The following is a 54,190-nucleotide window of genomic DNA, read 5'->3' on the forward strand; positions in this document are numbered from 1 at the left end:
GGTGGTGAATCGGCGCCATGCGGAACACACGACGCCCGGTCAATTTGAAGGACGCCACCTGGATGACCACCGACAGGGTTTCCATCACGAACACACCGCCCATGATGAACAGCACGATTTCCTGGCGCACGATCACCGCGATGGTGCCGAGGGCCGCGCCCAGCGCCAGGGCGCCGACGTCGCCCATGAACACTTGCGCCGGGTAGGTGTTGAACCACAGGAAGCCCAGGCCGGCACCGATCAGCGCGCCGCAGAACACAATCAGTTCACCCGCGCCCGGTACATAAGGAATCAGCAGGTATTCAGCGAATTTCACGTTACCCGACAGGTAGCAGAAGATGCCGAGCGCGCCGCCCACCATCACCGTCGGCATGATCGCCAGGCCGTCGAGACCGTCGGTGAGGTTCACTGCGTTGCTGGAGCCGACAATCACGAAGTAGGTCAGCACCACGAAGCCGATACCCAGGGGAATGCTGGCGTCCTTGAGCATCGGGATGATCAGGGTCGTCTCCACCGCGCTTGGCGCAGTGGTGTAGAGGAAGATCGCCGCAGCGAGGCCAAACACCGACTGCCAGAAATACTTCCAGCGGCTTGGCAGCCCCTTGGAGTTTTTCTCGATCACCTTGCGGTAGTCGTCCACCCAACCGATGGCGCCGAACAACAGGGTCACCAAGAGCACCACCCACACATAGCGGTTGTGCAGGTCAGCCCACAGCAAGGTGCTGATGCCGATGGACGACAGGATCAGCGCACCGCCCATGGTCGGGGTGCCGGACTTGGACAGGTGCGACTGCGGGCCGTCATTACGAACCGATTGACCAATTTGCAGGTTCTGCAGGGTGCGGATCATCCACGGCCCCAGGAACAGCGACAAACACAACGCGGTCAGCACACCCAGGATCCCGCGCAGGGTCAGGTACTGGAAGACCGCGAAGCCTTTGTGGAACTGTTGCAGATACTCAGCCAGCAGCAGCAGCATTAATGTTTCTCCGTACTTGAGCCACACAAGGCCGCGACGACGTTTTCCATCACCGCGCTGCGCGATCCCTTGATCAAAATGGTTGTGTGTTTGTCGTGTTCAGCCGCCGCCAGCGCCTGGATCAGCTCGGCCTGGGTCGCGAAATGCAGCGCGCCGGGGCCGAACGCGTTGACAGCGTGAGCCATGTTCGGGCCGACGGCGTACAGCGCGTCGACTTTGCCGGTTGCGTAGGCACCGACTTCACGGTGGGACTGTTCGGCCCAGTCGCCCAGCTCGGCGATGTCGCCCAGCACCAGTACCTTGCGGCCATCGAAGCCTTTGAGCAGATCGATGGCGGCGCAGACCGAGGACTGGTTGGCGTTGTAAGTGTCATCGATCACGCGCATGCCATTGGTTGCCAGCTGCGCCACGGTACGGCCCTTGACCGGCTGCACCGCGCCAAGCCCGGTGGCGATACCGAACAGCGACACGCCCAGGGCGTAGGCGGCAGCGGCCGCGGCCAGGGCATTGGCGACGTTATGGTTGCCCAGCAGGTTCAACTGCACGTGCTCATTGCCTTGCGGGGTGTGCAAGTTAAAAGACGGGCAGCCACGGGCATCAACGGTGATGTTGGATGCGTGGAAATCAGCCGCAGCATTGAGCACGGCAAACGTCAGGACCTTGCGACCGGCGGCGCGTACACGCCAGGTCTCGAAGGCCTTGTCATCGAGATTCAAGACAGCGGTGCCGGATGCATCGAGGCCTTCGAGGATTTCACCCTTGGCTTCGACGATCTTTTCCGGGCCGCCGAACTCACCGACGTGGGCGGTTCCGGCATTGTTGATGATCGCCACGTGGGGCTTGGTCAGCGCCACGGTGTAGGCGATTTCGCCGATGCGCGATGCGCCCAGCTCGATCACCGCCGCCGTATGTTCAGGGGCCAGTTCGAGCAGGGTCAACGGTGCGCCGAAATCATTGTTCAGGTTGCCACGGGTGGCAAGCACCGGGCCGCGCGTGCGCAGTACCCCGGCAAGCAACTCCTTGACCGTGGTCTTGCCGCTGGATCCCGTGATGGCCGCAACGGGGTTGGTGAACCCGGCACGGTTCAACGCACCCAATTGACCAAGGGCCAGACGGGTGTCGGCGACCAGCAGTTGCGGCAGTGTGGAATCCGCGACTTCGCGCTGCACCAAGGCACCCACGGCGCCTTTGGCGGCAACTTCATTCAGGTAGTCGTGACCATCGAAACGCGGGCCCGCCAGGGCGACAAACAGTTGCCCCGGCTTGATGTTGCGGCTGTCGATACTCACGCCGTCGAAGCGGCAATCGCTCGACAGCATACGGGCCGACAAGGCCTGGACCAGTTCGCTGAATGTCATCGGTTTAAGCATGGGCAACCTCCCAGGCGGTCAAGGCGTGATCGGCCTCGACCAGATCGGAGAAGGCATGGCGCTCGCCGTTGATTTCCTGATAGTCCTCGTGACCTTTACCGGCCAGCACCACCACGTCGTCAGCACTGGCGCCGGCGATCAATTGGGCAATGGCTGCGCCGCGACCGGCGACGAACGTCGCCTTGGACACGTCTTTGAAGCCGACGCGGATATCGTCGAAAATCTGGCTCGGGTCTTCACTGCGTGGGTTGTCGTCGGTGACGAGCACGCCATCGGCCAGGCGCTCGACAATCTCGGCCATCAACGGGCGCTTGCCGCGATCACGATCACCGCCGCAACCAAACAGGCACAACAACTTGCCCTTGGCGTGGGGACGCAGGGCCACCAGGACTTTTTCCAGGGCATCCGGCGTGTGGGCGTAATCGACCACCACCAACGGCTGTTTGCCGCCACCCAGGCGCTGCATGCGACCGACCGGGCCTTCCAGCTTCGGCAGCACACGCAGGATTTCGTCGAGGGCGTAATCCAGGCCGAGCAATGCGCCGACGGCCGCCAGGGTGTTGCTCAGGTTGAAACGACCGAGCAAGGTGCTGCGCAAATGATGTTCGCCCTGGGGCGTCACCAGCGTCGCACGCACGCCTTCGTCATTGAATTGCGCGTCGCGGCAGTACAGGTACGCGCTGGAATCTTCCAGGCTGTAGCTGATCAGGCGCGACTCACGGTCTTCGGCGGCCAGTTGGCGACCGAACTCGTCGTCCAGGTTCACCACGCGGCACTTCAAGTCGTTCCAGGCGAACAGCTTGGCCTTCTCGGCCGCGTAGGCTTCCATGGTGCCGTGGTAGTCGAGGTGATCGCGGGACAGGTTGGTCATCACCGCCACATCGAACGCCAGGGCAGCAACCCGACCCTGGTGCAAACCGTGGGACGACACTTCCATGGCAACCGCCTTGGCGCCGGCCTTTTTCAGGTCGGCCAGGGTCGCTTGCACGGCAATCGGGTTCGGCGTGGTGTGCAGGCCGCTTTGCAGCGCGCCGTAGAAACCAGTGCCCAGCGTGCCGACGATGCCGCAGTGTTGCCCCAGCAGGTCAAGGGCCTGGGCAATCAATTGGGTCACGCTGGTCTTGCCGTTGGTGCCGGTAACGCCAACCAGGTTGAGATGTCGACTTGGCTCGCCATAGAAACGCCCGGCGATGTCCGAGAGCTGTTTGGCCAGCCCCTTGACCGGAATCAGCGGAACATCGGTGATCGGCAACACGGTTGCGCCTTCCACTTCGTAGGCCACGGCAGCCGCGCCACGTTGCAGGGCGTCCGCAATATGTGCACGGCCATCGAACTTGCCACCCGGCACCGCCAGGAACAGGTCACCGGCGCGCACATTGCGACTGTCCAGGCTCAATTCACGGATCAGAAGATCGCGGCCGGCGTGGGCAAAAATCTTGTTCAGGCTAAGAGACATCAGCCGCGCCCTCCATTGGCTTTTACAGCAGCGGCCGGTGGACCGGCGTTCGCTTGTTGGGTCGGCGGCAGGTTGTCCGGCGTGATGTTCATCAGGCGCAGGGTGCCGGACATCACTTTGCTGAACACCGGCGCCGAGACCAGGCCACCGAAGTAACCGGCTTTGCTCGGCTCATCGATCACCACCACGATGGCGTAGCGTGGATCGCTCATCGGGCCGAAACCGGCGAACAACGAACGGTACGAATTTTCCGCGTAGCCCTTGGTACCCACCGACGTTTTACGCGCAGTACCCGACTTGCCGGCTACGTGATACGCCGGCACCTGGGCACGGAATACGCCGCGTGGCGCTTCGATCACTTGTTGCAGCATGCCTTGCATGGTCTTGGCGACGTTTTCCGGTATCACCTGGGTGGCTTTCGGCGCTTCGTCGACATGGATCAGGCTCAGCGGAACCATGCGCCCATTATTTGCCAATACAGAGAAAGCATGGGCCAGTTGGATCGCCGTCACCGACAAGCCGTAGCCGTAGGAAAGCGTGGCGGTCTCGGCCTTTTTCCAGTCGCGGTAGTTCGGCAGGTTGCCAACGCGCTCACCGGGGAAATCCAGGCCGGTGGGCTGGCCCAGACCGATCTTCTGCGCCAGGTGATAAATGGTCTCGCCGCCGATATCGAAGGCGACCTTGCTCATGCCTACGTTACTGGAGTTGATCAGGATACCTGTCAGATCCAGCACCGGGCCTTCGGTACGGGACACGTCACGAATGGTGTACTTGCCCAGCTGCAACGTACCCGGATACACCTCGACCTTGTCGCTGGGTTTCCAGCGTCCGGTTTCGAGGGCGGCACTCATGGAGATGGCTTTCATGGTCGAACCCGGCTCGAACACGTCGATCATGGCGCGGTTGCGCATCATCGCCGGCTGCAGGTTGCGACGGTTGTTGGGGTTGTAGGTCGGCTGGTTGACCATGGCGAGGATCTCGCCGGTCTTGACGTCCATGATCACCAGGCTGCCGGCCTTGGCGCCGTTCTCGATGATCGCGTTACGCAACTCGCGGTTGGCCAGGTATTGCAGGCGCAGGTCAATCGACAACGCCAAGGGCTTACCGGCCTTGGCGTTTTTGGTGACTTGGACATCCTTGATCAGTCTGCCGCGCCGATCCTTGATGACTTGTCGTTTACCGGGAACCCCGGCGAGCCATTCATCGTAGGCGAGTTCCACACCCTCACGGCCGTGGTCGTCGATGTCGGTAAAGCCGACCATATGCGCGGTGGTTTCACCGGCCGGGTAGAAACGACGGAACTCCTCGATGCCGTAGACACCGGGGACTTTAAGGTCGAGCACCTGCTGGCCTTGTTCGGGGGTAAGGCCGCGAACCAGGTAGATGAATTCTTTATTGGCCTGGGCTTCCAGGCGTTCAGCCAAGGCTTTCGGGTCTTGCCCCAGCGCGGCGGCAAGCGCCGGCCAGCGATCCTTGGCGACCTGCAACTCCTTGGCGTTGGCCCACAGGGTGGTGACCGGCGTACTGACGGCCAGCGGTTCGCCGTTACGGTCGGTGATCAGGCCGCGGTGTGCCGGAATCGGGATGTGACGCAGGCTACGGGCATCGCCCTGGCCGATCAGGAAGTCACGGTCGACCACTTGCAGGTCGATGATCCGCCAGGCGATCGCACCCACCATCAATGCCAGCAAGCCGAGCATCAGGCGGAAGCGCCATGGGTAGAGTGCGCCTTCGAGTTTCATCATGGCGCCACCATGCGGACTTCGGCCGCGCCCGGGATGTGCATTTTCAGTTGTTCAGTCGCCAGCACTTCAATGCGGCTATGGGCTGTCCAGGTGCTTTGCTCCAGGATCAACCGGCCCCATTCCGCCTGGGCTTTGTCGCGCACACTCAATTCCCCGTACAGGGTATTGAGCAACTGGCGGTTGTAGTGGGCGCTGTAGGACACCGCAATCGCGGAAATCAGCACGCCGACAAACAGCAGCAACATAAAGAAGCTGCCGCCCGGGAGGGGCTTGGCGAAAAGCTTGCTCACCGCAACTTCTCCGCGACACGCATGACAGCGCTACGGGAACGTGGGTTGGCCTTGAGCTCAGCTTCGGACGCGAACTGCGCCTTGCCATGGATTTTGATTTTCGGCACAAAGGCTTCGAAACGTACCGGCAGGTTGCGCGGCAGGTTGTCGGACTCACCCTTGACCAGGCGACGCATGAACAACTTGACGATGCGGTCTTCCAGAGAGTGGAAGCTGATCACCACCAGGCGACCGCCCACTTCCAGTGCCTCGAGAGCAGCCTCGAGGCCGGCCTCCAGGTCGCCCAACTCGTTGTTGACGTGAATACGCAGGCCCTGGAACGCACGGGTCGCCGGGTTCTTGCCCTTTTCCCACGCTGGGTTGGCGACTTTCAGTACTTCGGCCAGGTCGGCAGTGCGCTCGAACGGCTGGATTTCACGACGCTCGACCACGGCGCGGGCCATGCGGCCAGCGAAGCGCTCCTCACCGTATTCCTTGAACACACGGGCGATTTCTTCCACTGGCGCGGTGGCGATGAACTGCGCAGCGCTGACGCCACGGGTCGGGTCCATGCGCATGTCGAGCGGACCGTCGTTCATGAAGCTGAAGCCGCGCTCCGGGTCGTCGAGCTGCGGCGAGGACACGCCCAGGTCGAGCAAAACCCCGGCTACCTTGCCCGCCATGCCGCGCTCGGCCACTTCGGCACCCAGCTCGGCAAAGCTGCGCTGCACAACGACAAAGCGGCCGTCTTCGGCCGCTAGCGCTTGCCCGGTGGCAATCGCTTGGGGGTCCTTGTCGAACCCGAGGAGTTTGCCGTCGGGCCCGAGCTGGCTGAGGATCAACCGGCTATGCCCACCCCTGCCGAACGTGCCGTCCAGATAGCAGCCATCCGCGCGTACGGCGAGAGCCTCAACGGCTTCGTCAAGCAGTACGGTGATGTGGTTAAAACCGCTATCAATAGTCACAGGATCAAATCACGCAGTTCATCAGGCATGGCGCCCGGTTGTTGAATAGCAGCCAGGTCAGCTGCAGAAACAGCATCCCAGGCATCTTCGTCCCACAATTGGAACTTGTTCAGTTGGCCGACCAGCATTGCGCGCTTGTCGAGCCTGGCGTACTCACGCAAGCGCGGCGGCACCAGGAAACGACCGCTGCCATCGAGCTCGAGGTCGACGGCGTTACCAATCAGCAAACGCTGCAGGCGGCGGTTCTCTTCACGCAATGAAGGCAGGGCGCGCAATTTGGTTTCAATCAACTCCCACTCATCGAGCGGGTAAACACACAAACAAGGATCAACGGCATCGATAGTGATGATCAACTGCCCGGAACTTCGCGAAATGAGCTCGTCACGATACCGGCTCGGCATGGCGAGACGGCCTTTTGCATCGAGACTGATAGCGTTAGCTCCGCGAAACACAGATGCGTTTCTCCAAATTTTAGCGTTTTACGTTCAAAAAACCCACTTTGTGCCACTTTCCGCCACTTGCGCACACTATAGGAATGCGCCCACCACACCGTCAAGGCGCGGATTCAAGGAAAAGCCTTACAGAACGGAGATTTAGGAGCGTAAAGGGAGGAGAAAACAGAGTTCGGGGATGTTTTTGGCCCAACAAGCGCAAATAGCTCAAAGAGCTATAGGCTAAAGTTAAAGTAATTTATTAAGAGTAAGATTTTTTTGGTATTACGAAGACGCATCTGCCAATGATTCGGCAGGGAGGGATTCTTGCGTTACTACCGGGTTTCTGCTCGAGATTCGGACAGAAGGAAAAAGGTGGAGAGTCGATCTATAAGCCGGGTTCTGTCTTGAACAGTCATTCGTCTACGATGGCCATCACTGGACATCTTTAGCAACCTACCCGGTCCCAGCGCGGGCCACGCCTTGGGACCCTATTTGGTCTTGCTCCAAGTGGGGTTTACCTAGCCACGAACTGTTGCCAGTCGTGCGGTGCGCTCTTACCGCACCTTTTCACCCTTACCGGCACCGAAGTGCTTAGGCGGTTATTTTCTGTGGCACTTTCCGTAGGCTCACGCCTCCCAGGCATTACCTGGCACTTCGCCCTATGGAGCCCGGACTTTCCTCCCCCCCCTAATTTTCATAGAGGGCAGCGACTGTCCAATCGACTCTCCGCCGCGCAGGTTAACGGCACGACGGACTTAGGACAAGTAATAAAAGTTCAGAATTGCCATCACGTTCAGACGGAATACCGCTTTAACCCTGGAACTATTCGCCTTTTTGTTTATCCAGCGCCGCTTGATACAAGAGGTTCTTGCGCACCCCGGTGATTTCCGCCGCCAGGGCGGCCGCACGCTTGAGGGGCATCTCCTTGAGCAGCAGATCGAGGATGCGCATGGCCTCGCTGCCCACCGCATCTTCGTCCTCAGGCGCGGTCCAGCCTGCGACCAGCACCACACACTCGCCGCGCTGCTGATTGCTGTCACCTTCGACAAACGCACGCAACTCTTCCAGCGGCAGACCCTTGAGGGTTTCGAAGGTCTTGGTCAGCTCACGGGCCAGCAGTGCCAGGCGCGCACCGCCAAATACCAGCTCCATGTCCTGCAGGCATTCGAGGATGCGATGGGGGGCTTCATAGAAGATCAAGGTGCGCGGCTCTTCCTTTAACGCTTGCAGCCGCGCACGTCGCCCAACGGCCTTGGCCGGCAGGAAACCCTCGAAAATAAAACGGTCGGACGGCAGACCCGCCGCCGACAATGCCGCAATCAGCGCGCACGCTCCCGGAACAGGCACTACATTGATACCAGCGGCCCGCGCCTGGCGCACCAGATGGTAGCCAGGGTCGGAGATCAGGGGTGTACCCGCGTCGGAGATCAGCGCCACATCGTCGCCGGCCAGCAGCCGCACGATAAAGCGGCTGCCTTCTTCGCGCTCGTTGTGTTCGTGGCACGCGGCTAATGGCGTGCTGATACCAAAATGCTGCATCAAACGCTGGGAGTGCCGTGTGTCCTCCGCCGCGATCAATTTAACCTCGCGCAACATTTTCAGTGCCCGCGCACTGATGTCGTCCAGGTTGCCAATGGGCGTCGCCACGACAAAAAGCGAGCCTGCAGTGGAATTCAAAGGACCTGGAGCAGTCAAAACGCACACCTCGATGGTTGGCAAAAGCGACATTGTAGCGCGTAGGCGCCTTGAAAATATGCCATCACCGCCGATGCCTTTTCAGCCGTTTAACGCCAGTTGCAACATTTGCACGACCTAATTCGACGGTTTCACGCCAGTAACATCGCGCCTGGGCCAGTGCTTGGGTACAATTCCACGCTAATTTGATCGGTATCAGGAACACTTACATGATCGCTTGCCTGCGGCTGCTCTCCGCCCTCTGCCTCGCTGCCTTATTGGCCGCGTGCGCCAGCTCGCCCTCGTCCAGCCTTGGCGACCTTCCACGGACCCCGGACGCCAGTATCGAGCAACTGCTCGAACAGGCCACTACCGCCAAGACGCCAGAAAAGGCCGCGTTGCTGCGCCTGAGTGCGGCAGACATGGCCTACAAGCAGAACAACCCTGGGCGTTCGTCGCAGATTCTTGCGCAAGTGCCCCTGGATGTCCTCAAGCCCGCCGCGCAAGTATTTGCCAGCACCCTGGCTGCCGAACTGGCCATGACGCGCAACCAGCCCAAGGCGGCGCTGACTGCCTTGAGCCACCCGAGCCTGCAAAACCTGAAGGACCTGCCGCCTGAACAGCAGATCCGCACCGCCAGCGTACACGCCCGCGCTTATGAAGCCGACGGCCAGACCCTGGCTGCCGCCCGGGAACGTGTCGCCATGGCCCCACTGCTCACGGGTGATGCCGCCAACAACAACCACGAAGCCATCTGGGCCTTGATTGCCGCCGTGCCGGCCGAACAGCTGCAAGCCAGCGGCAATCCGGTGCTGGATGGTTGGATCACCCTGGCCCAGTCGGTCAAGGGCGCCGGTACGCTGGAGCAGCAACAGGCGGCCATCGACACCTGGCGCGCACAGAATCCGGGCCACCCGGCTGCCGTGCAATTGCCAACGCCGCTGACCAAGCTCAAGGAACTGGCTAGCCAGCCTCTGAACAAGATCGCCTTGCTGCTGCCACAGGACGGCCCGCTGGCCTCCGTCGGCAAAGCGCTGCGTGAAGGTTTCATGGCGGCGCACTACCAGGCCGAACAAGCGGGGCAGAAGCCGCCGGTCATCGAATTCTATGACAGCTCACGCCTGACCTCCCTCGACGACTTCTACGCCAAGGCCCAGGCCGCCGGTGTGCAATTGGTGGTCGGCCCGCTGGAGAAGCCCCTGGTCAAACAGCTCAGTGCCCGCCCGCAATTGCCGATCACCACCCTGGCGTTGAACTACAGCGAGACTGATCGCAGCCCGGCGCAACTGTTCCAGTTCGGCCTGGCCGCTGAAGACGAAGCCCGCGAAGTGTCGCGCCGCGCCCGTGCCGACGGCCTGCATCGCGCGGCTGCCATGGTTCCGCGTGGCGAATGGGGTGAGCGTGTCTACAAAGCCTTCCGCCAGGACTGGGAAGCCAATGGCGGCCAGGTCATGGGAGTTGAGTATGTCGATCAGCCCGTCGCCCTCGCTCAGCAAATTGCCGATCTGTTCCAGCTGCGCAAAAGCGAAGGCCGCGCCAAGAGCCTGCAAAGCACCGTCGGCACTGATGTCGCCGCGCAGCCGTCGCGTCGCCAGGACATCGAGTTCATCTTCCTGGCCGTGACACCGCAACTGGCCCAGCAGATCAAGCCGACCCTGAACTTCCAATATGCCGGCGACGTGCCGGTATACGCCACGTCCCACGTGTTCAGCGCCAGCGGCGACAAGAACCAGTACCTGGACATGACCAACGTGATGTTTTGCGAAACGCCCTGGTTGCTCAACACTACCGACCCACTGCGCAACCAGGTAGCCGCACAATGGCCACAAGCCAATGGCAGCCTCGGCCGCCTGTACGCGATGGGCGTCGACGCCTACCGCCTGGCGCCGCGCCTGGGGCAACTCAAGGCGCTGCCAGACACCCGTGTCGACGGCCTGTCGGGCAACCTGGGTATCAGCGCCAACCAGCGCGTTGATCGCCAGATGCCTTGGGCCAAGTTTGTCGGTGGCGAGATCCAGCGCCTGCCGGACACTCCGCGCTGATGCCCGAGCGGTCCACTGCACAAAGCGGCAAGGACGCCGAACTGCAAGCCCTGGAGTATTTGCAACAACAAGGTCTGCGCCTGCTGGCGCAGAACTGGTTATGTAAACGCGGTGAGCTTGATCTGGTCATGCTTGACGGCGATACAGTAGTATTCGTCGAAGTCCGCTACAGAAAACACGCACAATGGGGTGGCGCGCTCGCCAGTATCGACGGGCGCAAGCGTCAGAAGCTGATACTCGCGGCGCAGTTTTTCCTGCAAAAAGAGCATCGCTGGGCCGACGCCCCCTGCCGTTTCGATGTGGTTGCCATAGAAAGCACACCGTCTGGTCAGGCTGATCTGAACTGGCTCAAGAATGCCTTCGACAGCTGATTCGCCGGACATCTTCACCACACACTTTTGCTCTTTGCTTTGCGGGCTGCACATTCCTGTGCCAAACAGCCGCGCTACTTAAGGTCACACAGATGGACATGCAATCCCGAATTCGCCAGCTTTTCCAGGCCAGTATCGACACCAAGCAACAGGCGATGGACGTACTTGCACCGCACATCGAGCAAGCCAGTCAGGTCATGGTCAACGCCTTGCTCAACGAGGGCAAAATGCTTTCGTGCGGCAACGGCGGCTCGGCCGGCGATGCCCAGCATTTTTCGTCCGAGCTGCTCAACCGCTTCGAGCGTGAGCGCCCAAGCCTGCCAGCCATTGCCTTGACCACCGACTCGTCGACGATCACCTCGATTGCCAACGACTACAGCTACAACGAAATCTTCTCCAAGCAGATTCGCGCCCTGGGTCAACCGGGTGACGTGCTGCTGGCGATTTCCACCAGCGGCAACTCGGCGAATATTATTCAAGCGATCCAGGCCGCACATGATCGCGAAATGATTGTCGTAGCATTGACCGGGCGCGATGGCGGCGGCATGGCCTCACTGCTGTTGCCTGAAGACGTGGAAATTCGTGTCCCGGCCAATGTCACCGCACGTATCCAGGAAGTCCACCTGCTGGCGATCCATTGCCTGTGCGATCTGATCGACAGCCAACTGTTTGGGAGTGAAGAATGACCGTTAACCGCCTCAGCCTTTTGGCCATCACCCTGTGCCTCGCTATCAGCGGCTGCAGCACGGCCATCACCGCGACTCGTGACACCCCTATTCAGGATGACAAGGGCACCCGCACTTTCGGCAGCAAGATCGATGACTCGCTGATCGAAACCAAGGTCGAGGTCAACGTCGCCAAGGCCGCGCCAGATTTGGGCAATGGCGCTTCGCGCATCGTCGTGACCAGCTTCAACGGCGTCGTACTGCTCGCTGGCCAGACGCCACGCGCCGACCTCAAGGCCCAGGCCGAGCAAGCCGCCGCTGCCGTGCAGCGCGTGAAGAAAGTGCATAACGAATTGCAGGTGATGGACCCGATCACCCTGCTGGCCATCAGCAACGACGCCCTGCTGACCACCAAGATCAAGGCGCAGATGCTCACCGATAACGCGATCCCTGGTTCGCGCATCAAGGTCGTGACCGACAACGGTATCGTCTACCTGATGGGCCTGCTGACCCAGGCCGAAGCCACTCGCGCAGCCAACCTGGTGCAAGGTGTGTCCGGCGTGCAGAAAATCGTGAAGGTGTTCGAATACATCGATTGATGTAATCACGCAGCCACAAAAAAGGGCGCCTTTCACAGGCGCCCTTTTTATTAGCGAATGTTTACTGGTACTGCGAGTACGGGTTGCCCTGGAACTGGTTGTTCTGCTGTGGCGCCTGTTGCTGAGCACCTGGCTGGCCGTACTGCTGGCCCGGGATCGGGCCGAGGTTGACTTCCACACGACGGTTCTGGGCGCGGCCGTTGACGTCGGCGTTGCTGGCAATCGGGTTATCCGGGCCGGCACCGCGTGCGCTCAGGTTGGCACCGTTGACGCCCTGGGACGTCAGGTAGTTGGCTACGCTCTGCGCACGACGCTGGGACAGGTCCATGTTCAACTGACGGCTGCCCGTACTGTCGGTATAACCGACGATCTGGATCGTGTTCTGGTTGAACTGCTTGAGCGAGTTGGCCAGGTTGTTCAACGGCTGGTAGAAGCTGCTGGAGATCGCGTCCGAGTTGGTGGCGAAGGTGATGTTGCCCGGCATGATCAGCTTGATCTGGTCGCCCTGGCGCTGAACTTCAACCCCGGTATTGGCCATGCTCTCGCGCAGTTTCTTTTCCTGCTGATCGGCGTAGTAGCCGTAACCTGCTGCGCCGGCACCTGCAACCACGGCACCGATCAGCGCGCCCTTGCCACGGTTGTTATGGTCGATGGCCGCACCCGCCAGTGCACCGGCCAGGGCACCCAGGCCGCCGTACTTGGCGGTCTTGCTCATACCGCCGGATTCATTACTCGCCTGTCCCTGGCTGCTGCCGTCATAAGGATTAGGTGATGCGCAGCCGGACAACAGGGCTACGGCGGTAGCAACAACAAGCAGACGACGCGAAGTGAACATGAAGGAAGCTCCTACTTTTGCATTCTATGGTGCAAAGGACATTGGCAATGGACCTGTGCCGAGTTTGGAACACGACAAACGGCAAAAATTCCGTCGCTACAGCAACCGTAGCAGACGCACGCTGAACACAACCTGAGTTTTTGCTGCAACGCTTGCCTCTGACAGAACAGCCCTACCCGGCAATTAATCTGTCACGCCCGTACAAAAGGGTTCTCACGCATTTCATCACCCAGTCGAGTATCCGGGCCGTGCCCGGTCACCACGGTCGCCCCCTCATCCAGCGTGTATAGCCGCTGCTTGATCGAACGCACGATGGTCGCCTGGTCGCCGCCCCACAAATCCGTACGCCCGATACCACGTCGGAACAGGGTGTCGCCAGCAATCAGCAGCTTGGCATCGGCAAACCAGAAGCTCATCGAGCCCGGCGTATGCCCCGGGGTGTGCAATGCCACGCCACACCCGCAGGCCAACTCTTCATCATGTTCCAGCCAGCGGTCTGGCGAAGGCACCGGGGTGTAGGGCACGCGAAACATCTGGCATTGCATTTCCAGATTGTCCCAAAGGAATTGATCCTCTTTGTGCAAGTACAAGGTGGCACCGGTCTTCTCCTTCAACTGGCCGGACGCCAGGAAGTGATCCAGATGGGCATGGGTATGGATGATACTGACCACCTTGAGGCCCAGGGCATCGAGCCGCGCCAGGATCAGCTCATGGTTGCCGCCCGGGTCGACCACGATGGCCTTTTTGCTGATGGGGTCGCCGATGATGGTGCAGTTGCACTGCAAGGGGCCTACGGGGAAGGTTTCGCGAATCAGCGTGGGAGCCGTGAGCGTCATGGGTGAGCCTCTGAATCGTGATCAATGCAATTAAACTATAGTTCCGAGCCCTGTATCGCCAGAATAATTGCACTTTACAAAGAAATAGAAGTGCTATTATTTTTGCACTTCGCACCAAAAAGTGCAGGAATAATAGCATGGCAAAAAAAGTCGCCCCATTGCTACCCACTACCGAGCACCTGCTTTCGGATTTCGGCGAGCGGATCAAACTTGCGCGCCTGCGCCGAAAAATCACTGCCAAGCAAGCAGCTGAGCGCGCCGGCATGTCCCAGATGACACTTCGAGCCTTGGAGCGCGGCTCTTCAGGAAGCACGATGGGTGCTTACCTGGCGATATTGCAGGTGCTGGGCCTCGAAAAAGACCTGAACGCCGTCGCAGCGGACGATGAACTGGGTCGACATCTGCAGGATTCAACACTGCTAACGGGCAAGGCATCAGCGTCGCGCAGGAATAAGCCGATGGAGTCAGAGAAAGTTACAAGAAACAAAGCCACCGCCCGCAAGAAGCCACTACCGTCAAAGCCTACGCCCCCTCCCGACAAGGGCACGATCAGCAGCGACGCATTGGCCGCACTGATCCCACCACGGCAAAGGACAGACACGTAATGACCATGATTGGGGTTTATGCCGACTGGGAAGGTATCGACGGCCCCCGGCGCCTTGGTTGGCTGCACGCAAAAAAAACCCGGGTGACCGAAAAGTTCGAGTACGAAAGCGACCCTCTGGCATTGCAAGACCGGGCGCTGAACGCCGTTCGGATCGACCCGGGCATCGGCCCCTATGCAGGCGCTCAGTTCCCTGTTGAGGGGCGAAACATGTTTGGTGTCTTCAGCGACTCCTGCCCGGATCGCTGGGGGCGATTGCTGATGAAACGACGCCTGGAACGCGACATCCGCGACGGACTATACGACGCGAATACTCGGCTCGGCGAGTCGGACTATCTGCTTGGCGTACACGATCTCTTTCGCGCCGGCGCCCTACGCTACCGGCTGAACGATACCGGCAGTTTTCTCGATGATCAGGACACCATTGCCGCGCCGCCTTTTGTCGAGCTGCATACGCTGGAAAGAGCCAGTCGCGAGCTGGAAAACGACCCGGATAATCGGGCCCCAGAAGGCCGGCAATGGCTACGCATGTTGATTGCACCCGGCGGCTCCCTGGGCGGTGCACGCCCGAAAGCCAGCGTCGCCGACCACGACAACCATCTATGGATCGCCAAATTTCCCTCGACCCGCGACACCTACGATGTGGGCGGCTGGGAGCTGGTCGTCAACGCCCTGGCCAAGGCCTGCGGCCTGAAGGTCGCCTCTGCGATCGGCAAGCGCTATGCCAGCGAGTTTCATTGCTTCATGGTCAAACGTTTCGACCGGACGGCTGCAGGCGGCCGTCTGCACTTTGCATCCGCCATGACGCTCACTGGCCGAGTCGATGGTGACGACGCCAGCTCGGGCGCTAGCTACCTGGAGCTGGCTGAAGTGCTGATGCGCAGCGGCTCGAATACCGACCAGGATCTGCAAGAGCTGTGGACGCGCATCGTGTTCAATATCCTGGTTTCAAACACCGACGACCACTTGCGTAATCATGGCTTTATCCTGGAGCCAGGCAACGGATGGCGCCTTTCGGATGCGTATGACTTGAATCCCACGCCACTGGGAGATGGCCTGAAACTCAATATTACCGAATACGACAATGCGCTGGATCTGGAACTGGCGAGAGAAGTCGCCGGTTTCTTCCGTGTGAACCTCGGGAAGGCGGATGAAATCATCGCTGACTGCATCAACTCAGTCAGCCATTGGAGGACCGTGGCTCAGGCGGTTGGTCTTTCACTGCGAGAACAAGACTACATGGCTGCGGCTTTCGCAAAAGCCCAGGCCTAGCCGAGCAACCTCAGCTCCTGCGCCCGTGCCACCGCCTGAGTGCGCCGCTCAACGCCCAGCTTGCTGTTGATGTGGCTGGCGTGGGTCTTGACCGTGTGCAGGGAGATAAACAACCGATTACTGATCTCCTGGTTGGAACAGCCCTGAGCGATCAGTTGCAGCACCGCCAGCTCCCGTGTGCTCAAGGCTTCATGGGTCGACACTGTCTCCACCACCGAGGCGACGGGCAACAGCGCCAGCAGGCTCTCGTTCAAGAGGCCATGGGAATCTCTGGCGAGTTGCTCGCGCATCCAGTCCGGATGGTTTTCCAGCAGACGCTGGAAGGGTTGCAACGCGCCACCGGCCCCCGCCTCCAGCGCCTGTGCCAGCAGCGGACGCGCCTTGGCCTCCTGGCCGCTCTCCAACAGTAAATGCGCCTGCTGGGTCAGCGCCATGAGGGCGATCATCTGGCGCCCACTGTTATGCGCCTGCTGCGCCAGTTCATCAAGGCGTTGCAGCGCCGCAGCGGGCTGGTGGCGCGTGGCGTCCAACGCAGCCTGTTGCAACCCGATATGCTGGGGCAGGTGCGGATGGAATTCTGGCGCGGCGGCGGCGTGTTCGCCGTTGTAGGTCTGCCCCAGGCGGGTCAGCCAGGCGTCAGCCAGGTCGGTGCGGCCCTGGGCCAACCACAGCTCGCACTTGATCAGGGTAATCATCGCCAGGTAGTAGATCGGTGGCACGTCCCAGATATGCATCAGGCGCTCCGCCTCGGCAAGCTCGGCGAACGCCGTGGCGAATTGACCCCGACGCCCTTCGAAACTGGCGATCACGCAATGACCGATCAACACGCTGATATCGCGGCAAGCCCGGGCTTCGGCGAGACCGGCGCGCAAGCGAGCGAGACCGGCTTCAGGCTGGAGGCGCACCAACAGCAAAAAACCTTCGTAGAGCGACAACCGCGCACGCACCGCGTACAAGCGCTGCGGCGCCAGGCCATGCAGGCGCTGCAAACCCTGGCGCACTTCATCCAGGGAACGCAGGATTTCGCCGCGCGCCTGCAACACCCGCGCACGGTCGTAATGGGCCAGGGCCTCGAACAACGGGTTGCCGACCCGCTGCGCCAGTTCCAGGGATTCGCGATTCAAACCACGGGCGCGCCATAGGTCGGCATCGACGATGGCCAGGTTGGAGAGCGTCGACAGGCACATCAGGCGCTGGCCGTAACGCCGTTGCGGCAGGCTTTCCAACGCTTCGCTGCAATAGCGTTGGGTCAACTCACGATCCCCCCTGCCTCGGGCGATGATCCCGCTGAGCGCCAGCCACTGGGCCAGCATCGACTTTTGCGCGGTGGCCGATGGTGCCGGCAGGAAGCGACTGAGGTAACTGGACAATTCTTCCGCCGCGTCCAACTGGCAAGCCAGGCCCAACGCCCAGCTGTACAGCACGATCAAACGTGGCGTGCTGATCAGCAGACTGTCGGGCAGGTCCATTTTCCAGCGCAGCAACATGCCCACGTTTTGCTCGGCCAGCAGTTGTTCTTCGGACAGGTTCTGTACCAGGTTGGCCGCCACATCCAGGTGGCCGGCGCGCAACGCCTGTTCCACCGCCTCATCGATCAAGCCCTGGGCGTTGAACCAGCGGCACGCACGCAGGTGCAGGGTGGCGGCCGGCAGTACATGGCTGCTGGCGCGCCGCGTGCGCAGCAGGTCGGAAAACAGATGGTGATAACGGTACCAGTGGCCCTGCTCGTCCAGCGGCACCAGAAAGACTTGGTGGGCTTGCAGGTAACGCAGGATTTCGGCGCTGTCGTGGGCTTCACGCACAGCATCACAGAGTTCGCTGCAAAAACGATCCTGCGGGGCTGTATCGTACAAAAACGCCTGTACTTCGGCCGGCAGACAGTCGATCACTTCTTCAAGCAGATAGTCGCGGATCAGCCCTTCCCCGCCATTCAGGCTTTGCGGCAAGGTGCCGTCGCTACCGGCCTCGGAGGCGGCCAGCAACCAGAAGCGCAGGCCGGCGACCCAGCCTTCGCTGCGGCGGATCAGGTTGTCGAGGGCTTCGCCGCGCAGGGAGTTGCTGTGGCGATCCAGCACCGCCAGGGATTCGTCGTGCGTCAGGCGCAGGTCCTGTTCATTCAGTTCCAGCAGGTGGCGCGATAGACGCAGCCGCGCCAGATGCCAGTCAGGGCGCTGGCGACTGGTCACCATCACCACCAGACCATCGGGCAGATGATTGAGGAAAAACTGCAGGCAGCGGTCAAGCACCGGCCCCTGGGCCAGGTGATAGTCATCCAGTACCAGCAACAGCGGCGCACGGGTGGACAGGTGCACGGCCAGCTCGTCGAGCAGGCCGTCCAGCCATTCTTCAAAGGCAAAGGGTTGATGACGCTGGCGCATTTTCAGCAAGCCCAGGGACTGGGCGCCGAGTTGCGGGAAGAATTGCTGCAAACCATCGAGCAGGCGCTCGAGGAAACGACCGGGGTCGTTGTCCCGCGGACTCAGGCCCAACCACAGGCTTTGCCAATGGGCCGGCAGGCTCTGGCAGAACTCCACCGCCAACGAACTCTTGCCGAACCCGGCCGGCGCGCTGACCAGCAACAGGCGCCCGTCCAGCCCGGCGCTCAGGCGTTCGCACAAGCGCGGTCGCAGCACGTAGCCGTCAGGCAGGGGTGGCCTGTAGAAGCGACCTTCCAGGGTCGGGATTACCGCACTGGCAGGCCCTTGGATTCGGGACAGATCAGTCATCGCCGGGCTCTTGTAGAAGGCTGTGGTCGGCATTGCAGATGTCCGCAGACTAGCGGTAAAAGCGGCGGGTTTGTAGATCTTTGCTACAAATGACTGAAAAAGAACTGCGACAAAAAATGTGGGAGGAAGCTTGCCCCCCGATGGCGGCGGATCAGTCAATGCACTGTTTGACTGTCACACCGCTATCGGGGGCAAGTCGAATCGTCGCACCGCCCCTCCCACATTGAGTTACGCGTGCAGCTTAGCGAACACCATCCTGGCGCAGGGCCGCCGGGGTGAAGTCGCTGGTGGTCGCAGTGAAGCCGAAGTCATACGCCTGCTTCTCTTCGTTCTTCATGCCCAGTGCCAGGTAGCGGCCGGACTGCAGATCGTAAAGGGTTTCCAAGGCGTACCACGGCACTTGCTTGTCGTAGTAGTTCTCGGCATGGGCTTCGGCGACACGCCACAGTTGGCCACGGCCGTCGTAGTGGTCAATGACCGCTGCTTGCCAGGTGTCTTCGTCGATGAAGAAGTCACGCTTGGCGTAAATGTGGCGCTGGCCTTCCTTCAAGGTCGCGACCACGTGCCAGACACGGCGCAGCTCGTAGCGAGCCAGGTCCTGGTTGATGTGGCCGGCCTTGATGATGTCGGCGTACTTGAGCTTGGGATCGTCGATCTTGTAGCTGTTGGAGGCGATGTAGATCTCTTTCTTGCCTTCCAGCTTCCAGTCGTAGCGATCCGGCGCACCGTTGTACATGTCGAGGTTGTCGGAGGTACGCAAGCCGTCGGCCGCAGTACCCGGGCCGTCATAGGACACTTGCGGCGCCCGGCGCACACGGCGCTGGCCGGCGTTGTAGACCCACGCCGAACGCGGTTCCTTTACCTGGTCCAGGGTTTCGTGCACCAGCAGCACACCACCGGCCAGACGCGCCGGCGCGGTCACTTGCTGCTTGAAGTAGAACAGCACGTTGCCTGGGTTTTTCGGGTCGAAGTCTTTCATCTTGTCACGGAACACAAATTGGTCGCGGAAGTACACCAGGCTGTAGGAACCGTTGGTTTGCGGCGTGGCCTGGGTCACCAGGCGGGTCACGCTGCCACCGCGATAGCGGGTGATGTGGTTCCAGATCACCTCGACGCCGCTTTTGGGAATCGGGAACGGCACGGCGGTTTCAAAGTTTTCCAGGCCGTTGCCGCCGGACACCAGGTTGGTGGTGGTGGCGTTCTTCTTGATGGCCGCAAACACATCCGCCGGCACCGTGGCGCCGCGATGGGTCGGGTAGACCGGCATCTTGAAGGTTTCCGGGTAGCGCTTGAACATCGCGTACTGCCCCGGCGCCAGCTTGTCCTTGTATTGCTCGACGTTCGCTGCAGTGATGGTGAATTGCGGTTGCTCACTGGCGTACGGGTTAGCCAGGAACCCACGGGCGTCGACGGCGCCGGCGTTGGTGGGCAGTGGCGACCACTTTGGAATGGTGCCGGCAGCGTTGCCGGCCATTTCGGCGCCCATCGGGGTCAGGGTCGTGCCCAGCTTGGCAGCTTCATCCGCCGAGACTGCCGCCATGACGTTGCTCGCCAGGATCGACAGCCCAAGCACACCCACGTGCAACAGACTTTTGGTTATTTTCATGTTCTGGTCTTCCTGAAATGCAGTGTGCTTAGAAGTTGGCGCCGAAGCTCAAAGCGACAAAGTCGCGGTCATCCACCGTACTGAACTTGCCACCAAAGAAGTTGGTGTAGGCCAGGCTGGCGGTGTAGGTGTTCTGATACTCGGCATCCAGGCCCAGGCTGACCGCCTTGCGACCTTCTTCGAAGTTACCGCCAGGGCCTGGCGAGTAACCTTTGACGTCGTGGGACCACGCCACGTTTGGCTTGAGGTTGACGCCGGCGAACACGTCCGGGTATTCCCAGATGGCGCGGGCGCGGTAGCCCCAGGAGGTGGCGGTGGTGTAACCGTCGTTGTTGCAGTTGGTGTTCAAACCTGCCGCATTGGGAAGACCGGCGCCGGTGGCCGTCGAGTTGTTGAGGGCGTTGCAAAACCCACCTGGCAGACTACCTGGGCCAAACACCGGATCACGACCGTAACGGGCCTCGGACTTGCTTTCCAAGCCGCCCACATGGGTCACACCAATCTCACCGACGGTTGTCAAGCGGCTGGCGCCCATCACCTGATCGAAGAAGTGCGTGAAGGTGGTCTGGAACTGAGTCACTTCCTTGCGGTTATAGCCATGCAAATCCTGGCCAGGCGTCCCTTTCAGCACGGACGCATTGCCAAAGCCAGGAATGGGCGTGACACCGGCATACAGGATATCGGTCGTGCTCAGTTGCACAGGCGCATTCGGCCGGTAGCTCAACTCACCGCTCCAGGCCGTGCCCGTAGGTAGCGTGGTGGAGAAGCTCAGGCCGTAGAGGCGGATATCTTCCGGGTACTCGACGAAGTAGTTCGAGCTACCGGCTACGATCAGCGGACGCAGCGCAGCCAGCGGCCCCAGCGGACGGGTATAAGCGGACGACGGTGCACCTTGAGCACTGAAGATCGGTGCACGGCTGTGATAGTTCATGAAGTAAGCGCCGAACTCGGTATCCAGCGGCTCGAAGTTGTAATGCATGGCCACGCCAAATTGGCCACTGTCCCGCGCATCGCGGTCGGGACCACGACGTACCAGTACACCTTCGTTATTGACGTCTACACCCAGGGCATTCAAGGTCGGTAAAGCGGCACCCGGAATGGTCGAGCGCTTGTTGAGCACTCGCAGGTTATCGCTGCAACCGTCAGATATCACGTCAGGCTGCGAGAAGAATGTACCGCAGTTATCGGTAACGGTCTGGTCCCACTCCAACTGATAGAACGCTTCCGCCGACAGGTTATCGGTCAGGGTTTGCGACACGTAGAACATGTTGACCGGAATCAAGCCTTCCTTGATCTCAGCCCCCGGACGACGGAACGCAGACACGTCGATCGGGTTGATGGAGTTGATGCCGCCGCCGATGAAGGTACTTTCACCCCAGCTCACCACCTGCTTGCCGAAGCGCACGTTGCCCGGCAAATCGGCAATGTTGTAGTTGTGGTAGATGAAGGCATCGAGGATCTGCCCGCCAGAGGACTTGGCGCCTTCTTTACGGTTGTTGTCACTGATGTCCTTGAAGGGGCGACTTTCGTCCTTTAGCTCAAAGTCATACCAGTACTTGCCTCGTACAAAAACACCGGTGTCTCCGTACTTCAGTTCCAAATCATGGATGCCCTTGAAGATCTTCGAGAAGGTCTCACCGCGCTTGAAGTTAAGGTGGCCGTCATCGGAAGTCTGGGACAGGCCACGACCACCGTTGTTCGCACCAATGAGATCTTTGTTGGGCTTGGCCGTCGACCAGCTCGCCCCCACGGAAAGCGACGAGTCAAAGCTCCCTTCGATTTCACCAATGTTGAAACTGACGCCGAATGCGGGCCCGGCGAGCGTAGAAGCGAGACTGACGGCCAGGGGCAGTCTTGCCCGGCGCCAGAACTGGTTTACTGAGGTCATCGACGCTACTCCATGTGCATTTTATTGTTATGGCAGTGAGTTCTTTCTGTGATGCGTGTAACGGCCGGAATACAACGATTCCAATGCCGCTCGGCAGCCGAGCCCCCATGGCCCGAAGCGGAACATCCGTGAAAAACTCTGGAAGGGACTATAGCCAGCAGGGGGTAGTGCTTGATCCCTCTAAAGTGTGATTTGCATCACCGACCCGTCTGCCACGACCCTTTCGCCACGTCGGCGAAGGCCGACGCGGCAAGGATGGCTGAAAATCGGCAAATCACAAGTCAAGGCGCGAGATAGAGCATTGCCGTGCCACAAGGGCGCGGCGAATCAGCTCACAGGGTGGACAGGAACGTGCTGTTGTTGGCCTGCCATTCGATGATGTCGATACGGATACGTTTTTTGTCGAGTTTTCCTACGCTCGTCTTGGGAATTTCAGTAACAACGGCAATCTGGCTCGGAATCGCCCACTTGCTCAAGTGGCCCAGTTCCACGAACGGCTTGAGGTGTTCCTTGAGCTCGCGAGCGCCTATCACATGGCCATCACGCACCACCAGCAAGGCAAATGGGCGTTCACCCCACTGCGGGTCGGCAATGCCCACCACCGCTACTTCGCGTACCGCCGGGTGACGGCTGACCAGGTCTTCGAGGGCCAGGGACGAGATCCATTCGCCGCCGGTCTTGATCACGTCCTTGATGCGGTCGCGAATATCAATCACCCCAAAGGCATCCAGGGTCGCCACGTCGCCGGTGTGCATCCAACCACCGGCCCACAGCTCGGCGCCCTTTTGCGGCTCGTTGAAATAACCCTCGCTGAGCCACGGTGCGCGCAATACCAGCTCGCCCTGGGACTCGCCATCGGCGGGCAGGAAGTTGCCGTCGCCGTCGATGATCGCCGCTTCTACCAACGGCCCGGGCACGCCGGCCTTGATGCGGTACGTGGTGCGCTCATCCTCGTTGCCCGCCATCAATTCTTCGTTGAGGTGGGCGCAGGACACCAGCGGCCCGGTCTCGGACATCCCATAGGCCGCAGTCAACTGAATGCCACGGGCCTTGGACGCTTCGTACAGCGAACGGTTGAGCGCACTGCCGCCGATGACGATTTTCCAGCCACCGAAATCCACATCCTGGGCGGCCTTGGCGTTGAGCACCATCTGCAGGATGGTCGGCACGCAGTGAGAGAAGGTGACCTTTTCCTTGCGCCACAGCTCCACCAGGTATTCCGGGTCGTAGCGACCGGGGTAGACCTGTTTCAGGCCGAGCATGGTCGCCACATACGGCAGGCCCCAGGCGTGCACGTGGAACATCGGCGTGATTGGCATGTACACATCGTTGGTGCCCAGCAGGCGCACACTGTCGACGCTGCCCATGATGGTCGCCACGCCCATGGTGTGCAGCACCAGTTGGCGATGGGTGAAATACACACCCTTGGGGTTGCCGGTGGTGCCGGTGGTGTAGAAGGTGGTGGCGACAGAATTTTCGTCGAAGTCCTGGAAGTCGTACTTCGGGCTGGCGGCGGCCAGCAGGGTTTCGTACTCGCCCACCAGGTTGGGCAGCTCGGCAGTCTTGGCCTCGCCATCGGTGAGCAGCAGGGTCTTGTCGACGGTGGTGAGCTGCCCGGCAATCGCCTGGTAAAGCCCCACGAACTCGCTGTTGACCAGCACGAAGCGGTCCTCGGCGTGGTTCATGGTGTAGAGGATCTGTTCCGGCGAGAGGCGCACGTTGATGGTGTGGATCACCGCGCCGATCATCGGGATGGCGAACATGCATTCCAGGTAACGGTGACTGTCCCAGTCCATCACCGCCACGGTATCACCGGCCTTGACCCCGGCGTCAGTCAGCACGTTGGCCAGGCGCGCAACGCGCTCGATCAGGGTCGGGTAGGTGTAACGCAGTCTGTCGCGGTAGATGATCTCCCGGGTCTTTTCATAGCGGGTGCCGGACATCAACAGGCGTTTGATCAACAGCGGGTATTGGTACGCACCTTCGGCGGGCGGGATAACACGGGTCTGCAACATACGAATCCCTTTTCTGACTGCACGGTCTTGGCTTGAAGACCTGCACTTTAGAGACCTTATGTTTCAGCCAAATCAGCCAAAGGAATGATTTGCAGACCCCAGCGAATGCTAGCTTTGCGCCAGCATCCGGCTTATTTCATGCTGGTGAAGGCCAGCTTGACCCCAATCGCAATCAACACCGCGCCCATGGTCCGATCGAACCAATGCCCCATCCGCGCAAACCCCGCACGCACGCGCTGCTGGCTGAACAACATCGCCACCAGGCAGAACCACAGCGCCGTCGCCACCGCCAGGTACACACCGTAACAGGCCTGAATCGCCAGCGGGGTGTGCGGGTTGATCACCACGGTGAACAACGACAGGAAGAACAAGGTGGCCTTGGGGTTCAGGCCATTGGTCACAAAACCAGCAGTGAACGCCCCACGCGGGGTGCGTTCGCCCGCCTCGCGGTGCAACTCACCTTCAACAGGTGGCTTGGCCGGCTGCGCGCGCAGGGCCTTGAAGCCGATGTACAGCAGGTAGGCCGCCGCCGCCCACTTGAGTGCGTTGAACAGCACGATGGACTGGGACACGATCAAGCCGATGCCGAGCAACGAGTAGCCCACGTGCAGGAAAATCGCCGAGCCCACGCCCAGTGCGGTCCAGGTACCGGCGCGGCGGCCGTGGGTCACGCTTTCACGCACCACCACCGCGAAATCCGGACCGGGGCTGGCCACCGCCAACAAGTGAATCAGAGCTACGGTCAAGAACTCGGCGGCGTACATACTCACTCCATTAAGTAACGGATTATTTCATCTGATAGGCTCGGCAGATTACGCCTTCGAACCCTGTCGCAAAAGGTACAGTTGATGACGAACAATCGCCGCGCCGTCTTCCTTGATCACCCGTCCCTGGACCTGGGGGACCTTGACCTCAGCGAATTGCGCAACAGCTTCAGCGAGTTGCAGTTGTTTACCGACACCACACCACAGAACGTGGTTGAACGCGTGCAAGGCGCCCACGTGGTAATCAGTAACAAAATCGCCCTCAATACCGAGACCCTGGCGGCCTGCCCCGAGCTCAAGCTGATCCTGGTTTCAGCCACCGGCACCAACAACGTCGACCTCGACGCCGCCCGCGCCCACGGCATCACCGTGAGCAACTGCCAGGGCTACGGCACGCCGTCGGTGGCCCAGCACACGATCATGCTGTTGCTCAACCTGGCGACGCGCTTGAAGGATTATCAACGGGATGTGAGCGCCGGCAAATGGCAACAGGCCAGGCAGTTCTGCCTGCTGGACCACCCGATTGTCGAACTCGAAGGCAAGACCCTCGGCCTGCTCGGCCACGGTGAACTGGGCGGCGCCGTGGCGCGCCTGGCCGAAGCCTTCGGCATGCGTGTGGTGCTGGGTGCGATTCCGGGGCGGCCTGCCCGCGCCGACCGCGTGCCACTGGATGAACTGCTGGCGCAGGTCGACGCGCTCACCCTGCACTGCCCGCTCAACGAACACACCCGCGACTTTATCGGCGCCCGCGAACTGGCGCTGCTCAAGCCCGGCGCGTTTGTGGTCAACACCGCGCGCGGTGGCTTGATCAATGAGCAGGCCCTGGCGGACGCCTTGCGCAGCGGCCATCTGGGCGGCGCGGCCACCGATGTACTGAGCGTGGAGCCGCCGGTGGAGGGCAATCCGCTGTTGGCCGGTGACATCCCTCGGCTGATCGTGACCCCGCACAACGCCTGGGGCAGTCGCGAAGCGCGGCAGCGCATCGTCGGCCAACTGGCGGAAAACGCCCGGAGCTTCTTCAGTGGGGCCCCGCTGCGCGTCGTCAGTTGATAAACTGCGCCCCTTTTCAAGGAGCAGACCATGGATCCGCGCAGTGAAGTACTGCTTCGCCAGGCCGAACTTTTTCAAGGCAACCTGCTGTTGGTGGGCTTGCCCGCCGACGATCTGCTCGGTCGCCTGCCCAACGCCCACGGCTGGAGCTGGCATGCCGGCGACCAGGCAGCACTCGACGCACGTTTCCCTGAGCGCAGCCAGTTTGGCGTGAACGTGCCTGACAGGGCGTTTGATACGGCGGTGATCTTCCTGCCCAAGTCCAAGGACCTGACCGACTATCTGCTCAACGCCGTGGCCGCCCGTTTGCCCGGCGCCGAGCTGTTCCTGGTCGGCGAGAAAAAGGCCGGGATCGAAAGTGCCGCCAAACAGCTAATCCCCTTCGGCAAACCGCGCAAACTCGACAGCGCGCGGCATTGCCAACTGTGGCAGATCACCGTGGTCAACGCCCCCCAAGCGGTCGAGCTGGAGAGCCTGGCGCAGGTCTTCGAAGTGCCATTGACCGAAGGCCCGCTGAAGGTAGTGAGCTTGCCGGGGGTGTTCAGCCACGGCCGTCTGGATCGCGGCACCGAGCTGCTGCTGGAGCACCTGGACAAACTGCCGAGCGGACATCTGCTGGACTTTGGTTGCGGCGCTGGGGTGCTGGGGGCTGCGGTCAAACGGCGCTATCCGCACAACACGGTGACGATGCTCGACGTGGACGCCTTCGCCGCCGCCAGCAGTCGCTTGACCCTGGCCGCCAATGGTCTGGAAGCCGAGGTATTGACCGGCGATGGCATCGACGCGGCACCGATGGGTTTGAACGCGATTCTGAGCAACCCGCCGTTCCATGTCGGGGTGCACACCGATTATTTCGCCACTGAGAATCTGCTGCGAAAAGCGGCGAAACACTTGGCAAAAGGTGGGGAACTGCGCCTGGTTGCCAACAGCTTCCTGAAGTACCAGCCGCTGATCGAGGAGCATCTGGGTGTGTGTGCAGTGAAGGCCGAAGGCAACGGTTTTCGCATCTACCGTGCCAAGCGCGGCTGACGGGCGTTTGAAAAAGAAGGCTTGCCGAATGGATTTTGCCTAGGCAGAATCCGCAGCGTCCTAGGGGAGTAGTCTCCCACGAGCGCCACGCTCGTCCGGCATACGTCAACATACTTGGTCAGCAGACCATGGCGTATGCGACCCAGGAGTCCGCACAGACGGACCGGGGTTTGACAAGACCTATGACACGCACACCTTACCCGGGGCGGGAAGGCTGTACGTGTCATAGCCGTGTCGACCCGCCCCTGGAAACCTACCTGATGCTGGATTCATTGCTCGTACCCACCGCAATCGTTGCCTTGGCCGAAATCGGCGACAAGACGCAACTGCTCGCGCTCATCCTTGCCGCACGCTTTCGCAAACCCTGGCCGATCATCGCCGGCATCGTTGCCGCGACCCTGGCCAACCATGCGGCGGCCGGTGCCGTGGGGGCGTGGTTCGGAAGTTTCTTCTCGGATGCGGTGTTGCACTGGATCCTGGCGGCAAGCTTCTGCGCCACGGCGCTGTGGACCTTGGTGCCGGACAAACTCGACGATGACGAAGCCAGCACCACACGCAAATTCGGGCCGTTCCTGACCACGCTGATCGCGTTCTTCCTGGCGGAAATCGGTGACAAGACGCAGATCGCCACGGTGATGCTGGCGGCGCAGTATCCGGAGCTGTGGCTGGTGATCATCGGCACCACCCTGGGCATGCTGATTGCCAACGTGCCGGTGGTTTTGGCGGGGAATTTCGCGGCGGAGAAACTGCCGTTGACGTTGATTCGTCGCTTGGCCGCTACAGCGTTTTTCATCCTGGCCATTGTGGCCGTGTACAAAGCCATGCAAAGCAGCGGGTGGATCTAAGGGTTCCTGTGGGAGGGGGCTTGCCCCCTTCCACATTTAGATCTTCAAAAGGTCAGGATTTCTTGGCCTGCTGGTACAACGGCATCACCTTCGGAATCGCCGCCTGCAACGAGGCGATTCGGCTGTCGGAAGCCGGGTGAGTACTCATGAACTCCGGTGGTGCGCCTTCCGAAGCCTTGGCCATCTTGTTCCACAGCGTAATCGCCGCGTTCGGGTTGTAGCCGGCACGGGCCGCCAGCTCCAGGCCGATCAGGTCCGCTTCGTTTTCATTGCTGCGGCTGTTGGGCAAGGTCATGCCGTAGTTGGCCACGGTATCGGCCAGGGCCAGGCTGTCCTGGCCGAGGCCGAACAACGCACCGGCCCCCTGCTTGGCCATCTCGATCCCGTAGGCCTTGGACATGGCTTCGCGGCCATGCTCACGCAAGGCGTGGGCGATTTCATGGCCCATCACGGCGGCCAGCTCGTCATCGGTGAGCTTGAGGTTGTCGATCAACGCGCTGTACACGAAGATTTTGCCGCCAGGCCCGCAGTTGGCGTTCATCTCATCGCTCTTGATCAGGTTCACTTCCCACTTCCACTGCGCCGCATCCGCACGAAACGTCGGCGCCTGGGCGATCAAGCGGTTGGCGATGGCCTGCACGCGCTTGGCGTTGGCGCTGGTCTTGTCCAGTTGGCCCTTGCTGCTGGCCTCCCCCAGGGTCTGCTGGTAGGACTGGGCATACATCTGGTCGACTTCCTGGCTCGACAGCATGCTGAACATGTACTGCTTGCGCTCTACCCCGACAGCACCGCCGCTGGTGGTATTGACCGACTGACACCCGGCCAGCAGCATCGCCGCGACCAAACCACTTATCACCAATGACTTCTTCATCAATACTCTCCCTGATAGCAAGCCCTTAAACATGGCGCGTATCGTAGGCGCACATTTGTATCGACGCCAGATACACCAGACATGTAACCGCTGATTTTCCGATACATCTCACATGTCAGCGGCGGCGCCGAGCATTCTGTTTGCGACACAGCCCCCTATTTTGCCGGCGCCCCCCTCATGCCCACCTCGCCCTCGGCCGATACACAAGACAGGCCCTCTCCCCTGCGCCCGGAGCTTTCATGAAATTCAAGTCGATTCAATTTTCTGTCGCGGCCCTGGCCGGGGCCATTGTCCTGAGCGTAGTGGCGGTGCTGGTGCTCTACGCCTTGTTTGCCGGCGCGCGCACCCAGGAGATGGTGCAGAAGCGCACCCAGGTGCAGTTCGAACAGATTATCGAACAGCGCCTCACCGCCCTGGCGCAAACCCAGGCCACGCTGATCCAGCGTGAATTGGAAGCGCCGTTGGTAACCGCCAAAAGCCTGGCCACTACCAACGCACTGCTCGGCATGAAAGACGCGAAGGGTGAACCCGCTCTGCAGATTGGCCGCGAGCAACTGATCAACCTGCTGCACGAAACCGTGGTACGCAATCCAAAAATCCTCGGCGCCTACATCGGCTGGGAGCCCAACGCTATCGATCACAACGACGCGGCCTACGTGAACAGCCCGATTGTCGGCATGGGCGCCGATGGACGTTTCCTGCCGTGGTGGTACCGCAACGCAGATGGCAGCCTGGGCATGGATAAACTGGCCGACGTGGCCGACCAGAAAATCCTCTCCACAGGCGTGCGCGCCAGCGAGTACTACCTGTGCTCCAAGGAAAGCAAAAAGGCCTGTGTTATCGACCCCGCGCCCTACAAGGTGGGCAACGCGATGGTGATGCTGGCCTCGTTTATCGAGCCAATCATGATCGATGGCACGTTCCAGGGGATCGTCGGCGCCGACCTGTCGGTGAACTTCATCCAGGACATGCTGACCGGGGCCGACCAGAAACTCTACAACGGTGCCGGTGAACTGGCGCTGATCTCCAGCAACGGCCGCCTGGTGGCCTACACCCAGGACGCCAGCAAACTCGGCGAAAAGGCCAGCGACCTGCTCGACAGCAATGAACTGGCCAACCTCGGCCAGCTGAAAATCGGCGAAGTGCGCTACGACATCGACAAGGAGCACGGGCATATCGAGTTGTTCCTGCCGTTCAACATCGGCCAGACCGATGCGCGCTGGACCTTGATGATGCAGCTGCCTTTGAGTGCCGTAATGGCCGACTCGCAGAAACTGCAAAGCGACCTGGAAACCCAACGCAGGACCGATATTTTCGGCATGACCATCGCCGGCCTGCTGATCGCCGGTATCGGCCTGCTGGTGATCTGGCTGGTAGGCCACGGCATCGCCCGGCCACTCAAGCAAATGGTCGCGATGCTCAATGACATCGCCCAGGGCGAAGGTGACCTGACGCGGCGCCTGACCAGTGATCGCGCCGACGAACTGGGCGCGATTGCCAACGGTTTCAACACCTTCCTGATCAAGCTGCAAGGCATGATCACCCAGGTGGTGAGTTCGGTGCAGAAGGTCAGCGACTCGTCGGAGCACACCGCTGATATCGCGATCCGTACCAACCAGGGTGTGCATAAACAGATGGTGGAGATCGACCAGGTCGCCACCGCCGTGCATGAGATGACCGCCACTGCGCAAGACGTTGCACGCAACGCCACCCAAGCCGCACAGGCCGCCAGCCATGCCGACCAGGCCGCGAGCCAGGGCATGCGTATTGTGCGTGACACCTCCACCTCCATAGGCGCGCTCGCCGAGGAAATCGGCAAGGCCGTCGGTGTGGTGCAAACCCTGGCCAAGGACAGCGAAAACATCAACGCCATCCTCACGGCGATTCGCGGGATTGCCGAGCAGACCAACCTGCTGGCACTCAACGCCGCCATCGAGGCGGCGCGGGCCGGCGAGCAAGGTCGTGGTTTTGCCGTGGTCGCCGACGAAGTGCGCAACCTGGCGCAGAAGACGCAAAAGGCCACTGAAGAAATCCAGACCATGATCCAGCAGTTGCAACAAGGCACGCGGGATGTGGTGCGGGTGATGGAGGACAGCCAGAACCGCACCGATGAAAGCGTGCAACACGCGGCCAAGGCGGCCGAAGCACTGGAGACCATCACCCAGGCGGTGTCGGTGATCAACGACATGAACACCCAGATCGCCAGTGCCGCCGAGGAGCAGAGCGCGGTGGCCGAGGACATCAATCGCAACGTGATCAATATCGGCCAGGTGGCCAATGAAGTGGCGGGCGGCGCGGATGAATCCAGTGCGGCCAGTGCAGACTTGACCAAGTTGGCCGAGCAGCAGCGCCGGCTGATCAATCAGTTCAAGGTTTAAGCCGGGGTCAGGCACTCCGGCCCGTTAAGCTTGGGATCATTGACCATGTTGGCCAGGACCCGCTCGCGCAACGCGCTCGGCTCGCTGGCCAGCAGGCCTTGCAACACATGCAACGGCGTCTCGGGGTCGAGCCAGGCTGCCTGTCCGGCCTCATCCAGAATCAGTGGCCGACGCTGGGCCTGCGCGGCCTGGGTCACTACCGCGGTGCTCAGCCACACCTGTTCCTGCACCGGGTAGGCCTCCCAGATCGCGGCAAAAAACAACGTGGAGCCCTCCCCCGGTGTCAGCCAGTACGGGCGCTTGCGCTGGGTGCCACGCCATTCGTAGAACCCATTGGCCGGTAGCAGGCAGCGACGCTGGCGGAACGCTTCGCGAAACATCGGCTGTTCGGCCAGGGTTTCGGCGCGGGCGTGGGCGGGGGTACGGGAAAGATCGGTCAACCAGGGCGGGGTGAGCCCCCAGCGGGCGCGAGCCAGGGTGCGCTGGCCGTCGGCGGCGCGCTGGATCAGCACAGAATCATTCGGGGAAATGTTCCACTGGGCCTGCTGGTCGGCCGGAAAGCCCGGCAGGGCAGCAAAAGCGGGGGTCCAGCGAAACAGGGCATAACGTCCACACATGGGGTAACACGACTCTTGGGTAAACCGACCGACAGCCTAACAGACCAGCACGTCGGGGAAGCTGTCGGGTTCGTCGCCCGGCAACGGTTGTGCGCCGATATAGGCGGTAATCAACTCGCGGGCGTACAGGGCGCGGTCATTGTCCACCTCCAGGCCCAGCAGGCCGAAGATGGGCAATTCGCCGGTGCCACCGAGCAAATGACGCCCCACCAGGTGCGCCTCGATACCTTCGCTGGCGAGCATCTGTTGCAGCAGCTCGCCCTCCATCAGGTTTTCCGGTTCGTAGATTCGTTGCATCAGCGTCCCCGCTATTCGTTTTCACTACGGGTTTCAAGCATCCATTCTTCGCCATGTACCTGCAGATCGAAAATGATCGGTCGGCAGCACACCTGGCAGTCCTCTATATAAACCTGATCCCCCCCGGACAAATCCACCGTTGTCTCGACCACTTCACCGCAATAAGGACAATCGTACGTCGCGTTTTCCAGCATCGCAGCCTCCAAGGTGACTTGTGCGTATAATCGCCGGTCTATTTACAGGGCTATTTTTGGCCGAGCCCATTACTCGGGCCGCACCCTGGTATTTCCTTTACTTACCCTAGCCGTTTCTAACAAGAGAGCATGATGGGCGAATTCGATACCATCCGACCTTACAACGACAGCGAAGTCCCGGCAGTGCTGGCACGTCTGTTCAGTGACAAGGCCTTTCTGGACATCCTGACCCACTTCCGCTTCCCGCGCTTCGCCGGCGCCCTGGGCTGGCTGCTCAAGCCGATGATCGCCCGCAAACTGCGCCGTGAATTCGCCGGCGTCACCACCGTGGCCACGCTGCAGGACAAAGTCGAGTACTACGTCGACCACACCATTGACCGGGCGACCGACGGCGTGACCTACACCGGGGTCGAGCAGCTCAAGTCCGGCACCGCCTACCTGTTCCTGGCCAACCACCGCGATATCGTGATGGACCCGGCCTTCGTCAACTATGCGGTATACCACGCCGGCCTGCCGACACCTCGCATCGCCATTGGCGACAACCTGCTGCAAAAGCCGTTTGTCAGCGACCTGATGCGCCTGAACAAGAGTTTCATCGTGCACCGCTCGATCACCGGGCGCAAAGAGAAGATGGCGGCGTATCAGCTGCTGTCGGCCTACATCAACCATTCGATCCGCAACGACGGTGCGTCGATCTGGATCGCCCAGGCCGAAGGGCGCGCCAAGGATGGAGATGACCGTACCGAGTCGGCGATCCTCAAGATGTTCCACGTCAGCCGCAAGGACGAGCCGTTTGCCGAGGTGATCCAGTCGCTGAACCTGACGCCGGTGTCCATCAGCTACGAATACGACCCGTGTGATTCAGCCAAGGCCCGCGAACTGTACATCCGCGCGACCACTGGCACCTACGTCAAGGCGCAGGGCGAAGATGATGTGAGCATTGCCCTGGGCATCACCGGCTACAAGGGTCGCGTGCACATTAACTTCGCGCCGCCGATTACCGAGCGTTTCGAAGACACCAAGTTGCTGGCCGCAGAAATGGACCGGCAGATTCTGGGGGGCTACCGGTTGTTCCCGGTGCATTACCTGGCCTACGCCCAGTGGAGCGACGCCGACCCTCAATTGCAGGTGCCGACGGCGGCCGAAGTGTTCCCGGCTGATGAACTGGCCAAGGCGAAGGCGGAGTGGGAGCGACGTCTGAATGACTGCCCGGCTGAGCACCGGCCGTTCCTGGTGGTGCAATATGCGACGCCGGTGCGCAATCAGTATCGGGTCAAGGCCGGCATTCCTCTGTAACACACCGCTCCAAATGTGGGAGGGGCAAGCCCCCTCCCACATGTGCTTTGTGGCGTGTTTAAAGATGGGTGCTGAGCCAGGAGATGGCCAGCGCCACGCCCAGGCAGGCAAACCCGACGCGGTAAGCCAGGCGATGCGCCCGTTCGGTGCGCACATCCAGAAACAACATCGGCTGATCAATTGCGCGATCTTCGCTCTGCGCGGTGAGGTCGGCCATGGCGCGCTGTTCGCGCAGGCGGGTAATGAACAGCAGCGCCGCGCCGGGACAGGCCACGGCCAAAGCAACAACATTGGTCAAAAGTGCGGGCAGCGCCATCGCAAACCTCGGCAAAACAGTGTTTTGGTATCGGTTCAGATACAAACCTGAACGATAGTGGCCTCCGGCGCCTGAAATGCTCCCTCCCCCATTGACGGCTAATGTATCCAGTAATTTACAGCGTCACCTGAACGTCACCTTAACAAGCCACTCTGTTGCCCTTCGACGTTTCAGGAGCTTGTCATGCTGCACGCGCAAAACCAGGATCGGCTGTATCTGATCGCCCCGAGCGATGAGCAGGAAGCGCTGATCGGCGGCCTGGCCTTCAACGTCCAGGACCGCCACTGGCTGGTGTATTGCGCCCTTGGCGGACACCAGCATGCCGACCTGCCGGAGGCCGATCTGTTGACCGGGGTGAGCCTGCTGGATTTCTGTATCGACACGGCTGCATGAAACTGAAGACGAAAAAAAACCGGGCTCAGTGATGAGCCCGGCTTTTTAAGGACCGGTTATTGCGCGCTGAGCAACGAACCGATGCTTGGGTCCTTGAACAGGCGGGTCAAGGCATCGCTCAGCACGTCGCTGACCAATTTGGTGTTGGTTTCCTGGTTCGGCGACATACCGAAACGCTGGTTCAGGGACGCACCGTAGCGGCCGCTGTAGCGACGGGTGCCGGCGGTGACGTCGGACTTGAAGGTGGCGCCGATGGACGCTTCGGTCACGTACAGGCCGTCTTTAGGCGACTGGTACTTCAATTCGGCCAGGGTGATCGTCAACTGCGGAGCACCCGGCGCGTTGGGGCTCGGGGTGAAACCCAGCAGGCGCACGGCAGCTTCGGCCTGGGCCTGCAGCTTGGGCAGTACGTCTTGAGCGTTCACCGAGACCAGGGCGGTTTCCGGATACAGGCCGCCGCGCGAACCGAGCGTAGGCGACGGACGACCATCCACCACACGCACCGACACCGGCTGGCCATGACCCACGGGGGCCAACTGCGTGGTGATTTTTGGTTCCGGGGTCAGTTGTTGCGGGCTGTTGGCGCAGCCAACCAGGGTCAAACTGGTCACAGTGATCAAACCGAACAACAGGCGTTGCAACATGCTCTTCTCTCCAGAAATCGGGTACCGACAGGCGGGCAGTATAGCGGTGCGCCAGTGCCGGGAACTAGCGCCAGTTACAACCTGAGACCTGCACAGACTGTAGCGGTTCGATGTCACTGATATGTCACGTCTGATACACAGGGCCGTCATGCCCGACAGGCAAGCTTGGCCCCAATTTCAAGAGGTCTGTCGCCATGCAATTTCTCTGGTCACTGTTCACGCGTAAACCTGCCCTTCGCCAGTTCGCCCTGCTCGATGTGCAAGGCCGTTGCCAGGCCTTCAAAGAGTGCTGCCAGCCTCCTGTAGGCGACGGCTGGGTGGAAATCGATGAAATCCGCCTGAGCTGGATGCACCACCCGCTGCCGGCCAGCGCCCGTGTCAGCCCACGTGCAGCGCAGCCGTCGCGTCACCAACCGTTGGCCGCCTGACCGAACGCCTAATAAAAGTCATAAAACACGCCCATTTCCCTGGCGTTCTTCGCTACAATCTCCCCCCGATTATAAGGACGTCTCCTGATCGGGCCTCGCAGCATCGTTAATGCCTCGGCATTAGCTCCAAGAATCGCCCACAGAGAGCCGCCCACACAGATCGAGTGAAGCTGGCGCGCTTGCTGTTTTCTTTGCAAACCACCCGCCTTTGCCGAATCTGCCAGAGCTGCCATTGCGCTCGGCCACTTGAGTTGTTTGCCCATTTTGCCGCGTGTCGGCTAGGGGCCAGGTGCCAGGCTGGGGCAGCCCTTTTTTGAGGTTCACGTCTTCAAAAGAGCGTGAAAAAACGGGTTTTCACAACTTCACAAGAGTGTGGCGAGCAAATGAATAGTTTGGCGTTTGTACAAGCACCATCAGCGTCTGGAACAGCCCAACCACACAGGATCGAGTACTCCTCAACAACGGGAGCTTGAGCCTGTCCGCTACGGATTGGTTGCACGAATCGCACGCTTTGACCATAAGTCGAATTGCCACAGGCGCCCATGAATGCGTTCATAGGCAGATTAGCCCGGCAGGAAGCGTGCGCTGAACATGCAAAGAATTGCGAATCGGACATGGCGATTCTGGCCATGGGTAACCTGGGGCAACACGTGAACCGCCCCATCACTCCTGGCAGCCATGCCGTCAATTTGGTGCTGCAGATTTTGGAGACGCGTTAAATGGCGCATAACGAAGCAGTCGACGTAGTACTGGTAGGGGCCGGCATCATGAGCGCCACCCTGGCCGTACTGCTCAAAGAGCTCGACCCCGGCCTGAAGCTGGAAGTCGTTGAGCTGATGGATTCGGGTGCCGCGGAAAGTTCCAACCCGTGGAACAACGCCGGTACCGGCCACGCCGGGCTGTGTGAGCTGAACTACACGCCGCAGGCCGCCGATGGCTCCATCGACATCAAGAAAGCCGTGCACATCAACACCCAATTCGAGGTGTCGAAGCAGTTCTGGGCGTACCTGACCAAAAAGGGCACCTTTGGCTCGTCCAGGTCCTTTATCAGCCCGGTGCCGCACCTGAGCTTCGTGCAGGGCGAAAAAGGCGTGTCCTTCCTCAAGAAGCGCTTTGAAACCCTCAGCCAGCACCACGCGTTTTCGGACATGCACTACACCGAAGACCGTAGCGAGATGGCCGAGTGGATGCCGCTGATGATGCCGGGGCGTCCGCTCGACGAGAAAATCGCAGCCACCCGTGTAATGAACGGCACGGACGTGAATTTCGGCGCGCTGACCAACCAGTTGCTCAGCCACCTGACCAGCTCGGCAGACGCCCAGGTCAAGTACAGCAAGCGCGTCACCGGCCTCAAGCGCAACGGCGCGGGCTGGACCGTAAGCATCAAGGACGTCAACAGCGGCAGCAGCCGCGAAGTCGACGCCAGGTTCGTGTTCCTCGGCGCCGGCGGCGCGGCCCTGCCGCTGCTGCAAGCCTCGGGCATCGAAGAAAGCAAAGGCTTTGGCGGCTTCCCGGTCAGCGGCCAGTGGCTGCGTTGCGACAACCCGGAAGTGGTCAAGCACCACCAGGCCAAGGTCTACAGCCAGGCTGCCGTGGGTTCGCCGCCGATGTCCGTGCCGCACCTGGACACCCGCGTGGTCGATGGCAAGAAGTCCCTGCTGTTCGGGCCTTACGCAGGTTTCACCACCAAGTTCCTCAAGCACGGCTCGTTCCTCGACCTGCCGCTGTCGGTTCGCGCCGGCAACATCGGCCCGATGCTGGCCGTGGCCCGCGACAACATGGACTTGACCAAGTACCTGGTCAGCGAAGTGATGCAGTCCATGGAACAGCGCCTGGAATCCCTGCGCCGCTTCTACCCCGAGGCGAAAGCCGAAGACTGGCGCCTGGAAGTGGCCGGCCAACGGGTGCAGATCATCAAGAAAGACCCGAAAAAAGGCGGCGTGCTGCAATTCGGCACCGAGCTGGTCGCGGCGAAAGACGGCACGCTCGCAGCACTGCTCGGCGCGTCCCCGGGTGCTTCGGTGACCGTTTCGATCATGCTGGAGTTGATCGAGAAGTGCTTCCCGGAAAAAGCCGCAGGTGAGTGGGCTGCCAAACTGCACGAGATCTTCCCGGCCCGTGAAAAGGTCCTGGAAACGGATGCCGAGCTGTATCGCAAGATCAACACGCAGAACAACATCAGCCTGGAACTGGTTGAGCCTGCCGCCGAGACCGAGAGCTACGCTTGAGGCCTTGAGGCAATAAAAAACGCCCCGTTCTCGGCATGAGAACGGGGCGTTTTTTTGTGTATCGGATAATCAGCCGCGAGCGTTTTCGATCAGTTCGATGTACTCGTCCGCGTTGCGCTGGTCCTTGATCAGGTCGACGAAGGTCTGGCCATGCGCATCCTTGCCGTCGAGGTCCAGGCCGGCTTCCTTGAAGAAACCCAGGAACCGCTCGAAATCGTCGATACGCAGGCCACGGTAGGCCTTGATCAGCTTGTGCAGGGACGGAGAAGTTGCGTCGACCGGCTCGAAGTCCAGGAACAACTTGATCTGATCGTCGCCGATCTCGTCACCAATCACCTGTTTCTTATCTTTACGCATTACCGACTCCAGCCTGCAGACATTTACACGGGGTTTGAAGTCTACCTGCGGGGCGCGGGCTTGTGTAGGCGGGGCCTACCTGGCTTTAACCGCACCCGTGTGCAAATCCGCCCAGATATGCCCGTTGGCATAACTGAGGAACTGCACATACACCGTGTCATTGCGCAGCAGGTCGACAATCACCCGGTATTGGGCCAAGGGGTAAGACAGCGTCAGGGTTTTGCTGGAGTCGTCATACACCGGCTTTTTCAGGCTTTTGCTTTCGGCGTCGAAATTGAGCACCACCTGGGCGATGGTCGCACCTTTGTTCAGGGACTTGCCCTTGAGACGGATCATCAGCGGCGAGGTCACCGGGATCGGCTGCTGGCTGGACTGGCGCTGGTTGCCCACCACCACCGCGTAGTCGGTGACTTGCAACAGTTGCTGCTGCTCCGGCGCTTCAGCGCGCAGGGTCAGGTCGTCCGAAGGCAGGAATTGGCTGTGCATCGGCGCAGGCGCGGCAGCCAGCGGCAAACTGAGGGTCAGCGCCAGGGCGGCGCAGGTGCGTATCAACAGGCTCATGGGCCGCTCCGGCAAGGTGGGCCCAGCACTGTAGCTCAATCGAACTGGGCAAGCATCCAGCGTTGGTACTCGGCCACACCGGCCTCGCCTTCGCGGGGCGCCCAGTCGGGCTGTTCGCCCTCGCCCACCGGACGATAAGGCCCGGCCTTGCACTCGAACATCACCGTGTCGGGCTCCAGCACCACCAGGCCATGAAACACGCCCGGCGGCAGATCGACACCGGCGCATTCACCGCCGGCCTGCATGACACGCTTGGCAACGACCTCGCCGGTTTCGTTGAAGACCAGCAAGCCCAAGCGGCCCTGCAGCACCAGCAAGGTTTCTGCCTTGTCCGCACTCAGGTGCCGATGCGGCGGTACATAAGTGTCAGGTTGCAGGCCCACCGCCAGGCGATGGCAGGGTTCTTCCATCTGGTGGAAGTTATGGTGGTGCCGGCCACGGGGGTGGATGGCCGCTTTCTCGGCCAGTTCGGCAAACAGCGTCTGATCAAGAAAACGGGCCATGGCTTACATCCCTTTGACGGCGAAAATCCCGTTGGCGTTGCGCCAGTAGCCTTTGTAGTCCATGCCGTAACCGAAGATGTAGCGGTCGATGCACGGCAGGCCGACGTAATCGGCTTTCAGGTCCGGACGCGCCTTGCGGTCGTGGTCCTTGTCGATCAGCACGGCGGTGTGCACTTTGCGCGCGCCGGCATGTTTGCAGAAGTCGATGATCGCGCCCAGGGTATGACCTTCGTCGAGGATGTCGTCGATGATCAGCACGTCGCGGTCGATGAACGAGACTTCCGGCTTGGCCTTCCAGAACAGGTCGCCGCCGCTGGTTTCGTTGCGATAACGGGTGGCGTGCAGATAGGACGCCTCCAACGGGAATTGCAGGTGGGTCAGCAATTTGCCGGCGAAGATCAGGCCACCGTTCATCACGCAGAAGACCACCGGGTTGGTGTCGGCCATTTCGCGGCTGATGTGTGCGCCAACCTTGGCGATCGCTTCTTCGACTTGCGCTTCGGTGTACAGGCAGTCAGCCTCGCGCATGATTTGACGGATATGCTCGAGATCAGCGGACATGGCGCTCTCCAAGGGGGTGCTGTGGCAAGAAAAGCGGGCGAAGGTACGCTTCTCGTGCGCTCCGAGCAAGCCTTAATGGACTAACGTACTAGATGTCTATAGGACAACACCCTCGGATAGATTAATCTAGGCCGGTTTTTTTGCCCGCCGCCGGAGCCTTTCCCATGCCCACTCGCGAGATCCGCCACCCGCTGATCCGACACAAGCTCGGCCTTATGCGCCGCGCCGACATTAGCACGAAGAACTTCCGTGAGCTTGCTCAGGAAGTCGGAGCGTTGCTCACCTACGAAGCGACCAAGGATTTACCTTTGGAGAGCTACGAAATCCCTGGTTGGGCCGGTCCCGTCCAGGTCGAGAAAATCGCCGGTAAGAAAATCACCGTGGTGCCGATCCTGCGCGCCGGTATCGGCATGCTCGAAGGCGTCCTCAGCCTGATACCGGGCGCCAAGGTCAGCGCCGTGGGCGTGGCCCGCAACGAAGAAACCTTGCAGGCCCACACCTACCTGGAAAAACTCGTCCCGGAAATCAACGAGCGCCTGGCGATGATCATCGACCCGATGCTCGCCACCGGCAGCTCCATGGTTGCCACTATCGATCTGCTGAAAAAAGCCGGCTGCAAGGACATACGCGCCATGGTGCTGGTGGCCGCGCCCGAAGGCATTGCCGCCGTCGAGAAGGCCCACCCGGATGTGCAGATCTACACCGCCTCCATCGACGAGCGCCTGAATGAACACGGCTACATCATCCCAGGCCTGGGCGATGCCGGTGACAAGATCTTCGGCACCAAGCAGAAGGACGCGTGAGCATGCAGGATGAATTCAACGACCCGCTTTGGCGCCAGATCCTGTCTGGCGCACAAATGCTCTTCGTAGCATTTGGTGCGCTGGTGTTGATGCCACTGATCACAGGTCTTGATCCAAACGTCGCACTGTTCACCGCTGGCCTGGGCACGTTGCTGTTCCAGGTGGTGACGGGGCGCCAGGTGCCGGTCTTCCTGGCATCGAGCTTTGCCTTCATTACCCCGATCATTCTCGCCAAGGGCCAGTTCGGCCTCGCGGCGACCATGGGCGGGGTGATGGCGGCGGGTTTCGTGTACACCTTCCTGGGCCTGGCGGTGAAGATCAAAGGCACCGGGTTTATCGACCGGTTGCTGCCGCCCGTGGTGATCGGGCCGGTGATCATCTCCATCGGCCTGGCCATGGCGCCGATTGCCGCGAACATGGCGATGGGTAAAGCCGGTGATGGCGCTGAGCTGATCCATTACCAGACCGCGATGATGATCTCGATGCCTGCGCTGCTGACCACCTTGATCGTGGCGGTGTTCGGCAAAGGCATTTTCCGCCTGGTGCCGATCATCTCCGGCGTGCTGGTGGGCTTCGCCATGTCGTTCTACTTTGGCGTGGTCGACACGGCGAAGATCGCGGCGGCCCCGTGGTTCGCCCTGCCCCACTTCACCGCGCCGGAATTCAACTGGCAGGCGATCCTGTTCATCGTCCCGGTGGCCCTGGCCCCGGCAATCGAACATATCGGCGGCGTGATTGCGGTGGGCAGCGTGACCGGTCGCGACTACTTGAAGAAGCCCGGCCTGCACCGCACCCTGCTGGGTGACGGCATTGCCACCACGGCTGCCGGTCTGTTCGGCGGCCCACCCAACACCACCTACGCCGAAGTGACCGGCGCGGTGATGCTGACCAAGAACTACAACCCGAAGATCATGACCTGGGCAGCGGTGTTTGCCATCAGCCTGGCGTTCATCGGCAAGTTCGGCGCGTTGCTGCAGAGCATTCCGGTGCCGGTGATGGGCGGGATTCTGTGCCTGCTGTTCGGCTCGATTGCCGCGGTGGGGATGAACACGCTGATCCGCCACAAGATCGACCTGGGCGAAGCGCGCAACCTGGTGATTGTATCGGTGACCCTGGTGTTCGGGATTGGCGGTGTGCTGGTCGGCACCGGCACCGGCCCGGATGACTTCGGCCTCAAGGGCATCGCCCTGTGTGCGGTGGTGGCGATTGGCTTGAACCTGCTGCTGCCGGGCAATGATGGTTGGAAGAACAAGAAGTCTGACGAGCCGTTGATCTAACCCACACCGTAGAACCCAATGTGGGAGGGGGCTTGCCCCCGATAGCAGTGTGTCAGTCAACGCATTAGCTGGCTGATACACCGCAATCGGGGGCAAGCCCCCTCCCACATTTGATTTCAGCGCTTGTTAGAGCTGGCCTAGACCATCGATCAACGCCTGGTTCTGCTCCGGCGTGCCGATGCTGATCCGCAGGAACTGGGCAATCCGCTCCTGCTTGAAGTGCCGCACGATCACCCCTTGCTCACGCAACTTGGCCGCCAGGCCCGCAGCGTCGTGCCGTGGGTGACGGGCAAAGATGAAGTTGGCTGCCGAGGGCAGCACTTCAAAGCCTTTCTCTTCCAGTTGCGCGACCAGCTTGTCGCGACTGTCGATCACCAACCGGCACGTCTTCTCGAAATACTCACGGTCCTCGAACGCCGCCGCTGCGCCAACAATCGCCAGGCGGTCCAGTGGATAGGAGTTGAAGCTGTTCTTGACCCGCTCCAGCGCCTCGATCAAGTCCGGGTGGCCCACGGCCAGGCCCACACGCAAACCGGCCAGTGAGCGCGATTTGGACAGGGTCTGGGTGACCAGCAGGTTCGGGTAGCGATCCACCAGGCTGATCGCGGTTTCACCGCCGAAGTCGATATAGGCTTCATCGACCACCACCACCGAATCCGGGCTGGCCTTGAGGATCTGCTCCACCGCGTCCAGCGCCAGCACGCAGCCGGTCGGCGCGTTCGGGTTGGGAAAAATGATCCCGCCGTTGGGCTTGGCGTAATCCGCCACGCGAATCTGGAACTGGTCATCCAGCGGCACCGGGTCGGACTTGATGCCATAAAGGCCGCAGTAAACCGGATAGAAGCTGTAGCTGATATCCGGGAACAGCAGCGGCAGGTCGTGCTGGAACAAACCGTGGAAGATGTGCGCCAGCACTTCGTCGGAACCGTTGCCGAGGAAGACTTTAGCGGCGTCGATCCCGTAATGCGTGGCCACCGCCTGTTTGAGCAGGTCGCTGTTGGGGTCCGGGTACAGGCGCAGGTTGTCATTCAACTCGGCCTGCATTGCCGCCAACGCTTTGGGCGACGGACCGTAGGGGTTTTCATTGGTATTGAGCTTGACCAGTTTGGTCAGCTTCGGTTGTTCACCGGGCACGTAAGGCACGAGGTCCTTGACGAAAGGGCTCCAGAATTTGCTCATGTCTCAGTTCCCCTTCTCTTCAAGGATGCGGTATTCGGCACTGCGGGCGTGCGCGCTGAGGGATTCACCACGGGCCAGCACCGAGGCAGTCTTGCCCAGCTCGGAAGCGCCCTGCGGCGAGCAGAAAATGATCGACGAACGCTTCTGGAAGTCATACACCCCCAGCGGCGACGAGAAACGCGCGGTGCCGGAAGTCGGCAGCACGTGGTTCGGGCCTGCGCAGTAGTCGCCCAGGGCCTCGCTGGTGTGGCGGCCCATGAAGATCGCACCGGCGTGGCGAATCGACGGCAGCCAGGCTTGTGGGTCGGCGACGGACAACTCCAGGTGCTCCGGCGCGATGCGGTTGGCCACGTCGATGGCTTGCTCCATGTCGCGCACCAGGATCAGCGCACCACGGCCATTGATCGATTTCTCGATGATCTCGGCGCGCTCCATGGTCGGCAGCAGCTTATTGATGCTGGCCGCGACCCTGTCGAGGAACTCGGCGTCCGGACTGACCAGGATCGCCTGGGCGTCTTCGTCGTGCTCGGCCTGGGAGAACAGGTCCATGGCGATCCAGTCCGGATCGGTCTGACCGTCGCACACCACGAGGATTTCCGAAGGGCCGGCGATCATGTCGATACCGACCTGGCCGAACACATGGCGCTTGGCAGTGGCAACATAGATGTTGCCGGGGCCGACCACTTTGTCGACCTTCGGTACGCTTTCAGTGCCATAGGCCAGGGCGGCAACGGCTTGGGCACCACCGATGGTGAAAACCCGATCGACACCGGCGATGCAGGCCGCTGCCAGCACCAGCTCGTTGATTTCACCACGCGGCGTCGGCACCACCATGACCACCTCGGTCACGCCCGCCACTTTGGCCGGGATCGCGTTCATCAGCACCGATGAAGGGTACGAAGCCTTGCCACCCGGCACGTACAAACCGGCGCGGTCCAGCGGCGTGACCTTCTGGCCCAGCACAGTACCGTCGGCCTCGGTGTAGCTCCAGGAGTCCTGTTTCTGTTTTTCGTGGTAGCTGCGCACACGCGCCGCCGCCACTTCCAGGGCTTCGCGCTGCGGCGCGGTGATGCGCGTCAGGGCCAGCTCCAGGCGTTCGCGGGGCAGGATCAGGTCAGCCATGGACTTGACGTCCAGACCGTCAAACTGGCGGGTGAAGTCCACCAGCGCCGCATCACCGCGCTCGCGCACGGCCTTGATGATGTCGAGCACCCGCTGGTTGACCGAATCGTCGGACACGCTTTCCCAGCTCAGCAGATGATCCAGATGATGGGCAAAATCCGGGTCGGCAGCGTTGAGTCGGGCAATTGCAGTGGACGTGGTCATAGCGAGGGCCTCATAGGATTGGCAAAAATGCTCAGGCGCCGAAAGTTAGCAGTCGATCCGCTTGGGCACCTGAGAATTCTGGCTATGAGGCGGATAGACGGGCGCGACCCAGGGCCGCGCGGGTAGGTCAACCGCGGTGTCGCGACTCCACTGCCTTGCGCAGCGTGTCGATCAACGCCTGGATACGGGCGTGCTGCATCTTCATCGATGCCTTGTTGACGATCAGACGGGAGCTGATGTCGGCAATGAAGTCCTGCGGCTCAAGACCGTTGGCGCGCAGGGTGTTACCGGTGTCGACCACGTCGATGATCTTGTCAGCCAGGCCGATCAATGGCGCCAGTTCCATCGAGCCGTAAAGCTTGATGATGTCGACCTGGCGGCCTTGCTCGGCGTAGTAGCGCTTGGCGACGTTGACGAACTTGGTCGCCACGCGCAGGCGGCCCTTCGGCTCCACATCACCGACACGGCCGGCGGTCATCAGCTTGCACAGGGCAATACGCAGGTCCAACGGCTCGTAAAGGCCCTGGCCACCGTATTCCATCAGCACGTCTTTACCGGCGACGCCGAGGTCGGCCGCGCCATGTTCAACGTAGGTCGGCACGTCGGTAGCGCGCACGATCAACAGGCGCACGTCGTCCTGGGTCGTGGGGATGATCAGCTTGCGGCTCTTGTCCGGATTCTCGGTCGGCACGATGCCCGCTTCAGCCAGAAGCGGCAACGTGTCGTCAAGGATGCGGCCCTTGGACAGTGCGATGGTCAACATGGGAAACGTCAGTCCTTTATCAGGCTATTGCGGTCCGGTCGCAAACGGCGCCGGACACAGATCGAGGCCATTACAGCCTCGATTTGAAACAAATCCTGTGGAGAAAGATTACCCTCCCCCACCGTTACAGCTTCCGGGACTAGCCCGGTACGCGGCGGATTTTCGCGCCGAGCATCTGCAGTTTTTCTTCAATGCACTCGTAACCACGGTCTATGTGGTAGATGCGGTCGATCAGGGTGTCGCCTTCGGCGATCAGCGCCGAGATCACCAGGCTGGCCGACGCACGCAGGTCGGTGGCCATGACTGGCGCGCCCTTGAGTTTCTCGGTGCCGGTGACGATGGCGGTGTTGCCTTCGACCTGGATCTTCGCGCCCATGCGGTGCAATTCGTACACGTGCATGAAGCGGTTTTCGAAGATGGTCTCGATCACGGCACCGGTGCCTTCGGCAATCGCGTTCAGGGAGATGAACTGCGCTTGCATATCGGTCGGGAACGCCGGGTACGGAGCGGTACGCACGTTGACGGCCTTGGGACGCTTGCCGTGCATGTTCAGCTCGATCCAGTCTTCACCGGTAGTGATTTCCGCACCGGCTTCGCGCAGCTTTTCCAGGACCGCTTCCAGGATGGTCGGATCGGTGTCCTTGACCTTGACGCGGCCACCGGTGACGGCGGCGGCAACCAGGTAGGTACCGGTCTCGATGCGGTCAGGCATTACCTTGTAGGTGGCGGTATGCAGACGCTCTACGCCATCGATGGTGATGGTGTCGGTGCCCGCACCGGAAACCTTCGCGCCCATGGCGTTCAGGAAGTTGGCCAGGTCGACCACTTCCGGCTCGCGCGCGGCGTTTTGCAGGACGCTGCGGCCTTTGGCCAGGGCAGCGGCCATCATGATGTTCTCGGTGCCGGTCACACTGACAGTATCAAAGAAGAAGTTGGCGCCACGCAGGCCGCCTTCCGGCGCCTTGGCCTTGATGTAGCCGCCTTCGACGTCGATAACGGCGCCCATGGCTTCAAGGCCACGGATGTGCAGGTCAACCGGACGCGAGCCAATGGCGCAACCGCCAGGCAGGGCGACTTCGGCTTCGCCGAAACGGGCAACCATCGGGCCAAGCACCAGGATCGACGCACGCATGGTTTTCACCAGTTCGTACGGGGCTATCAGGGTCTTGATGGTGCGTGGGTCGATTTCGACGGCCAGTTTCTCGTCGATCACCGGTTCGATACCCATGCGACCGAACAACTCGATCATGGTGGTGATGTCGTGCAGGTGCGGCAGGTTGGCCACGGTCACCGGGCCATCGCACAGCAGGGTCGCTGCCAGGATCGGCAAGGCGGAGTTTTTTGCACCGGAGATGCGAATCTCGCCATCAAGGCGGGCACCGCCGGTAATAATCAATTTATCCATAAGAATCTCGACGCCTTGGGGGCTCAGGTGCGCTCGGCCCAGGCCGCGCGGCTGAAAAATTTCATAGTGACCGCATGGATGCTGCCATCGGTGATCCACGGGTTCAAATGGGCATAGATCTGCTGCTGACGCTTGACCGGGCTGAGTGCCGCCAGTTCATCGCTAATCACGTTCAGCTGGAAGTTGCAGCCTTCGCCTTCAACTTCAACGGTCGTTTCCGGCAGCTTTCCTTCAAGAAAGCTCTTAACTTCTAGGGCCTGCATGCTCAACCTCTATCGGCGCCCAGTGCGCGCGGGTCGCACATCATACAAAAAAGCCCCGCGCCTGCGAACCCCGCATAGCAGGACTCTGACGGGGGGCCTCTTTAATAATGTGTATTAAGGATGCGCCAGCAGCTCGGTCAGACCGGAAACTTCGGCGATTTCGCGCATGTCTTCGGGCAATGCCCGGATGCTGACCGGCTTCCTGGCCGCCTCAGCATCACGCATGAAGCACAGCAGCAGCGACAAGCCGACGCTGCTGGACTTGGTCACGGCAGAACAATCCAGCACCAACGCGGGCGCAGTGCTGGTTTTGATCAGCGCCTGACCCTGCTTGCGCAGCTCAGGCCCGGTGCGGTAATCCAGCACGCCGCTGAGGAACAACTCACCGGCGTCGCCAAGACGAACAGCCGACTCGGTCATTGCACAGGCTTCCCGGCTTCTTTATCGGATGTTTCCTTGGCTTTGGCGACTTCACCGGCCCAACCGTTGATAGTTTTGTCCAGGTCGTTGCCATTACGCTGCATCGCGTCAGCGAACTGATCACGGAACAGCTTGCCGATGTTGATACCGTTGATGATCACGTTGCGCAGCTTCCACTCGCCGTTGACCTTCTCGAGCGTGTATTGCACAGGGTAGACGGCACCGTTGTTGCCCTTGACGCTCATGTTGACGCTGGTGCGATTACCCGACTCGTCCCCGGCAGGCGCAACGGTAATGCCCTGGTTGTTGTACTCGAGCAGCGCGTTGCCATAGAACTGGAACAGGCCTTTCTTGAAGTTTTCCTGGAAGGTCTGCATCTGCGCAGGCGTCGCCTTGCGCGAATACTTGACCGTCATGATGCTGCGGGAAATGCCTTCGGCATCGACCACCGGGCCGACAATGGCATTGAGCGCATCGTAAAACTTGCTCGGATCTTGCTTGTACTGCTCTTTATTGGCAGTGAGGTCAGCCAGCATTTTGTTGGTCGTGTCCTGCACCAGATCGTGCGCAGAACCTGCCGCGTTAGCCATCAGCGGCAGCGCTGCCAACAGCACCAGCAGGCCACGTCGCAAGGTAGAGATCATGAACAGATTCCTCATTTGGCGTCTTTATTGACCGTATTAAGCAGGAATTTACCGATCAGGTCCTCAAGCACCAGCGACGACTGTGTGTCGTGGATTGTCGAGCCATCCTTGAGCAGGGCTGTTTCCCCACCCACGCTGATACCGATGTATTTCTCGCCCAGCAGACCCGCAGTGAGAATAGATGCAGTGGAGTCAGTCGGCAGATTATCTACCTTCTTGTCCAGTTGCATCGTCACTCGGCCGGTGAAGCTGTCGCGATCCAGATCGATTGCCGTGACCTTGCCGATGGTCACACCGGCCATGGTCACTTTAGCTCTGACAGTCAAACCGGCGATATTGTCGAAGTATGCGTAAAGTTTATAAGTGTCGGCAGTGGGGCTGGCCGACAGGCCGCTGACGCGCAGGGCCAACAAGAGTAAAGCCAGGATGCCAGCCAGCAAGAAAAGGCCGACACCGATTTCCACAGTGCGGTTTTGCATCAGAAATCTCCAAACATCAAGGCGGTCAAAATGAAGTCAAGGCCCAGTACCGCCAGCGAGGCGTACACAACGGTCTTGGTGGTGGCGCGACTGATCCCTTCTGAGGTGGGCTCACAGTCATAGCCTTGGAATACGGCGATCCAGGTGACAACAAAGGCGAACACGATGCTCTTTATGATGCCGTTGAGCACGTCGCCAGTGAACGTCACGCTGTTCTGCATGTTGGCCCAGTAGGAGCCGTCGTAGACGCCCAGCCAGTCCACCGCCACCCACGAACCACCCCAGATCCCGACCACGCTGAAGATCATCGCCAGCAGTGGCAGGGAAATGAAGCCGGCCCACAGGCGTGGGGCAACAATGTACTTGAGCGGGTCCACGCCGATCATTTCCAGGCTGGACAGCTGTTCGGTGGACTTCATGTTGCCGATTTCGGCGGTCAGCGCGGAGCCCGCGCGCCCGGCGAACAGCAGGGCGGTCACCACCGGCCCCAGTTCACGCAACAGCGTCAGGGCGACCATCTGCCCCACCGCCTGCTCCGAACCATAGCTGGACAGGATATTGAAGCCCTGCAACGCCAGCACCATGCCGATGAACACCCCGGAGACCACGATGATCACCAGGGACATCACGCCCACCGAATGCAACTGCTTGACCAGCAGGCCAAAGCCGCCGCCAATGCCGCCACGGCCGAGCAATGCGTGGAACAGGAAAATCGTCGAACGGCCCAGCACTTCGACGATGTCGATGCCCGAGCGACCGAAAAGGCGAACCTTCTCGATAAGAGATGTCTTGCGCATCAGCGCTTCCCCAGAAGATCTGAGCGGTAATCCGCCGCCGGAAAGTGAAAAGGCACCGGGCCATCAGGATCGCCGGTCATGAATTGGCGAATGCGCGGGTTGTCGGCGTTCATCAGCTCTTCGGGCGTGCCCTGCCCCAGCACCTGGCCATCGCCCACTACATAGAGGTAATCGGCAATGCTCGCGGTTTCTGCAAGATCGTGGGAGACCACGATGCTGGTGATGCCCAGTGCATCGTTGAGCAGGCGGATCAGACGCACCAGCACGCCCATGGCGATGGGGTCCTGACCGACGAAGGGCTCGTCGTACATGAGAATCTGCGGGTCGAGGGCGATGGCACGCGCCAGCGCCACACGGCGCTTCATCCCGCCAGACAATTCATCGGGCATCAGGTCGATGGCGCCGCGAAGGCCTACGGCCTGCAGTTTCAGCAACACAATGTCACGAATCATCTCATCGGACAGCTGGGTATGCACCCGCAGCGGAAAGGCCACGTTCTCGAAAACATCAAGATCGGTGAACAGCGCACCGCTCTGGAACAGCACACCCATGTGCTTGCGTGCATCGAACAGATCGCTGCGCGACAGCGTCGGCAGGTTCTGGCCGTTGACCCACACTTCTCCCGCACTGGGGCGCAATTGCATGCCCATCAGGCGCAGCAGCGTGGTCTTGCCGCAACCGGAAGGCCCCATGATGCCCGTGACCTTGCCGCGCGGAATGCGGATATCGACGTTATTGAAGATGCTGCGCGTCCCGCGCTTGAAGGTCAGTCCCTTCAGCTCGACCGCGTAGGCGTTATCGGCACTCATCTAAACTCCTTGGGATGCAGCCTCTCACTCAGACACCACGCTTGCGACAAACGTTTGCAACCTTTGTGCAATAGTTGGCCACGTGGGCTGGGCGGACCGAACTGGCGGCGAACTATATCACTGCTGGTACAAGGCGCCCAAGGCCGGAACAGTGCTTGTTCAGATTGGGGACAGGGAAAAATCGTTGCTGGGGTTGAATCTCAAGCACATTGCGAACAAACCCTGACGAACTTGCGTGAGGGAATTGATCATTACCGCTATAATCGCCGACTTTTCGTCAGGCTATACGATTTCAGACATGAGCCAATCCAGCGACCTTATTCAATCCGCACAACGCACCATCCGCCTCGAGCTTGAAGCCGTAGAAGGCTTGCTGGCGCATATTGACGCGGATTTCGTACGCGCCTGCGAGATGATTCTGGCCAGCAAGGGCCGCGTCGTGGTGGTCGGCATGGGCAAGTCGGGCCACGTCGGCAACAAGATCGCCGCCACCCTGGCCAGCACCGGAACCACCGCGTTTTTCGTGCACCCGGCCGAAGCCAGCCACGGCGACATGGGCATGATCACCAAGGATGACATCATCCTTGCCCTGTCCAACTCCGGCACGACCAACGAAATCGTGACCCTGTTGCCGCTGATCAAACGCCTGGGCATCAAGATGATCAGCATCACCGGCAACCCGGAGTCGACGCTGGCCAAGGCCGCCGAAGTGAACCTGAACGTCCACGTGGACCACGAGGCCTGCCCGCTGAACCTGGCACCGACCTCCTCCACCACGGCCGCACTGGTCATGGGCGATGCCTTGTCCGTAGCACTGCTGGAAGCCCGGGGGTTTACCGCCGAAGACTTCGCGTTTTCCCATCCAGGCGGCGCCCTGGGCCGCCGCCTGCTGCTGAAAGTGGAAAACGTCATGCACTCGGGCGATGAATTGCCTCACGTCCAGCGCGGCACCCTGCTGAAAGACGCGCTGATGGAAATGACCCGCAAGGGCCTGGGCATGACCGTGATCCTCGAGGCCGATGGCCGCCTGGCCGGGGTCTTCACCGACGGCGACCTGCGCCGTACCCTGGACCGCACGATTGATATCCACACCGCCACCATCGACGCGGTAATGACACCCCACGGCAAGACCGCGCGCCCCGAGATGCTGGCAGCCGAAGCCTTGAAGATCATGGAAGACCACAAGATCGGCGCGCTGGTGGTGGTTGATGGCGACGACCGCCCGATTGGCGCCCTGAACATGCACGACTTGCTGCGTGCAGGAGTGATGTAGATGACCAGCGACCTGTTGCAACGCGGCAAAAATATCAAACTCGCGATTTTCGACGTTGACGGTGTGCTGACCGACGGCCGCCTGTACTTTCTCGAAGACGGCAGCGAATTCAAGACATTCAACACGCTGGACGGCCAGGGCATCAAAATGTTGATGGCGGCGGGCGTGCAAACGGCAATTATCAGCGGCCGGAAAACGCCCGTTGTGGAACGCCGCGCACAAAACCTGGGGATTCCTCACCTGTATCAGGGCCGCGAGGATAAACTGGTGGTTCTGGACGAGCTTCTTGGCCAACTCAACCTAAGCTATGAGCAGGTCGCCTACTTGGGTGACGACCTGCCAGACCTGCCGGTGATTCGCCGAGTAGGCCTGGGCATGGCCGTCGCCAATGCGGCGGCGTTTGTTCGCGAACACGCCCATGGCATCACCAGCGCCCGCGGCGGCGAAGGTGCCGCCCGCGAGTTCTGCGAGCTGATCCTGCGTGCCCAGGGCAGCCTTGAAGCGGCCCACGCCGCCTACTTATAGAGCGTTTTATGCCGAGCAAAAAGATTCGCAACTTCCTGTTATTCGGGGTCATCGCCGCGCTGTTCCTGGCGGTGGGCTACTGGAATATCAGCCCGGAGCGCTTTCTCGACCAGCCTGCTGCGCAGGTTGACGAGGGCGCTATCGACTATTACGCCATCAATGCCAAAAGCGTGCAGTTCCTGCCTGACGGCAAGGTGCAATACGAGATGACCTCGGACAAGGTCGAGCATGTGAAGGCCACCGAAGTCACCCTGCTGACCAACCCGGACATGAACATTTACCGCGGTACCGAGTTCCCATGGCACGTCACCAGCAAGCGTGGCGAGGTCAACCCGGACGGTACCGAGGTGGAACTGATCGACTCGGTGCGCATTGCGCGCACTGACGATAAAAGCCGTGAGACCGTGATTACCAGCAGTCGCATGACCGTATTCCCGCAGAAGCAATATGCGCAGACCGAGCAAGACGTTAGAATCGACGGCGCTGGCGGTGTATCGACTGGCAAGGGAATGAAAGCGTATTTGAAAGAAAGCAGGATACACCTGCTATCGAACGTAAGAGGACAGTATGAGGCTCGTTAAAACTCTCCCTATTTTGCTCGGCCTGGGCGCAGCACTGGGAAGCGTGAGCGCCTGGGCTCTGCCGAACGATAGCCAGCAGCCGATCCACATTTCAGCTGACGATGCGCAACTGGATGACAAGCAAGGCGTGGCCACCTACACCGGCGGCGTGATCATCACGCAGGGTTCGATGAAAATCACCGGCAATACCGTGACGCTTACGCGCACCAAGACCGGCGATATCGATGTCGTGACCTCGGTCGGCAACCTGGCTTACTTCGAACAGAAGCAGTCCGCGACCGATACCGGACCGATGAAGGGCTACGGCAAGACCATCCAGTACCATGCCCAGCAGAACCGCATCGTCCTGATCGACCAGGCCAAGGTGCTCAGCCCCGATGGCAACTCCACGGAAGGTGAGAAGATCACCTATGACACCGTGAAACAGATTGCAAACGCCGGTCGTGCCAATGGCAACAAGGTCACCGCGCCTCGTCCACGCATCGACATGGTTATCCAGCCGAAGAAGAAGGCCGAGTAATGGCAACCCTGAAAGCCCAGCATCTGGCCAAGGCCTATAAAAGCCGTCAGGTCGTGCGCGACGTCAGCCTGTCGATCGACAGCGGCCAGATCGTCGGCTTGCTCGGCCCTAACGGCGCCGGCAAGACCACTTGCTTCTACATGATCGTCGGCCTGGTCCAGGCGGACCAGGGGCGCGTGCTGATCGATGACCTGGACGTGAGCCACCAGCCAATGCACGGCCGCGCCCGTGCCGGTATCGGCTATCTTCCACAGGAAGCGTCGATCTTCCGCAAACTGTCGGTGTCGGACAATATCATGGCGATCCTCGAGACCCGCAAGGAACTCGACCGTGACGGCCGTCGCAAGGAGCTGGAAAGCCTGCTGCAGGAGTTCCACATCAACCATATCCGCGACAACCTCGGCATGAGCCTGTCCGGTGGTGAGCGTCGCCGCGTGGAAATCGCCCGCGCCCTGGCCACTGCACCCAAGTTCATCCTGCTGGACGAGCCGTTTGCCGGCGTCGACCCGATCTCGGTCGGCGACATCAAGCAGATCATCCATCACCTCAAGGCCAAGGGCATCGGCGTGCTGATCACCGACCACAACGTCCGTGAGACGCTCGACATCTGCGAAACCGCCTATATCGTCAATGACGGCCAGCTGATTGCCGAAGGTGATTCCGCCACAATCCTGGCCAATGAACTGGTCAAGGAAGTGTATCTGGGTCACGAGTTCCGCCTGTAAACACCGTGGTGTCACGGCGTTCGCCAAGGTGCGCGGGAGTCAATGAAAACCTCCGGATTTTTATTGTTACCGCGCTCTAGGCAAAGCACCCGACATCAGGCATATAATTTGCTTATGTTTGGCGCTCACGCGCCCTGTCGTGGATGGCGCATTGCGCCGGCGAATAAGGTGTTAAGCCCCTGCCATGAAACCATCGCTAGTCCTGAGAATGGGCCAGCAGCTGACGATGACACCGCAGCTGCAACAGGCCATCCGCCTGCTCCAATTGTCGACCCTGGACCTGCAACAGGAAATCCAGGAGGCCCTGGAGTCCAATCCGATGCTCGAACGCCAGGAAGAAGGCGACGACTTCGATAATGCAGACCCGCTGGCCGATAACATCGAGCAAAAACCCAATTCCGACGTGCAGGAACCCTCCTACCAGGAAACCGCCCCCACGGTGGACAACCTTGAGGAAGGCGAATGGAACGAACGCATTCCCAACGAGCTTCCGGTCGACACCGCCTGGGAAGATGTCTACCAGACCAGCGCCAGCAGCCTGCCCAGCAACGACGATGACGAGTGGGATTTCACCACCCGCACCTCTGCCGGCGAGAGCCTGCAGAGCCATCTGCTATGGCAACTGAACCTGGCACCGATGTCGGACACCGATCGCCTGATCGCCGTAACCCTGATCGACTGCATCAACAATCAGGGTTATCTAGACGAGACGCTCGAA

The 54,190-nt window shown here is 60.7% G+C and carries 58 protein-coding genes, 1 other RNA gene, 1 pseudogene and 1 riboswitch (2 of these 61 cut by a window edge); of the genes and pseudogenes, 23 read left to right on the forward strand and 37 right to left on the reverse strand.

From position 1 onward, the window contains the following. The 9 genes from mraY to rsmI all read right to left on the reverse strand — a co-directional run. Positions 1–979, reverse strand: partial view of a phospho-N-acetylmuramoyl-pentapeptide-transferase gene (mraY, locus tag BMX59_RS02545; protein ID WP_071491183.1) — the 5' portion only. The gene continues 104 nt to the left of window position 1, outside the view; only the first 979 of its 1,083 coding nucleotides appear in the window; its start codon is at positions 977–979; its stop codon lies beyond the left edge, outside the window. Further along, positions 979–2,349, reverse strand: a complete 1,371-nt coding sequence (gene murF, locus BMX59_RS02550; protein WP_093119771.1) for a UDP-N-acetylmuramoyl-tripeptide--D-alanyl-D-alanine ligase — start codon at positions 2,347–2,349, stop codon at positions 979–981. Before murF ends, mraY begins: the two co-directional genes overlap by 1 nt. Continuing rightward, positions 2,342–3,805 (reverse strand): UDP-N-acetylmuramoyl-L-alanyl-D-glutamate--2,6-diaminopimelate ligase, encoded by a 1,464-nt coding sequence (locus BMX59_RS02555; RefSeq protein WP_093119774.1) that lies wholly within the window; start codon positions 3,803–3,805, stop codon positions 2,342–2,344. Before BMX59_RS02555 ends, murF begins: the two co-directional genes overlap by 8 nt. Continuing rightward, positions 3,805–5,547 carry a peptidoglycan D,D-transpeptidase FtsI family protein gene (locus BMX59_RS02560; protein ID WP_165447909.1) on the reverse strand — a complete coding sequence of 581 codons (1,743 nt, stop codon included), beginning with the start codon at positions 5,545–5,547 and terminating at the stop codon, positions 3,805–3,807. Before BMX59_RS02560 ends, BMX59_RS02555 begins: the two co-directional genes overlap by 1 nt. Then, a complete protein-coding gene (ftsL, locus tag BMX59_RS02565) occupies positions 5,547–5,840 on the reverse strand; it encodes a cell division protein FtsL (RefSeq protein ID WP_010213047.1) in 294 nt (97 codons plus the stop codon). The genes BMX59_RS02560 and ftsL overlap by 1 nt, the downstream gene beginning before the upstream one ends. Beyond that, the gene (gene rsmH / locus BMX59_RS02570) at positions 5,837–6,784 is read right to left on the reverse strand and encodes a 16S rRNA (cytosine(1402)-N(4))-methyltransferase RsmH (RefSeq protein ID WP_010213048.1); all 948 of its coding nucleotides are present in this window, start codon (positions 6,782–6,784) and stop codon (positions 5,837–5,839) included. The genes ftsL and rsmH overlap by 4 nt, the downstream gene beginning before the upstream one ends. Further along, positions 6,781–7,236 carry a division/cell wall cluster transcriptional repressor MraZ gene (gene mraZ, locus BMX59_RS02575; RefSeq protein ID WP_004371993.1) on the reverse strand — a complete coding sequence of 152 codons (456 nt, stop codon included), beginning with the start codon at positions 7,234–7,236 and terminating at the stop codon, positions 6,781–6,783. Before mraZ ends, rsmH begins: the two co-directional genes overlap by 4 nt. A 354-nt stretch (positions 7,237–7,590) precedes the next feature. Continuing rightward, positions 7,591–7,944: RNase P RNA component class A (gene rnpB, locus BMX59_RS02580), an RNA gene on the reverse strand. 96 nt (positions 7,945–8,040) lie between these two features. Then, positions 8,041–8,946, reverse strand: coding sequence for a 16S rRNA (cytidine(1402)-2'-O)-methyltransferase (gene rsmI / locus BMX59_RS02585; protein ID WP_170856025.1), 906 nt, complete (start codon positions 8,944–8,946; stop codon positions 8,041–8,043). Between the two features lie 176 nt (positions 8,947–9,122). On the opposite strand from rsmI, the gene BMX59_RS02590 reads away from it, so the two are divergent. From BMX59_RS02590 to BMX59_RS02605, 4 genes are all read left to right on the forward strand, one after another. Further along, positions 9,123–10,934, forward strand: coding sequence for a penicillin-binding protein activator (locus BMX59_RS02590; RefSeq protein WP_071491180.1), 1,812 nt, complete (start codon positions 9,123–9,125; stop codon positions 10,932–10,934). After that, entirely contained in the window at positions 10,934–11,305 is a 372-nt protein-coding gene (locus BMX59_RS02595) for a YraN family protein (protein ID WP_093119777.1), read from the forward strand. The genes BMX59_RS02590 and BMX59_RS02595 overlap by 1 nt, the downstream gene beginning before the upstream one ends. A 92-nt stretch (positions 11,306–11,397) precedes the next feature. After that, positions 11,398–11,991 carry a phosphoheptose isomerase gene (locus BMX59_RS02600; protein ID WP_007904374.1) on the forward strand — a complete coding sequence of 198 codons (594 nt, stop codon included), beginning with the start codon at positions 11,398–11,400 and terminating at the stop codon, positions 11,989–11,991. Then, positions 11,988–12,569, forward strand: a complete 582-nt coding sequence (locus tag BMX59_RS02605; RefSeq protein ID WP_012722284.1) for a BON domain-containing protein — start codon at positions 11,988–11,990, stop codon at positions 12,567–12,569. Before BMX59_RS02600 ends, BMX59_RS02605 begins: the two co-directional genes overlap by 4 nt. 61 nt (positions 12,570–12,630) lie before the next feature. On the opposite strand, the gene BMX59_RS02610 is transcribed toward BMX59_RS02605, so the two are convergent. Both BMX59_RS02610 and BMX59_RS02615 read right to left on the reverse strand, forming a co-directional pair. Beyond that, the gene (locus BMX59_RS02610; protein WP_058422961.1) at positions 12,631–13,404 is read right to left on the reverse strand and encodes a YiaD family glycine zipper/OmpA-like lipoprotein; all 774 of its coding nucleotides are present in this window, start codon (positions 13,402–13,404) and stop codon (positions 12,631–12,633) included. A 191-nt stretch (positions 13,405–13,595) separates the two neighbouring features. Continuing rightward, complete coding sequence (locus tag BMX59_RS02615) at positions 13,596–14,240, reverse strand: MBL fold metallo-hydrolase (RefSeq protein WP_093119787.1); 645 nt, start codon at positions 14,238–14,240, stop codon at positions 13,596–13,598. A 137-nt stretch (positions 14,241–14,377) separates the two neighbouring features. Here BMX59_RS02615 and BMX59_RS02620 point away from each other — a divergent pair, with 137 nt between their 5' ends. Further along, complete coding sequence (locus BMX59_RS02620; protein WP_092240778.1) at positions 14,378–14,845, forward strand: helix-turn-helix domain-containing protein; 468 nt, start codon at positions 14,378–14,380, stop codon at positions 14,843–14,845. After that, positions 14,845–16,116, forward strand: a complete 1,272-nt coding sequence (locus BMX59_RS02625) for a type II toxin-antitoxin system HipA family toxin (RefSeq protein WP_093119792.1) — start codon at positions 14,845–14,847, stop codon at positions 16,114–16,116. The genes BMX59_RS02620 and BMX59_RS02625 overlap by 1 nt, the downstream gene beginning before the upstream one ends. On the opposite strand, the gene BMX59_RS02630 is transcribed toward BMX59_RS02625, so the two are convergent. The 5 genes from BMX59_RS02630 to BMX59_RS02650 all read right to left on the reverse strand — a co-directional run bounded on the left by BMX59_RS02630 (position 16,113) and on the right by BMX59_RS02650 (position 25,115). Then, on the reverse strand, positions 16,113–18,842 hold the full coding sequence (locus BMX59_RS02630) for a winged helix-turn-helix domain-containing protein (protein WP_093119794.1): 2,730 nt from the start codon (positions 18,840–18,842) through the stop codon (positions 16,113–16,115). The genes BMX59_RS02625 and BMX59_RS02630 overlap by 4 nt on opposite strands. A 241-nt stretch (positions 18,843–19,083) precedes the next feature. Next, positions 19,084–20,448 (reverse strand): DUF1329 domain-containing protein, encoded by a 1,365-nt coding sequence (locus BMX59_RS02635; RefSeq protein WP_025855569.1) that lies wholly within the window; start codon positions 20,446–20,448, stop codon positions 19,084–19,086. A gap of 28 nt (positions 20,449–20,476) precedes the next feature. Continuing rightward, positions 20,477–22,336: a DUF1302 domain-containing protein gene (locus tag BMX59_RS02640; protein WP_093119797.1), complete on the reverse strand. Its 1,860-nt coding sequence runs from the start codon at positions 22,334–22,336 to the stop codon at positions 20,477–20,479. Between the two features lie 332 nt (positions 22,337–22,668). Further along, positions 22,669–24,351, reverse strand: coding sequence for a fatty acid--CoA ligase (locus BMX59_RS02645; RefSeq protein WP_093119800.1), 1,683 nt, complete (start codon positions 24,349–24,351; stop codon positions 22,669–22,671). Positions 24,352–24,482: 131 nt separating this feature from the next. Next, positions 24,483–25,115: a LysE family translocator gene (locus BMX59_RS02650; RefSeq protein WP_093119803.1), complete on the reverse strand. Its 633-nt coding sequence runs from the start codon at positions 25,113–25,115 to the stop codon at positions 24,483–24,485. An 84-nt stretch (positions 25,116–25,199) separates the two neighbouring features. Here BMX59_RS02650 and BMX59_RS02655 point away from each other — a divergent pair, with 84 nt between their 5' ends. The 3 genes from BMX59_RS02655 (at position 25,200) to BMX59_RS02665 (ending at position 28,039) form a co-directional block, all read left to right on the forward strand. Beyond that, entirely contained in the window at positions 25,200–26,165 is a 966-nt protein-coding gene (locus BMX59_RS02655; protein WP_093119806.1) for a 2-hydroxyacid dehydrogenase, read from the forward strand. 30 nt (positions 26,166–26,195) lie between these two features. Beyond that, complete coding sequence (locus tag BMX59_RS02660) at positions 26,196–27,194, forward strand: class I SAM-dependent methyltransferase (RefSeq protein WP_071491171.1); 999 nt, start codon at positions 26,196–26,198, stop codon at positions 27,192–27,194. Between the two features lie 51 nt (positions 27,195–27,245). Beyond that, a riboswitch (yybP-ykoY riboswitch) is annotated at positions 27,246–27,365 on the forward strand. An 89-nt stretch (positions 27,366–27,454) separates the two neighbouring features. After that, entirely contained in the window at positions 27,455–28,039 is a 585-nt protein-coding gene (locus BMX59_RS02665) for a TMEM165/GDT1 family protein (protein WP_004372026.1), read from the forward strand. Between the two features lie 52 nt (positions 28,040–28,091). Here BMX59_RS02665 and BMX59_RS02670 read toward each other — a convergent pair whose 3' ends face one another. Further along, positions 28,092–28,910, reverse strand: a complete 819-nt coding sequence (locus BMX59_RS02670; protein WP_071491170.1) for a M48 family metallopeptidase — start codon at positions 28,908–28,910, stop codon at positions 28,092–28,094. Between the two features lie 1,319 nt (positions 28,911–30,229). Between BMX59_RS02670 and BMX59_RS31000 the strand changes: the two are divergent. Next, positions 30,230–30,430 (forward strand): annotated as a pseudogene (locus BMX59_RS31000) (HAMP domain-containing protein); the annotation flags it as partial. 114 nt (positions 30,431–30,544) lie between these two features. After that, on the forward strand, positions 30,545–31,288 hold the full coding sequence (locus tag BMX59_RS31005) for a methyl-accepting chemotaxis protein (protein ID WP_371319328.1): 744 nt from the start codon (positions 30,545–30,547) through the stop codon (positions 31,286–31,288). Here BMX59_RS31005 and BMX59_RS02680 read toward each other — a convergent pair. Genes BMX59_RS02680 through BMX59_RS02690 form a run of 3 tightly spaced genes read right to left on the reverse strand, consistent with a single transcriptional unit; the run spans position 31,285 to position 32,396 of the window. Beyond that, complete coding sequence (locus BMX59_RS02680; protein ID WP_071491168.1) at positions 31,285–31,905, reverse strand: SOS response-associated peptidase; 621 nt, start codon at positions 31,903–31,905, stop codon at positions 31,285–31,287. The two genes, BMX59_RS31005 and BMX59_RS02680, sit on opposite strands and share 4 nt — an antisense overlap. 36 nt (positions 31,906–31,941) lie before the next feature. Beyond that, the gene (locus BMX59_RS02685; RefSeq protein ID WP_071491167.1) at positions 31,942–32,202 is read right to left on the reverse strand and encodes a putative signal transducing protein; all 261 of its coding nucleotides are present in this window, start codon (positions 32,200–32,202) and stop codon (positions 31,942–31,944) included. A gap of 11 nt (positions 32,203–32,213) precedes the next feature. Beyond that, positions 32,214–32,396, reverse strand: coding sequence for a CPXCG motif-containing cysteine-rich protein (locus BMX59_RS02690; RefSeq protein ID WP_071491166.1), 183 nt, complete (start codon positions 32,394–32,396; stop codon positions 32,214–32,216). Between the two features lie 132 nt (positions 32,397–32,528). On the opposite strand from BMX59_RS02690, the gene BMX59_RS02695 reads away from it, so the two are divergent. Beyond that, entirely contained in the window at positions 32,529–33,692 is a 1,164-nt protein-coding gene (locus BMX59_RS02695) for a 1-acyl-sn-glycerol-3-phosphate acyltransferase (RefSeq protein WP_170856024.1), read from the forward strand. Positions 33,693–33,750: 58 nt separating this feature from the next. On the opposite strand, the gene BMX59_RS02700 is transcribed toward BMX59_RS02695, so the two are convergent. Further along, positions 33,751–34,008 (reverse strand): hypothetical protein, encoded by a 258-nt coding sequence (locus tag BMX59_RS02700; protein WP_092240764.1) that lies wholly within the window; start codon positions 34,006–34,008, stop codon positions 33,751–33,753. Positions 34,009–34,191: 183 nt separating this feature from the next. On the opposite strand from BMX59_RS02700, the gene BMX59_RS02705 reads away from it, so the two are divergent. Then, positions 34,192–34,401 (forward strand): hypothetical protein, encoded by a 210-nt coding sequence (locus tag BMX59_RS02705; protein WP_092240762.1) that lies wholly within the window; start codon positions 34,192–34,194, stop codon positions 34,399–34,401. 56 nt (positions 34,402–34,457) lie between these two features. Here the strand turns inward: BMX59_RS02705 and BMX59_RS02710 are convergent, their stop codons facing one another. Further along, positions 34,458–35,045 (reverse strand): YajG family lipoprotein, encoded by a 588-nt coding sequence (locus tag BMX59_RS02710; RefSeq protein WP_071491162.1) that lies wholly within the window; start codon positions 35,043–35,045, stop codon positions 34,458–34,460. Positions 35,046–35,239: 194 nt separating this feature from the next. On the opposite strand from BMX59_RS02710, the gene BMX59_RS02715 reads away from it, so the two are divergent. Continuing rightward, on the forward strand, positions 35,240–35,473 hold the full coding sequence (locus tag BMX59_RS02715) for a hypothetical protein (RefSeq protein ID WP_071491161.1): 234 nt from the start codon (positions 35,240–35,242) through the stop codon (positions 35,471–35,473). A gap of 8 nt (positions 35,474–35,481) precedes the next feature. Here BMX59_RS02715 and BMX59_RS30025 read toward each other — a convergent pair whose 3' ends face one another. Beyond that, positions 35,482–35,736, reverse strand: a complete 255-nt coding sequence (locus BMX59_RS30025; RefSeq protein WP_139212845.1) for a hypothetical protein — start codon at positions 35,734–35,736, stop codon at positions 35,482–35,484. A 456-nt stretch (positions 35,737–36,192) separates the two neighbouring features. Here BMX59_RS30025 and mqo point away from each other — a divergent pair, with 456 nt between their 5' ends. Beyond that, entirely contained in the window at positions 36,193–37,701 is a 1,509-nt protein-coding gene (gene mqo, locus BMX59_RS02720; RefSeq protein WP_093119815.1) for a malate dehydrogenase (quinone), read from the forward strand. A gap of 69 nt (positions 37,702–37,770) precedes the next feature. On the opposite strand, the gene BMX59_RS02725 is transcribed toward mqo, so the two are convergent. The 4 genes from BMX59_RS02725 to BMX59_RS02740 all read right to left on the reverse strand — a co-directional run bounded on the left by BMX59_RS02725 (position 37,771) and on the right by BMX59_RS02740 (position 39,683). Beyond that, positions 37,771–38,058: a PA4642 family protein gene (locus BMX59_RS02725; RefSeq protein ID WP_058422979.1), complete on the reverse strand. Its 288-nt coding sequence runs from the start codon at positions 38,056–38,058 to the stop codon at positions 37,771–37,773. Between the two features lie 75 nt (positions 38,059–38,133). Beyond that, positions 38,134–38,619 (reverse strand): hypothetical protein, encoded by a 486-nt coding sequence (locus tag BMX59_RS02730; protein WP_071491159.1) that lies wholly within the window; start codon positions 38,617–38,619, stop codon positions 38,134–38,136. 35 nt (positions 38,620–38,654) lie between these two features. Next, positions 38,655–39,122, reverse strand: a complete 468-nt coding sequence (locus tag BMX59_RS02735) for a WbuC family cupin fold metalloprotein (RefSeq protein WP_093119817.1) — start codon at positions 39,120–39,122, stop codon at positions 38,655–38,657. Positions 39,123–39,125: 3 nt separating this feature from the next. Next, a complete protein-coding gene (locus BMX59_RS02740) occupies positions 39,126–39,683 on the reverse strand; it encodes a hypoxanthine-guanine phosphoribosyltransferase (protein ID WP_058422982.1) in 558 nt (185 codons plus the stop codon). A 164-nt stretch (positions 39,684–39,847) separates the two neighbouring features. On the opposite strand from BMX59_RS02740, the gene upp reads away from it, so the two are divergent. Together upp and BMX59_RS02750 are read left to right on the forward strand one after the other, a co-directional pair. Continuing rightward, complete coding sequence (gene upp, locus BMX59_RS02745) at positions 39,848–40,486, forward strand: uracil phosphoribosyltransferase (protein WP_024073483.1); 639 nt, start codon at positions 39,848–39,850, stop codon at positions 40,484–40,486. Positions 40,487–40,488: 2 nt separating this feature from the next. Continuing rightward, positions 40,489–41,763 (forward strand): uracil-xanthine permease family protein, encoded by a 1,275-nt coding sequence (locus tag BMX59_RS02750; protein WP_058422983.1) that lies wholly within the window; start codon positions 40,489–40,491, stop codon positions 41,761–41,763. A gap of 126 nt (positions 41,764–41,889) precedes the next feature. Here the strand turns inward: BMX59_RS02750 and hisC are convergent, their stop codons facing one another. From hisC to BMX59_RS02800, 10 genes are all read right to left on the reverse strand, one after another. Further along, positions 41,890–42,942, reverse strand: coding sequence for a histidinol-phosphate transaminase (gene hisC / locus BMX59_RS02755; RefSeq protein WP_093119820.1), 1,053 nt, complete (start codon positions 42,940–42,942; stop codon positions 41,890–41,892). Positions 42,943–42,945: 3 nt separating this feature from the next. Next, positions 42,946–44,268, reverse strand: coding sequence for a histidinol dehydrogenase (hisD, locus tag BMX59_RS02760; RefSeq protein WP_092240750.1), 1,323 nt, complete (start codon positions 44,266–44,268; stop codon positions 42,946–42,948). Between the two features lie 127 nt (positions 44,269–44,395). Further along, entirely contained in the window at positions 44,396–45,031 is a 636-nt protein-coding gene (hisG, locus tag BMX59_RS02765; RefSeq protein WP_003188599.1) for an ATP phosphoribosyltransferase, read from the reverse strand. Between the two features lie 139 nt (positions 45,032–45,170). Then, positions 45,171–46,436 (reverse strand): UDP-N-acetylglucosamine 1-carboxyvinyltransferase, encoded by a 1,266-nt coding sequence (murA, locus tag BMX59_RS02770; RefSeq protein WP_010213103.1) that lies wholly within the window; start codon positions 46,434–46,436, stop codon positions 45,171–45,173. A gap of 23 nt (positions 46,437–46,459) precedes the next feature. Beyond that, positions 46,460–46,699 (reverse strand): BolA family protein, encoded by a 240-nt coding sequence (locus tag BMX59_RS02775; protein WP_003188597.1) that lies wholly within the window; start codon positions 46,697–46,699, stop codon positions 46,460–46,462. Positions 46,700–46,813: 114 nt separating this feature from the next. Next, entirely contained in the window at positions 46,814–47,119 is a 306-nt protein-coding gene (locus BMX59_RS02780) for an STAS domain-containing protein (protein ID WP_071491154.1), read from the reverse strand. After that, positions 47,116–47,763, reverse strand: coding sequence for an MlaC/ttg2D family ABC transporter substrate-binding protein (locus BMX59_RS02785; protein WP_093119824.1), 648 nt, complete (start codon positions 47,761–47,763; stop codon positions 47,116–47,118). Before BMX59_RS02785 ends, BMX59_RS02780 begins: the two co-directional genes overlap by 4 nt. A gap of 11 nt (positions 47,764–47,774) precedes the next feature. Next, entirely contained in the window at positions 47,775–48,242 is a 468-nt protein-coding gene (mlaD, locus tag BMX59_RS02790; RefSeq protein WP_017845975.1) for an outer membrane lipid asymmetry maintenance protein MlaD, read from the reverse strand. Then, positions 48,242–49,039, reverse strand: coding sequence for a lipid asymmetry maintenance ABC transporter permease subunit MlaE (mlaE, locus tag BMX59_RS02795; protein ID WP_003188592.1), 798 nt, complete (start codon positions 49,037–49,039; stop codon positions 48,242–48,244). The genes mlaD and mlaE overlap by 1 nt, the downstream gene beginning before the upstream one ends. After that, a complete protein-coding gene (locus tag BMX59_RS02800; RefSeq protein ID WP_003171811.1) occupies positions 49,039–49,848 on the reverse strand; it encodes an ATP-binding cassette domain-containing protein in 810 nt (269 codons plus the stop codon). The genes mlaE and BMX59_RS02800 overlap by 1 nt, the downstream gene beginning before the upstream one ends. A gap of 298 nt (positions 49,849–50,146) precedes the next feature. Here BMX59_RS02800 and BMX59_RS02805 point away from each other — a divergent pair, with 298 nt between their 5' ends. From BMX59_RS02805 to BMX59_RS02830, 6 genes are all read left to right on the forward strand, one after another. Further along, the gene (locus BMX59_RS02805; RefSeq protein ID WP_071491152.1) at positions 50,147–51,121 is read left to right on the forward strand and encodes a KpsF/GutQ family sugar-phosphate isomerase; all 975 of its coding nucleotides are present in this window, start codon (positions 50,147–50,149) and stop codon (positions 51,119–51,121) included. After that, a complete protein-coding gene (locus BMX59_RS02810) occupies positions 51,122–51,646 on the forward strand; it encodes a KdsC family phosphatase (protein ID WP_058414321.1) in 525 nt (174 codons plus the stop codon). It begins immediately after the preceding gene. Positions 51,647–51,654: 8 nt separating this feature from the next. Continuing rightward, entirely contained in the window at positions 51,655–52,227 is a 573-nt protein-coding gene (lptC, locus tag BMX59_RS02815) for an LPS export ABC transporter periplasmic protein LptC (protein WP_071491151.1), read from the forward strand. Beyond that, on the forward strand, positions 52,214–52,747 hold the full coding sequence (gene lptA / locus BMX59_RS02820; RefSeq protein WP_032893554.1) for a lipopolysaccharide transport periplasmic protein LptA: 534 nt from the start codon (positions 52,214–52,216) through the stop codon (positions 52,745–52,747). The genes lptC and lptA overlap by 14 nt, the downstream gene beginning before the upstream one ends. Next, positions 52,747–53,472 (forward strand): LPS export ABC transporter ATP-binding protein, encoded by a 726-nt coding sequence (gene lptB / locus BMX59_RS02825; RefSeq protein ID WP_016974288.1) that lies wholly within the window; start codon positions 52,747–52,749, stop codon positions 53,470–53,472. Before lptA ends, lptB begins: the two co-directional genes overlap by 1 nt. 184 nt (positions 53,473–53,656) lie before the next feature. Further along, on the forward strand, positions 53,657–54,190 hold the start of the coding sequence (locus BMX59_RS02830) for an RNA polymerase factor sigma-54 (protein ID WP_016974289.1). The gene runs 960 nt beyond the window's last position; 534 of the gene's 1,494 nt are visible here — the first part of the coding sequence; its start codon is at positions 53,657–53,659; its stop codon lies beyond the right edge, outside the window.

It is taken from the genome of Pseudomonas sp. NFR09, assembly GCF_900111535.1.
Lineage (GTDB): Bacteria > Pseudomonadota > Gammaproteobacteria > Pseudomonadales > Pseudomonadaceae > Aquipseudomonas > Aquipseudomonas extremorientalis.

Bases quoted from the DNA above. Each gene is read 5' to 3' on its own strand.
- murF (WP_093119771.1), bottom strand. From the start codon at position 2,349: ATGCTTAAACCGATGACATTCAGCGAACTGGTCCAGGCCTTGTCGGCC.
- BMX59_RS02555 (WP_093119774.1), bottom strand. From the start codon at position 3,805: ATGTCTCTTAGCCTGAACAAGATTTTTGCCCACGCCGGCCGCGATCTT.
- BMX59_RS02560 (WP_165447909.1), bottom strand. From the start codon at position 5,547: ATGAAACTCGAAGGCGCACTCTACCCATGGCGCTTCCGCCTGATGCTC.
- rsmI (WP_170856025.1), bottom strand. From the start codon at position 8,946: ATGTCGCTTTTGCCAACCATCGAGGTGTGCGTTTTGACTGCTCCAGGT.
- BMX59_RS02590 (WP_071491180.1), top strand. From the start codon at position 9,123: ATGATCGCTTGCCTGCGGCTGCTCTCCGCCCTCTGCCTCGCTGCCTTA.
- BMX59_RS02595 (WP_093119777.1), top strand. From the start codon at position 10,934: ATGCCCGAGCGGTCCACTGCACAAAGCGGCAAGGACGCCGAACTGCAA.
- BMX59_RS02600 (WP_007904374.1), top strand. From the start codon at position 11,398: ATGGACATGCAATCCCGAATTCGCCAGCTTTTCCAGGCCAGTATCGAC.
- BMX59_RS02605 (WP_012722284.1), top strand. From the start codon at position 11,988: ATGACCGTTAACCGCCTCAGCCTTTTGGCCATCACCCTGTGCCTCGCT.
- BMX59_RS02610 (WP_058422961.1), bottom strand. From the start codon at position 13,404: ATGTTCACTTCGCGTCGTCTGCTTGTTGTTGCTACCGCCGTAGCCCTG.
- BMX59_RS02615 (WP_093119787.1), bottom strand. From the start codon at position 14,240: ATGACGCTCACGGCTCCCACGCTGATTCGCGAAACCTTCCCCGTAGGC.
- BMX59_RS02620 (WP_092240778.1), top strand. From the start codon at position 14,378: ATGGCAAAAAAAGTCGCCCCATTGCTACCCACTACCGAGCACCTGCTT.
- BMX59_RS02625 (WP_093119792.1), top strand. From the start codon at position 14,845: ATGACCATGATTGGGGTTTATGCCGACTGGGAAGGTATCGACGGCCCC.
- BMX59_RS02630 (WP_093119794.1), bottom strand. From the start codon at position 18,842: ATGACTGATCTGTCCCGAATCCAAGGGCCTGCCAGTGCGGTAATCCCG.
- BMX59_RS02635 (WP_025855569.1), bottom strand. From the start codon at position 20,448: ATGAAAATAACCAAAAGTCTGTTGCACGTGGGTGTGCTTGGGCTGTCG.
- BMX59_RS02640 (WP_093119797.1), bottom strand. From the start codon at position 22,336: ATGACCTCAGTAAACCAGTTCTGGCGCCGGGCAAGACTGCCCCTGGCC.
- BMX59_RS02645 (WP_093119800.1), bottom strand. From the start codon at position 24,351: ATGTTGCAGACCCGTGTTATCCCGCCCGCCGAAGGTGCGTACCAATAC.
- BMX59_RS02650 (WP_093119803.1), bottom strand. From the start codon at position 25,115: ATGTACGCCGCCGAGTTCTTGACCGTAGCTCTGATTCACTTGTTGGCG.
- BMX59_RS02655 (WP_093119806.1), top strand. From the start codon at position 25,200: ATGACGAACAATCGCCGCGCCGTCTTCCTTGATCACCCGTCCCTGGAC.
- BMX59_RS02660 (WP_071491171.1), top strand. From the start codon at position 26,196: ATGGATCCGCGCAGTGAAGTACTGCTTCGCCAGGCCGAACTTTTTCAA.
- BMX59_RS02665 (WP_004372026.1), top strand. From the start codon at position 27,455: ATGCTGGATTCATTGCTCGTACCCACCGCAATCGTTGCCTTGGCCGAA.
- BMX59_RS02670 (WP_071491170.1), bottom strand. From the start codon at position 28,910: ATGAAGAAGTCATTGGTGATAAGTGGTTTGGTCGCGGCGATGCTGCTG.
- BMX59_RS31005 (WP_371319328.1), top strand. From the start codon at position 30,545: ATGGTGGAGATCGACCAGGTCGCCACCGCCGTGCATGAGATGACCGCC.
- BMX59_RS02680 (WP_071491168.1), bottom strand. From the start codon at position 31,905: ATGTGTGGACGTTATGCCCTGTTTCGCTGGACCCCCGCTTTTGCTGCC.
- BMX59_RS02685 (WP_071491167.1), bottom strand. From the start codon at position 32,202: ATGCAACGAATCTACGAACCGGAAAACCTGATGGAGGGCGAGCTGCTG.
- BMX59_RS02690 (WP_071491166.1), bottom strand. From the start codon at position 32,396: ATGCTGGAAAACGCGACGTACGATTGTCCTTATTGCGGTGAAGTGGTC.
- BMX59_RS02695 (WP_170856024.1), top strand. From the start codon at position 32,529: ATGGGCGAATTCGATACCATCCGACCTTACAACGACAGCGAAGTCCCG.
- BMX59_RS02700 (WP_092240764.1), bottom strand. From the start codon at position 34,008: ATGGCGCTGCCCGCACTTTTGACCAATGTTGTTGCTTTGGCCGTGGCC.
- BMX59_RS02705 (WP_092240762.1), top strand. From the start codon at position 34,192: ATGCTGCACGCGCAAAACCAGGATCGGCTGTATCTGATCGCCCCGAGC.
- BMX59_RS02710 (WP_071491162.1), bottom strand. From the start codon at position 35,045: ATGTTGCAACGCCTGTTGTTCGGTTTGATCACTGTGACCAGTTTGACC.
- BMX59_RS02715 (WP_071491161.1), top strand. From the start codon at position 35,240: ATGCAATTTCTCTGGTCACTGTTCACGCGTAAACCTGCCCTTCGCCAG.
- BMX59_RS30025 (WP_139212845.1), bottom strand. From the start codon at position 35,736: ATGGGCAAACAACTCAAGTGGCCGAGCGCAATGGCAGCTCTGGCAGAT.
- mqo (WP_093119815.1), top strand. From the start codon at position 36,193: ATGGCGCATAACGAAGCAGTCGACGTAGTACTGGTAGGGGCCGGCATC.
- BMX59_RS02725 (WP_058422979.1), bottom strand. From the start codon at position 38,058: ATGCGTAAAGATAAGAAACAGGTGATTGGTGACGAGATCGGCGACGAT.
- BMX59_RS02730 (WP_071491159.1), bottom strand. From the start codon at position 38,619: ATGAGCCTGTTGATACGCACCTGCGCCGCCCTGGCGCTGACCCTCAGT.
- BMX59_RS02735 (WP_093119817.1), bottom strand. From the start codon at position 39,122: ATGGCCCGTTTTCTTGATCAGACGCTGTTTGCCGAACTGGCCGAGAAA.
- BMX59_RS02740 (WP_058422982.1), bottom strand. From the start codon at position 39,683: ATGTCCGCTGATCTCGAGCATATCCGTCAAATCATGCGCGAGGCTGAC.
- upp (WP_024073483.1), top strand. From the start codon at position 39,848: ATGCCCACTCGCGAGATCCGCCACCCGCTGATCCGACACAAGCTCGGC.
- BMX59_RS02750 (WP_058422983.1), top strand. From the start codon at position 40,489: ATGCAGGATGAATTCAACGACCCGCTTTGGCGCCAGATCCTGTCTGGC.
- hisC (WP_093119820.1), bottom strand. From the start codon at position 42,942: ATGAGCAAATTCTGGAGCCCTTTCGTCAAGGACCTCGTGCCTTACGTG.
- hisD (WP_092240750.1), bottom strand. From the start codon at position 44,268: ATGACCACGTCCACTGCAATTGCCCGACTCAACGCTGCCGACCCGGAT.
- hisG (WP_003188599.1), bottom strand. From the start codon at position 45,031: ATGTTGACCATCGCACTGTCCAAGGGCCGCATCCTTGACGACACGTTG.
- murA (WP_010213103.1), bottom strand. From the start codon at position 46,436: ATGGATAAATTGATTATTACCGGCGGTGCCCGCCTTGATGGCGAGATT.
- BMX59_RS02775 (WP_003188597.1), bottom strand. From the start codon at position 46,699: ATGCAGGCCCTAGAAGTTAAGAGCTTTCTTGAAGGAAAGCTGCCGGAA.
- BMX59_RS02780 (WP_071491154.1), bottom strand. From the start codon at position 47,119: ATGACCGAGTCGGCTGTTCGTCTTGGCGACGCCGGTGAGTTGTTCCTC.
- BMX59_RS02785 (WP_093119824.1), bottom strand. From the start codon at position 47,763: ATGATCTCTACCTTGCGACGTGGCCTGCTGGTGCTGTTGGCAGCGCTG.
- mlaD (WP_017845975.1), bottom strand. From the start codon at position 48,242: ATGCAAAACCGCACTGTGGAAATCGGTGTCGGCCTTTTCTTGCTGGCT.
- mlaE (WP_003188592.1), bottom strand. From the start codon at position 49,039: ATGCGCAAGACATCTCTTATCGAGAAGGTTCGCCTTTTCGGTCGCTCG.
- BMX59_RS02800 (WP_003171811.1), bottom strand. From the start codon at position 49,848: ATGAGTGCCGATAACGCCTACGCGGTCGAGCTGAAGGGACTGACCTTC.
- BMX59_RS02805 (WP_071491152.1), top strand. From the start codon at position 50,147: ATGAGCCAATCCAGCGACCTTATTCAATCCGCACAACGCACCATCCGC.
- BMX59_RS02810 (WP_058414321.1), top strand. From the start codon at position 51,122: ATGACCAGCGACCTGTTGCAACGCGGCAAAAATATCAAACTCGCGATT.
- lptC (WP_071491151.1), top strand. From the start codon at position 51,655: ATGCCGAGCAAAAAGATTCGCAACTTCCTGTTATTCGGGGTCATCGCC.
- lptA (WP_032893554.1), top strand. From the start codon at position 52,214: ATGAGGCTCGTTAAAACTCTCCCTATTTTGCTCGGCCTGGGCGCAGCA.
- lptB (WP_016974288.1), top strand. From the start codon at position 52,747: ATGGCAACCCTGAAAGCCCAGCATCTGGCCAAGGCCTATAAAAGCCGT.